56 protein-coding genes and 3 pseudogenes (2 of these 59 only partly in view) are annotated in these 56,241 nt (G+C 60.8%); 34 read left to right on the top strand and 25 right to left on the bottom strand.

From position 1 onward, the window contains the following. The 6 genes from BLP23_RS12040 to BLP23_RS12015 form a co-directional block, all read left to right on the top strand. Window positions 1–926, top strand: partial view of a class I SAM-dependent methyltransferase gene (locus BLP23_RS12040; protein ID WP_092585108.1) — the 3' portion only. It extends 175 nt beyond the left edge of the window; the window shows 926 of its 1,101 coding nt (coding positions 176–1,101); its start codon lies beyond the left edge, outside the window; the stop codon is at window positions 924–926. Window positions 927–1,012: 86 nt separating this feature from the next. Next, window positions 1,013–1,807: a peptidoglycan editing factor PgeF gene (gene pgeF / locus BLP23_RS12035; RefSeq protein WP_092585107.1), complete on the top strand. Its 795-nt coding sequence runs from the start codon at window positions 1,013–1,015 to the stop codon at window positions 1,805–1,807. 4 nt (window positions 1,808–1,811) lie between these two features. Continuing rightward, window positions 1,812–2,963: a M24 family metallopeptidase gene (locus tag BLP23_RS12030; protein WP_092585106.1), complete on the top strand. Its 1,152-nt coding sequence runs from the start codon at window positions 1,812–1,814 to the stop codon at window positions 2,961–2,963. 96 nt (window positions 2,964–3,059) lie between these two features. Next, window positions 3,060–3,881, top strand: a complete 822-nt coding sequence (locus BLP23_RS12025; RefSeq protein ID WP_092585105.1) for a hypothetical protein — start codon at window positions 3,060–3,062, stop codon at window positions 3,879–3,881. Between the two features lie 105 nt (window positions 3,882–3,986). After that, window positions 3,987–4,919: a ribose-phosphate pyrophosphokinase gene (locus tag BLP23_RS12020; protein WP_022714222.1), complete on the top strand. Its 933-nt coding sequence runs from the start codon at window positions 3,987–3,989 to the stop codon at window positions 4,917–4,919. 104 nt (window positions 4,920–5,023) lie between these two features. Then, entirely contained in the window at window positions 5,024–5,587 is a 564-nt protein-coding gene (locus BLP23_RS12015; RefSeq protein WP_167363878.1) for a Kazal-type serine protease inhibitor family protein, read from the top strand. Window positions 5,588–5,677: 90 nt separating this feature from the next. On the opposite strand, the gene BLP23_RS12010 is transcribed toward BLP23_RS12015, so the two are convergent. Continuing rightward, entirely contained in the window at window positions 5,678–6,157 is a 480-nt protein-coding gene (locus BLP23_RS12010) for a 2'-5' RNA ligase family protein (RefSeq protein WP_324613733.1), read from the bottom strand. Window positions 6,158–6,286: 129 nt separating this feature from the next. Next, a complete protein-coding gene (locus BLP23_RS12005; RefSeq protein ID WP_092585103.1) occupies window positions 6,287–7,756 on the bottom strand; it encodes a hypothetical protein in 1,470 nt (489 codons plus the stop codon). A 367-nt stretch (window positions 7,757–8,123) separates the two neighbouring features. Between BLP23_RS12005 and BLP23_RS12000 the strand changes: the two genes are divergently transcribed. From BLP23_RS12000 to BLP23_RS11980, 5 genes are all read left to right on the top strand, one after another. After that, window positions 8,124–8,744 (top strand): 50S ribosomal protein L25/general stress protein Ctc, encoded by a 621-nt coding sequence (locus BLP23_RS12000; RefSeq protein WP_092585102.1) that lies wholly within the window; start codon window positions 8,124–8,126, stop codon window positions 8,742–8,744. Window positions 8,745–8,927: 183 nt separating this feature from the next. After that, entirely contained in the window at window positions 8,928–11,285 is a 2,358-nt protein-coding gene (locus BLP23_RS11995) for an EAL domain-containing protein (RefSeq protein WP_092585101.1), read from the top strand. Window positions 11,286–11,309: 24 nt separating this feature from the next. Beyond that, complete coding sequence (locus BLP23_RS11990; RefSeq protein ID WP_092585100.1) at window positions 11,310–12,029, top strand: substrate-binding periplasmic protein; 720 nt, start codon at window positions 11,310–11,312, stop codon at window positions 12,027–12,029. A gap of 85 nt (window positions 12,030–12,114) precedes the next feature. After that, window positions 12,115–12,828, top strand: coding sequence for an aminoacyl-tRNA hydrolase (gene pth / locus BLP23_RS11985; protein WP_092585099.1), 714 nt, complete (start codon window positions 12,115–12,117; stop codon window positions 12,826–12,828). Between the two features lie 23 nt (window positions 12,829–12,851). Beyond that, window positions 12,852–13,289, top strand: a complete 438-nt coding sequence (locus BLP23_RS11980; RefSeq protein ID WP_233426685.1) for a GNAT family N-acetyltransferase — start codon at window positions 12,852–12,854, stop codon at window positions 13,287–13,289. On the opposite strand, the gene BLP23_RS11975 is transcribed toward BLP23_RS11980, so the two are convergent. Both BLP23_RS11975 and clpS read right to left on the bottom strand, forming a co-directional pair. Beyond that, complete coding sequence (locus BLP23_RS11975; RefSeq protein ID WP_092585097.1) at window positions 13,290–13,673, bottom strand: hypothetical protein; 384 nt, start codon at window positions 13,671–13,673, stop codon at window positions 13,290–13,292. A 73-nt stretch (window positions 13,674–13,746) separates the two neighbouring features. Beyond that, window positions 13,747–14,058, bottom strand: a complete 312-nt coding sequence (gene clpS, locus BLP23_RS11970; RefSeq protein WP_092585096.1) for an ATP-dependent Clp protease adapter ClpS — start codon at window positions 14,056–14,058, stop codon at window positions 13,747–13,749. Window positions 14,059–14,429: 371 nt separating this feature from the next. Between clpS and ychF the strand changes: the two genes are divergently transcribed. Genes ychF through BLP23_RS11955 form a run of 3 tightly spaced genes read left to right on the top strand, consistent with a single transcriptional unit; the run spans window position 14,430 to window position 16,491 of the window. Next, window positions 14,430–15,533, top strand: a complete 1,104-nt coding sequence (gene ychF / locus BLP23_RS11965) for a redox-regulated ATPase YchF (protein ID WP_092585558.1) — start codon at window positions 14,430–14,432, stop codon at window positions 15,531–15,533. Between the two features lie 32 nt (window positions 15,534–15,565). Beyond that, window positions 15,566–16,027 (top strand): MaoC family dehydratase, encoded by a 462-nt coding sequence (locus tag BLP23_RS11960; RefSeq protein ID WP_092585095.1) that lies wholly within the window; start codon window positions 15,566–15,568, stop codon window positions 16,025–16,027. Next, complete coding sequence (locus BLP23_RS11955; RefSeq protein WP_092585094.1) at window positions 16,024–16,491, top strand: MaoC family dehydratase; 468 nt, start codon at window positions 16,024–16,026, stop codon at window positions 16,489–16,491. Before BLP23_RS11960 ends, BLP23_RS11955 begins: the two co-directional genes overlap by 4 nt. Before the next feature lie 9 nt (window positions 16,492–16,500). Here BLP23_RS11955 and BLP23_RS11950 read toward each other — a convergent pair whose 3' ends face one another. The 5 genes from BLP23_RS11950 to BLP23_RS11930 form a co-directional block, all read right to left on the bottom strand. Next, entirely contained in the window at window positions 16,501–17,043 is a 543-nt protein-coding gene (locus BLP23_RS11950; protein WP_092585093.1) for an adenine phosphoribosyltransferase, read from the bottom strand. Between the two features lie 117 nt (window positions 17,044–17,160). After that, the gene (locus tag BLP23_RS11945) at window positions 17,161–18,045 is read right to left on the bottom strand and encodes a cytochrome c1 (RefSeq protein ID WP_092585092.1); all 885 of its coding nucleotides are present in this window, start codon (window positions 18,043–18,045) and stop codon (window positions 17,161–17,163) included. 21 nt (window positions 18,046–18,066) lie between these two features. Further along, window positions 18,067–19,338, bottom strand: coding sequence for a cytochrome b (locus tag BLP23_RS11940; protein ID WP_092585091.1), 1,272 nt, complete (start codon window positions 19,336–19,338; stop codon window positions 18,067–18,069). A 14-nt stretch (window positions 19,339–19,352) separates the two neighbouring features. Continuing rightward, window positions 19,353–19,931, bottom strand: coding sequence for a ubiquinol-cytochrome c reductase iron-sulfur subunit (gene petA, locus BLP23_RS11935; RefSeq protein WP_022714206.1), 579 nt, complete (start codon window positions 19,929–19,931; stop codon window positions 19,353–19,355). Between the two features lie 241 nt (window positions 19,932–20,172). Next, window positions 20,173–22,062 carry an ABC transporter ATP-binding protein gene (locus tag BLP23_RS11930; protein WP_092585090.1) on the bottom strand — a complete coding sequence of 630 codons (1,890 nt, stop codon included), beginning with the start codon at window positions 22,060–22,062 and terminating at the stop codon, window positions 20,173–20,175. 163 nt (window positions 22,063–22,225) lie between these two features. Between BLP23_RS11930 and BLP23_RS11925 the strand changes: the two genes are divergently transcribed. Next, window positions 22,226–22,450 (top strand): ribbon-helix-helix domain-containing protein, encoded by a 225-nt coding sequence (locus BLP23_RS11925; protein WP_028739501.1) that lies wholly within the window; start codon window positions 22,226–22,228, stop codon window positions 22,448–22,450. A gap of 244 nt (window positions 22,451–22,694) precedes the next feature. On the opposite strand, the gene BLP23_RS11920 is transcribed toward BLP23_RS11925, so the two are convergent. Next, complete coding sequence (locus BLP23_RS11920) at window positions 22,695–24,551, bottom strand: ABC transporter ATP-binding protein (protein ID WP_092585089.1); 1,857 nt, start codon at window positions 24,549–24,551, stop codon at window positions 22,695–22,697. A gap of 383 nt (window positions 24,552–24,934) precedes the next feature. Between BLP23_RS11920 and BLP23_RS11915 the strand changes: the two genes are divergently transcribed. Then, on the top strand, window positions 24,935–25,396 hold the full coding sequence (locus BLP23_RS11915) for a tRNA (cytidine(34)-2'-O)-methyltransferase (protein WP_092585088.1): 462 nt from the start codon (window positions 24,935–24,937) through the stop codon (window positions 25,394–25,396). A 202-nt stretch (window positions 25,397–25,598) separates the two neighbouring features. Beyond that, window positions 25,599–27,245: a Na/Pi cotransporter family protein gene (locus tag BLP23_RS11910; protein ID WP_092585087.1), complete on the top strand. Its 1,647-nt coding sequence runs from the start codon at window positions 25,599–25,601 to the stop codon at window positions 27,243–27,245. A 3-nt stretch (window positions 27,246–27,248) separates the two neighbouring features. Here BLP23_RS11910 and BLP23_RS11905 read toward each other — a convergent pair whose 3' ends face one another. Beyond that, complete coding sequence (locus BLP23_RS11905; RefSeq protein WP_022714201.1) at window positions 27,249–27,509, bottom strand: hypothetical protein; 261 nt, start codon at window positions 27,507–27,509, stop codon at window positions 27,249–27,251. Window positions 27,510–27,688: 179 nt separating this feature from the next. On the opposite strand from BLP23_RS11905, the gene hemF reads away from it, so the two are divergent. From hemF to BLP23_RS11890, 3 genes are all read left to right on the top strand, one after another. After that, the gene (gene hemF, locus BLP23_RS11900) at window positions 27,689–28,603 is read left to right on the top strand and encodes an oxygen-dependent coproporphyrinogen oxidase (protein ID WP_092585086.1); all 915 of its coding nucleotides are present in this window, start codon (window positions 27,689–27,691) and stop codon (window positions 28,601–28,603) included. 116 nt (window positions 28,604–28,719) lie between these two features. Then, the gene (locus BLP23_RS11895) at window positions 28,720–29,001 is read left to right on the top strand and encodes a hypothetical protein (protein WP_092585085.1); all 282 of its coding nucleotides are present in this window, start codon (window positions 28,720–28,722) and stop codon (window positions 28,999–29,001) included. A 126-nt stretch (window positions 29,002–29,127) separates the two neighbouring features. Continuing rightward, entirely contained in the window at window positions 29,128–29,313 is a 186-nt protein-coding gene (locus tag BLP23_RS11890) for a DUF1059 domain-containing protein (protein ID WP_074061864.1), read from the top strand. Here the strand turns inward: BLP23_RS11890 and BLP23_RS11885 are convergent, their stop codons facing one another. The 3 genes from BLP23_RS11885 to BLP23_RS11875 are packed head-to-tail and all read right to left on the bottom strand — an operon-like array spanning window position 29,314 to window position 31,837. Continuing rightward, the gene (locus BLP23_RS11885) at window positions 29,314–30,567 is read right to left on the bottom strand and encodes a CCA tRNA nucleotidyltransferase (RefSeq protein WP_092585084.1); all 1,254 of its coding nucleotides are present in this window, start codon (window positions 30,565–30,567) and stop codon (window positions 29,314–29,316) included. Continuing rightward, window positions 30,564–31,214, bottom strand: coding sequence for a CoA pyrophosphatase (locus BLP23_RS11880; RefSeq protein WP_092585083.1), 651 nt, complete (start codon window positions 31,212–31,214; stop codon window positions 30,564–30,566). Before BLP23_RS11880 ends, BLP23_RS11885 begins: the two co-directional genes overlap by 4 nt. Next, entirely contained in the window at window positions 31,211–31,837 is a 627-nt protein-coding gene (locus tag BLP23_RS11875; protein ID WP_092585082.1) for a DUF1285 domain-containing protein, read from the bottom strand. The genes BLP23_RS11880 and BLP23_RS11875 overlap by 4 nt, the downstream gene beginning before the upstream one ends. Before the next feature lie 158 nt (window positions 31,838–31,995). Between BLP23_RS11875 and BLP23_RS11870 the strand changes: the two genes are divergently transcribed. Genes BLP23_RS11870 through BLP23_RS11855 form a run of 4 tightly spaced genes read left to right on the top strand, consistent with a single transcriptional unit; the run spans window position 31,996 to window position 38,821 of the window. Beyond that, window positions 31,996–33,006, top strand: a complete 1,011-nt coding sequence (locus tag BLP23_RS11870; RefSeq protein WP_092585081.1) for an AAA family ATPase — start codon at window positions 31,996–31,998, stop codon at window positions 33,004–33,006. A gap of 13 nt (window positions 33,007–33,019) precedes the next feature. Further along, complete coding sequence (locus BLP23_RS11865; RefSeq protein ID WP_022714192.1) at window positions 33,020–33,940, top strand: DUF58 domain-containing protein; 921 nt, start codon at window positions 33,020–33,022, stop codon at window positions 33,938–33,940. Further along, on the top strand, window positions 33,937–36,750 hold the full coding sequence (locus tag BLP23_RS11860; RefSeq protein ID WP_092585080.1) for a DUF4159 domain-containing protein: 2,814 nt from the start codon (window positions 33,937–33,939) through the stop codon (window positions 36,748–36,750). The genes BLP23_RS11865 and BLP23_RS11860 overlap by 4 nt, the downstream gene beginning before the upstream one ends. 1 nt (window position 36,751) lies before the next feature. Next, window positions 36,752–38,821 carry a hypothetical protein gene (locus BLP23_RS11855; protein WP_092585079.1) on the top strand — a complete coding sequence of 690 codons (2,070 nt, stop codon included), beginning with the start codon at window positions 36,752–36,754 and terminating at the stop codon, window positions 38,819–38,821. Window positions 38,822–38,828: 7 nt separating this feature from the next. Here the strand turns inward: BLP23_RS11855 and BLP23_RS35255 are convergent, their stop codons facing one another. From BLP23_RS35255 to BLP23_RS11845, 3 genes and pseudogenes are all read right to left on the bottom strand, one after another. Next, the gene (locus BLP23_RS35255; protein WP_407691786.1) at window positions 38,829–39,470 is read right to left on the bottom strand and encodes an MFS transporter; all 642 of its coding nucleotides are present in this window, start codon (window positions 39,468–39,470) and stop codon (window positions 38,829–38,831) included. Window positions 39,471–39,528: 58 nt separating this feature from the next. After that, a pseudogene (locus BLP23_RS35250) lies at window positions 39,529–40,041 on the bottom strand (MFS transporter); the annotation flags it as partial. A gap of 175 nt (window positions 40,042–40,216) precedes the next feature. After that, window positions 40,217–40,717, bottom strand: coding sequence for a GNAT family N-acetyltransferase (locus BLP23_RS11845; RefSeq protein WP_092585078.1), 501 nt, complete (start codon window positions 40,715–40,717; stop codon window positions 40,217–40,219). A gap of 277 nt (window positions 40,718–40,994) precedes the next feature. Here BLP23_RS11845 and BLP23_RS11840 point away from each other — a divergent pair, with 277 nt between their 5' ends. Then, window positions 40,995–41,984 carry a glutathione S-transferase family protein gene (locus BLP23_RS11840; protein WP_092585077.1) on the top strand — a complete coding sequence of 330 codons (990 nt, stop codon included), beginning with the start codon at window positions 40,995–40,997 and terminating at the stop codon, window positions 41,982–41,984. Between the two features lie 2 nt (window positions 41,985–41,986). On the opposite strand, the gene BLP23_RS11835 is transcribed toward BLP23_RS11840, so the two are convergent. Beyond that, window positions 41,987–42,466, bottom strand: coding sequence for an NUDIX domain-containing protein (locus BLP23_RS11835; RefSeq protein ID WP_233426684.1), 480 nt, complete (start codon window positions 42,464–42,466; stop codon window positions 41,987–41,989). Between the two features lie 71 nt (window positions 42,467–42,537). On the opposite strand from BLP23_RS11835, the gene BLP23_RS11830 reads away from it, so the two are divergent. The 4 genes from BLP23_RS11830 to BLP23_RS11815 all read left to right on the top strand — a co-directional run bounded on the left by BLP23_RS11830 (window position 42,538) and on the right by BLP23_RS11815 (window position 45,675). After that, a complete protein-coding gene (locus tag BLP23_RS11830; RefSeq protein ID WP_028739499.1) occupies window positions 42,538–43,446 on the top strand; it encodes a metallophosphoesterase family protein in 909 nt (302 codons plus the stop codon). A gap of 145 nt (window positions 43,447–43,591) precedes the next feature. Beyond that, on the top strand, window positions 43,592–44,152 hold the full coding sequence (locus BLP23_RS11825; protein WP_092585076.1) for a tetratricopeptide repeat protein: 561 nt from the start codon (window positions 43,592–43,594) through the stop codon (window positions 44,150–44,152). Between the two features lie 167 nt (window positions 44,153–44,319). Beyond that, a complete protein-coding gene (locus BLP23_RS11820; RefSeq protein ID WP_092585075.1) occupies window positions 44,320–44,826 on the top strand; it encodes an RNA polymerase sigma factor in 507 nt (168 codons plus the stop codon). A gap of 3 nt (window positions 44,827–44,829) precedes the next feature. Next, complete coding sequence (locus BLP23_RS11815; protein WP_092585074.1) at window positions 44,830–45,675, top strand: anti-sigma factor family protein; 846 nt, start codon at window positions 44,830–44,832, stop codon at window positions 45,673–45,675. A 3-nt stretch (window positions 45,676–45,678) separates the two neighbouring features. On the opposite strand, the gene BLP23_RS11810 is transcribed toward BLP23_RS11815, so the two are convergent. Further along, window positions 45,679–46,644, bottom strand: coding sequence for a quinone oxidoreductase family protein (locus BLP23_RS11810; RefSeq protein WP_092585073.1), 966 nt, complete (start codon window positions 46,642–46,644; stop codon window positions 45,679–45,681). 2 nt (window positions 46,645–46,646) lie between these two features. Here BLP23_RS11810 and BLP23_RS11805 point away from each other — a divergent pair. Further along, window positions 46,647–47,130, top strand: a pseudogene (locus tag BLP23_RS11805) (winged helix-turn-helix transcriptional regulator); the annotation flags it as partial. Window positions 47,131–47,172: 42 nt separating this feature from the next. Here the strand turns inward: BLP23_RS11805 and leuA are convergent. The 3 genes and pseudogenes from leuA to BLP23_RS11790 form a co-directional block, all read right to left on the bottom strand. Continuing rightward, entirely contained in the window at window positions 47,173–48,885 is a 1,713-nt protein-coding gene (gene leuA, locus BLP23_RS11800; protein WP_092585072.1) for a 2-isopropylmalate synthase, read from the bottom strand. Between the two features lie 325 nt (window positions 48,886–49,210). Then, window positions 49,211–49,519: pseudogene (locus tag BLP23_RS11795) on the bottom strand (benzoate/H(+) symporter BenE family transporter); the annotation flags it as partial. A 94-nt stretch (window positions 49,520–49,613) separates the two neighbouring features. Continuing rightward, window positions 49,614–50,201, bottom strand: coding sequence for an ATP-dependent Clp protease proteolytic subunit (locus BLP23_RS11790; RefSeq protein ID WP_022714176.1), 588 nt, complete (start codon window positions 50,199–50,201; stop codon window positions 49,614–49,616). 162 nt (window positions 50,202–50,363) lie between these two features. Here BLP23_RS11790 and BLP23_RS11785 point away from each other — a divergent pair, with 162 nt between their 5' ends. Both BLP23_RS11785 and BLP23_RS11780 read left to right on the top strand, forming a co-directional pair. Continuing rightward, the gene (locus tag BLP23_RS11785; protein WP_139187055.1) at window positions 50,364–51,086 is read left to right on the top strand and encodes a hypothetical protein; all 723 of its coding nucleotides are present in this window, start codon (window positions 50,364–50,366) and stop codon (window positions 51,084–51,086) included. 105 nt (window positions 51,087–51,191) lie between these two features. Beyond that, entirely contained in the window at window positions 51,192–51,959 is a 768-nt protein-coding gene (locus BLP23_RS11780) for a DUF2076 domain-containing protein (protein ID WP_092585070.1), read from the top strand. Window positions 51,960–51,975: 16 nt separating this feature from the next. On the opposite strand, the gene queF is transcribed toward BLP23_RS11780, so the two are convergent. Further along, a complete protein-coding gene (gene queF / locus BLP23_RS11775; protein ID WP_074061884.1) occupies window positions 51,976–52,440 on the bottom strand; it encodes a preQ(1) synthase in 465 nt (154 codons plus the stop codon). After that, window positions 52,440–53,354 (bottom strand): CDF family cation efflux transporter EmfA, encoded by a 915-nt coding sequence (emfA, locus tag BLP23_RS11770; protein ID WP_092585556.1) that lies wholly within the window; start codon window positions 53,352–53,354, stop codon window positions 52,440–52,442. The genes queF and emfA overlap by 1 nt, the downstream gene beginning before the upstream one ends. A gap of 222 nt (window positions 53,355–53,576) precedes the next feature. Here emfA and BLP23_RS11765 point away from each other — a divergent pair, with 222 nt between their 5' ends. Both BLP23_RS11765 and BLP23_RS11760 read left to right on the top strand, forming a co-directional pair. Continuing rightward, window positions 53,577–54,065, top strand: a complete 489-nt coding sequence (locus BLP23_RS11765) for a MarR family winged helix-turn-helix transcriptional regulator (RefSeq protein WP_092585069.1) — start codon at window positions 53,577–53,579, stop codon at window positions 54,063–54,065. Then, a complete protein-coding gene (locus tag BLP23_RS11760) occupies window positions 54,062–54,742 on the top strand; it encodes a GNAT family N-acetyltransferase (RefSeq protein ID WP_092585068.1) in 681 nt (226 codons plus the stop codon). Before BLP23_RS11765 ends, BLP23_RS11760 begins: the two co-directional genes overlap by 4 nt. A 45-nt stretch (window positions 54,743–54,787) precedes the next feature. Here BLP23_RS11760 and BLP23_RS11755 read toward each other — a convergent pair whose 3' ends face one another. Further along, on the bottom strand, window positions 54,788–56,241 hold the 3' portion of the coding sequence (locus tag BLP23_RS11755; RefSeq protein WP_092585067.1) for an anthranilate synthase. It continues 736 nt past the right edge of the window; the window shows 1,454 of its 2,190 coding nt (coding positions 737–2,190); its start codon lies off the right edge, out of view; the stop codon is at window positions 54,788–54,790.

Here is a 56,241-nt window from a genome sequence, read left to right as displayed (position 1 = left end):
TCGGCGAAATGATCGGGGTCTTCGTCGTGCATGCCTGGCAGCGGCATGGCGCGCCGGCAGGCGTGCGCCTCGTTGAAATCGGCCCCGGTCGCGGGACGATGATGGCCGACATGCTGCGCGTCATCGAGCGTCTCGCCGCGCCGCTTTTCGAGAATATGACGGTTCATCTCGTCGAAACGAGCGAGCGCCTGCGCGGCATCCAGCAGCAGACGCTTGACGCACATGAGGGAAAGATCAGCTGGCATTGCGATTTCGAGGACGTGCCGCCGGGCTTCACGCTGATTGCGGCAAACGAGCTATTCGACGCCATTCCGATCCGCCAATTCGTCAAGACGCCGACCGGCTTTCGTGAGCGCCTGGTTGGCCTCGATATCGATGGCGAGCTGACATTCGCCGCCGGGGTCGCCGGCATCGATCCGGCACTGCTGCCTCAATCACCGCAGGCCGCGCCGGCCGGCACGCTCTTTGAGATTTCGCCGGCCCGGCAGGCTGTGATGATGACGATCTGCGATCGCCTGAGGGCTTTCGGCGGCACGGCGCTGGCGATCGATTACGGTCATCTCGTCACCGGCTTTGGCGATACGCTACAGGCCGTGCGCATGCACGAGTTCGATCCGCCGCTCGCCCATCCCGGTGAAGCGGACCTGACAAGCCATGTGGATTTCGAAGACCTTGCGAAAACCGCTGTCGGCGCCGGTCTGCATCTCAACGGCGCGTTGCACCAGGGCGATTTCCTGATCGGCCTCGGCATTCTCGAGCGCGCAGCCGCTCTCGGCCGCGATCGTGAACCACGCACCCAGCAGATCATCCAGAGCGCGGTAGACCGTCTGGCCGGCTCCGGCGAAGGACGGATGGGCGAGCTTTTCAAGGCGATGGCCGTCTCCTATCCGGCCGTCGATCTCATGCCGTTCCGCCCGGTGGATTGACAGGACGCGCGGCCCTGGGCCAACATCCGGCGCAATCAAGAATGCTTCGCCGGGCGGGCCGGCGGACAAACACCCCGGAATCACTGATGCAAGACGCGGCTTCTCCCGCACCGATCGAAAGCGCGCTGTTGAACGAAGCGGCCGGCGAAGCGATCCGCCACGGCTATTTCACACGGGCGGGCGGCGTGTCGCAGGGGCTCTATCGCGGCCTGAATGTCGGGCTTGGCTCGAACGACGACCGCGCAAAGGTGATAGAGAACCGCCGTCGCGTTGCCGCCTGGTTCAGCCAGCCCTTGGAAAGGCTCGCGACAGTCCATCAGGTTCATTCGCCAGATGCGGTCACCATAGACAGCAGCTATGACGGCACGCGCCCCGAAGCCGATGCGCTGGTCACGGCAACGCCTGGCATCGTCCTCGGCGTTCTTGCTGCCGACTGCGGCCCGATCCTGTTCGCCGACCCGGAAAACCGGGTGATCGGCGCCGCACATGCCGGATGGAAAGGTGCACTGACGGGCGTCCTGGAAAACACCGTTGTAGCGATGGAAAGGCTTGGAGCGAAGCGCCGGGCCATCATCGCCTGCCTCGGCCCCTCGATCAGCCAGACAAGCTATGAGGTCGGTCCGGAATTTGTCGAGCGCTTCGTCACACAGGATTCGTCTTACGAGCGCTATTTCATTCCTTCGAAGAAGTCGGGCCATGCGATGTTCGACCTTCCGGCGCTGACAGTCGACCGACTGCTGGAGGCGGGTGTGCGCGCCGAAAGCCTTGGCATTTGCACCTATCCGGACAGCGAGCGCTTTTTCTCGTACCGGCGCACCACACATAATAAAGAGCCGGACTACGGCCGCCAGATTTCAGCGATCAGCATCAGGGAGATTTGACCGAATGGCACTGCATTTCGAAAGGGCCGAATTCGCAAGCCGCCTCACGCGCCTTACTGACCAGATGCGCGCGGAAAAGCTGGATGCCATCCTGCTCTTCGCGCAGGAAAGCATGTACTGGCTGACGGGCTACGACACGTTCGGCTACTGCTTCTTCCAGACGCTGGTGGTCAAGGCCGATGGCACGATGTCGCTGATTACCCGCTCTGCGGACCTTCGTCAGGCCAAGCACACGTCGATCCTCGAAGACATCCACATCTGGGTCGACCGCGTCAATGCCGACCCGACGCTCGACCTCAGGAACCTGCTGGTCGATATGGACCTGCTCGGCGCGCGCATCGGCGTCGAATACGACACCCACGGCATGACGGGCCGAATCGCCCGCCTGCTCGACGCCCAGCTTTCCACCTTCGGCCAGATCGTCGACGCCTCCTATCTCGTCAGCCGCTTGCGCCTCGTGAAAAGCCCAGCGGAGGTGGTCTATGTCGAGCGTGCCGCAACCCTTGCAGATGATGCTCTGGATGCCGCAATCAGCCTGACCAAGTCCGGCGCCGACGAGGCGGATATCCTTGCCGCCATGCAAGGTGCGGTCTTTTCGGGTGGTGGAGACTACCCGGCCAACGAATACATCATCGGTTCCGGCACGGACGCCCTGCTCTGCCGCTACAAGGCCGGCCGCCGCAAGCTCGATGCAAATGACCAGCTTACGCTCGAATGGGCGGGCACCTATGCCCACTATCACGTCGCCATGATGCGCACGATCGTCATCGGCGAGCCGACGCACCGCCACCGCGAACTCTATAACGCCTGCCTGGAAAACCTGCAGGCGATCGAAACCGTACTGAAACCGGGGCACACTTTCGGCGACGTCTTCGACATGCATGCCAAGATCATGGATGAGCGCGGGCTTGCCCGGCATCGGCTGAACGCGTGCGGCTATTCCCTCGGCGCCCGATTCTCGCCGTCCTGGATGGAGCATCAGATGTTCCATGTCGGCAATCCGCAGCCGATCGAGCCGAACATGTCGCTCTTCGTGCACATGATCATCGCCGATTCCGACACCGGAACCGCCATGACGCTTGGCCAGACCTACCTGACGACGACGGATGCGCCGCGCACCCTTTCCCGCCACTCGCTCGATTTCATCGGTGCATGACGGGCAATCACCGGCAAGAATCCGGAATTGACAGCCGACAGCCCCCGCCCCCATAAATCAGGCGGGCTGATGCGAATGAGGGAAGGGACGAAAGCGATGACGCGAGCTCAGACTGCGCCGATGCTCCTTGCCTGCCTGGCCGCGCTTTCCGCTTGCAACACCACCGATGCGTTGACACCGCAAGTCGATATTGGCGACTCGTCGCTTGGCCGCTCCTCACCCGTCACCCAGCGCGAAGTCGAGCGCATGGCAGGCTCAGCGCCTCCGCGGGCCTTTGCTGACGAATCGAGGCAGGCCGGCTATCACCCGGCATACAACAATCAGACTTACAGATCCGGTCCCGGCGCGCCGCCGACGACAATGCAGGAGCAGGCCGACGCGCTTGCCCGGCGCGGACCCTCGCCCGCAGCTTCGCCGCCGGTCGAAGGCCGGACGCTTGCCGAACCGGTTTCCAATGCGCAGGCCGAAGAAGAAGACATGGGCAATCTGGCCCCTGCCCGCCAGCAGAAACGGGTCGCAGCCATCGATCCTGCCGCCTCATCCGCAATCGGCGGCAATACCGTTCGCTTCCTGCCGATTATCGGTGCTCCCGTCCAAGCGGTGACGCCGCTTTCCCGCCAGCTCGGAGCCGAGGCGCGTTCTCACGGTATCTCGATCAAGAGTTCGAACGACACCAGCAGCGATTATATCCTGAAGGGTTATCTCTCGGCCTTTACCGACGAGGGCAACGTGACCGTCGTTTACGTCTGGGATATCCTCGACGGCAGCGGCGCCCGCCTGCACCGCATCCAGGGCCAGGAAAAGGTGCCTTCCGCTGCACAGGATCCCTGGGTCGGCGTTCCTGCCTCCGTCATGCAGCAGATCGCCACGAAAACGATCGCCGAGTTTAATTCCTGGCGGCAGACGCGCGACGGTTAGCAACAGGCTTTTTACAAATATCAAAGCCTGTGGCGCCTTTGCGCTTGCATTCGGAAGCAAGCTGGCTAAAAAGCGCGGCTATCAGCAGACAACAGGCGGGCCAAAATGAAGGTTTTCGCAGGCAATTCGAACCGGCATCTTGCCGAAGCGATCTGCACCTATCTCAATGTGCCCTTGGGCAAGGCCAGCGTCAGAAGATTTGCCGATCAGGAAATCTTCGTCGAAATCCAGGAAAACGTCCGCGGTGAAGACGTCTTCGTCGTCCAGTCGACCTCCTTTCCGACGAACGATCATCTGATGGAACTGCTGATTATGATCGATGCGATGCGCCGTTCGTCCGCGCGCCGCATCACGGCAGTCCTTCCCTATTTCGGTTATGCCCGCCAGGATCGCCGCGCCTCAGGGCGCACGCCGATCTCCGCGAAGCTGGTCGCCAACCTTATCACCGAGGCCGGTGCCGACCGCGTTCTGACGCTCGACCTGCATGCCGGCCAGATTCAGGGATTCTTCGACATCCCGACGGACAACCTCTACGCCGTTCCAGTTCTGACGCGCGATATCAAGGCCAACTACGACATCAGCAACGTCATGGTCGTTTCGCCGGACGTCGGCGGCGTCGTCCGCGCCCGTTCGCTTGCCAAACGCCTCGACTGTCTTCTGGCGATCGTGGACAAGCGCCGTGACCGTCCAGGTGAATCCGAAGTCATGAACATCATCGGCGACGTCGAAGGCAAGGATTGCCTGCTTATTGACGACATCGTCGATTCCGGCGGCACGCTTTGCAACGCCGCCGATGCGTTGCTGGCCCAAGGTGCGGCAAGCGTCACCGCCTACATCACCCACGGCGTTCTTTCCGGCGGCGCGGTCACCCGCATCACCTCCTCGAAGCTGCGCGAACTGGTGATCACCGACTCTATCCAGCCGACCACCGCCGTCCAGTCGGCCCACAATATCCGCGTCATCACGACTGCAACCCTTATCGGCGAAGCGATCAACCGCACCAGCCAAGAAGAATCTGTTTCCAGTCTCTTCGACTAAGAGTTTCCTCGTTTAGAAAAAGATAGGCAAGGTTGTATTTTGCGTCTTCTTCGGCGGCGCGCTTTCGGCTAGTCTCGCGCAAAGTGATTTGCATGGGAAGCCATATGACGGCAATCAATATGAAATGTTCAGTAGGCTCGAAGCACTTCGCGCTTCTCGCGCTTGTTCCCCTGCTTACCGCCTGCACGGTGGAGGTCGATCCCGGTCCATCGCGCCCGCCGCCCCGCCCGTGGCCGCCGCAGCAGCAAATGTGCACCATGGAATATGCGCCGGTCTGCGGCGAACGCGGCGGCCGCCTTCAAACCTTCGGAAATGCCTGCCAAGCCCGCAACAGCGGCTTCATGATCGTCGGCCGCGGCGAATGCCGCCGCGCACCGCCGCCCTTTGCGCGCCCCGATCCGGATCGTCCCGGGCGCCCCGACTGGCCGGATCGTCCCGGGCGCCCCGACTGGCCGGATCGTCCCGGGCGCCCCGACTGGCCGGATCGCCCGGACAGACCTGACCGTCCGGACAGACCTGACCGTCCGGAACGCCCGGGCGGCATCTGCACGCGCGAATATGCGCCGGTCTGCGGCCAGCGCGGCCGCCAAACACAGACCTTCCCGAACCCCTGCGAGGCAGGCAATGCAGGCTTCCGGATCATCAGCGGCGGCGAGTGTCGCTTCTGATCATCGGGCGGTGCCGGCGATGATGTTGGTCCACAGGACCCGCCGCGAGCCCGACTTGGCATAGCGGTTTGGAAGGGCGACTGTGTGGGGTCATTGTGTGGTCAACTTGACTTCACTTAAGATCTCGACTGGCGCAAACCGCACAATATCCAACGCGTCGAATGTAACGGAGAATTCCGCCTGCTTTTCGGATGCCCATTTGATGGCAGGCTCGAACATGGCCCCGGGGATCTTCATTGCGATCGTGCAATGAGGCACCCAGAAATCGGGGCGATAGTGCTCACGGCAGAGCGCTGGGTCTATTTCACTGTGGACGGCCGCGTGAAGTTGCAGCAGCCGGCCATTCGATACAGGACGCGCCCACAACACTAAGAATTCGTTTTGAAAATAGCGAATACCCGAAAAAGTCACGGGTATCGCAGATTGAGTGCCTAAAATTCGGGTCAGCACATCGGTGGGCGCAAAATCCTCATATACCGCTAAGGTCACATGGGCAGGATAGTCTAGGGCCTTCATCGATGGAGCAGGTTCGAATGCGGACGCTTCCTGCCAAAGCTCGACTATCGGCAATGCGGTCTCGTTTAAGCATTTCAGACTTATCGCATGAGGCATGCGCAAAGCGCCTCCGACGCCATTGTCGGCCACTTTTAGGCGCTCAAGGTGGCCGTGACGATCATCGTCGCCTGATGTTCAGCAAAATCATTCCGGCTTATCCGGCCCCTTGAGCTGCTGACCGTTGACGGTCACCGTGCCATCGGGGCTGACCGTCACGTCCCAGCGCTGCCTGCCGTCGGGATCGGTCTTGGCGAAACCCTTGACCATCAGCATTCCGAAGGACGCCTGATTGAGGTCGGGATTGGTTTTGGCAAGCTCCTGAACCGCCGCGATGGTCTTGTCGTAGTCGCGCGCCAGAATGGAGGCCTGCAGCGCATAGTCGTCCTTGCCCGCATCGATGCGGCTCTCGACCTTTGCGGATATGTCGATGTCGTAGACGCCGGACTTGGCGCTGACCTTCGGAAAGTCGATCACAAACTTGCCATCGCGGAAAAGCCGCTCCACGGCCTTCTTGCCCGCGTCCTCCCCGCCCTCCGGCGGCTTGGTGAGATCAAGTTTCATGAATTCGTCACCAAAAGCCGCAAAGTCCATATCCGGGATGGCGAACTGCACATCGACTGCCTTCGGCAGAAAGGCGGAATAGGCGGCCGGAACCATCGGGCTGTCAAATGTGACGTCGGCAGCAGTCAATGCAACGCCAACCTGCGTTGCATTGCTCGGCCCATTGACTGCCAGGCGGTAGCCGAAGCTCTTGGAGCCGCCTCCGCCCGCAGCACTCGTCACCGCGAGATTGTTGAGGGTGATCGTTTCCTCGAGCGAAGAGATCAGCGGAAAAGCGTCGCGCAGCATGCCCTTCAGCCTTTCCTCGCTCTCCTTGCTCATCTGCTTTTCCTCGGCATGGTCGAGTGCGAAGACGACAATGTCTCTCAATCGCTTTGCCGGAAGGCTGTTGACCTTGGCGTCGAAATCGATGGTATCGGCAGTGATCTGGAGCGGCGGCATTTCCTTCCCGCTCACCTGCTCGGCAAACGCTGTCAGAGTACCGTTCGCCGCAAAGTCCGTCCTGTCGGCGGAAGCGCCATCAGCGGAGGTAAGCTTGTATTTCATCTCGCCGAAGCTGGCGTTGACCTGTTCGGTATCGGTCGCGGTCGTGACTTTGATATCCTTGGCGCTGAAATCGCCGGAGCGAAAATAGCTGATCGCCGGATCGAAGACCGAGGTATAGACCATTGAGGCGATGGAATAGGTAAAATCGGTGCGTTTCTGGTCCGGTCCCTTGAAATGTCCGGAAACGTTCAGGCTGTTGTCGCCTTCGACATTCCAGAGCCCGTTGTCCCGCGGCGTGGCGAACATCGAAATCGGTTTCAGGCCGTTGATCGCAAAATCCGCCGGGTTGACCTTGGAAAGGAGCTTGGCCAGGTCGTAGATGATCTCGTAGCGCGCACCGGCCGGATTGACGGCGACGACGCCGCTCTTGGCAATGTCTTCGGGCAGCAGGCTGTTGAGATTGTCGCGAATGGCGTTTGCACCATCCCGGTCGATCTCAGCCGCATGGGCCGCCGTCATCAATCCGAGAACGACGGCGCTCGTCGCCGTCATCAGCCTGTACCGCATGAATGTGCTCCTCCGCCTCGGCGGTCATGTGAGAATGTACGCGGCCGGATGTCAACTCAGGCTTGTCGAAAAGGCAAGCCCTCTAGCTGCTGAATCGCAACATTTAGAAACCGAATTTCATACCGGTTCAGTCTATATTGTATTACGGCGTAGGATTCCTTTATTTCACAATATCCTGGCACTGACCGGCAACCCGAGATATAGGGGCCGCGTCGCCTTGCGTTTCCGCGTCACTTATACTATAGCGCACGCGTCCGCGCAGACACCCTTGGAGGCAACGCGGATGAGGAAGGCCCAAACGCCCCTCCAGTCATCGGAAGGTTGATACCGGACGGAGACTCTCCAAATAACCTCGAAAGGAATAGCCATGAGCCAGGAAACTTACGAGCTCAAGGCCGAGGCGCGCGAACGGGTTGGTAAGGGGTCCGCCCGTGAACTTCGCCGCAACGGTTTGATTCCAGCTGTCATCTATGGTGACAAGCAGGCCCCCATTTCTATCGCTCTCAGCACCAATGAGGTGACGAAGCGCATTCATGCCGGTAGTTTCATGACCACTGTCGCGACGATCGACGTCGGCGGCAAGAAGTACAAAGTTCTGCCGAAGGACTATCAGCTCGATCCGGTTCGCGACTTCACGATGCACGTGGATTTCCTCCGCGTCTCCGGCAACACGCAGGTCACCGTCGAGATCCCGGTTCACTTCATCAACGAAGAGAAGTCGCAGGTGAAGATCGGCGGCGTTTTGAACATCGTTCGCCACACAATCGAAGTTCATTGCCCGGCTGATGCGATCCCGGAATTCTTCGATATCGACCTCTCCGGCAAGAAGATCGGCGACAGCATCCATATCTCCGAAGTCACACTGCCGAAGGGCGTAACAACGGTCATCGACCGCGATTTCACGATCGCAACGATCGTTGCTCCGGCCGCTGGCGTTGAAGAAGAAGCTCCGGCTGAAGGCGAAGGCGAAGGCGAAGCGGAAGCATAATCCGCATACACTAATTCGTAATTATAAGGCCCGCTTTCCCCTGGAAGGCGGGCCTTATCAATTTTAACGCGAGCCACTTCAGCAACATTTAACACATTCGTGAAAGCATTCCCCAAGCATTTCTACACTTGCCGCTCTTTGCCGTATGGCCGCGAAGTGAGAGCCCGGGGAGAAAACGGAACCATGAACAATTCCGTTGAGAACAGATTTTTTGCGATTGTTTGCGGGGCGCTTCTCATATTTGTCGCTCCGCTTTTTGTATTGTTTCTATTCCTTTCTTCCGAGCGCGCCGATAAGGAAATACGCGACCACATCTCCGTTCTTCTGGTTGCCAATTCTCAGGCACTCGCAAAGCCGCTCTGGGATCTCGACGAAGACAGCGTAACCCAGATCAGTGCCACGATGGTTTCGCAGGGCGCCATCGTGAAGGTCGAGGTTCGCGATCAATCCAGTCAGCTCAACGTGACGCAATCGACCATCCCGAAATCCTTTGACGGCGAGCTCGTTCAGGTTTCCCGCGCAATCATCTACAACACGGTCGACGGTCCGAAGAACCTAGGCAGCATTGCGGTCTATTATCCGAAGCTTAGCCTCTTCTCCGGCCTCAAGCATGAAGAAGTCGTCTTCATATCGATCTTCATTTTCGCTGTGCTCACCGTCTTCGGCACCGCACTGATTGGCAACCGCCTCTTTGTCATCCAGCCGCTCATGCGGCTTATCGCGGCCATAGAGGCCACCCGTCAGCTTGGATCGCGCCATCATGTCGATTGGCAGTCGAGCGATGAGATCGGCCGCCTCGCCCGCAGCTTCAACGAGATGCAGACGAAGCTGGAGAGCGAGGAAAAGGAACTGAAACTCGCCCACCGCCTCGCAACCGATATCTATAATCTCACGCCCGCCATGCTCTTCTCACTGGACAACGAGGATCGCATCATAGCGGTCAGCGACTATTGGCTGGTCGCAACGGGCTACGGGCGGGGCGAGGTGATCGGTCGCAGATTTGCCGAACTCGTTACGTTCGACACCCGCGACGCGTTCCAAAACCGCAAGGAAGGTTTCGAGAATGGCGCGGCACTGGACGTGACCGTAAAGTTCCTCTGCGCAGACGGCCGCATCATGGACGTGCTGATACTGGAATCGAAGACAGCCACCAGACCAAACCAGCTCTCGCTGTCGGTCATGACCGACGTAACCGCACTGAAGGCCTCGGAAGACCGCAACCACCGCCAGGCGATTACCGACCATCTCACCGGCCTGCTGAACCGCCAAGGCTTCGAGACCGCCCTCGACGGCAAGATCGCCGAAGCCGACGCCGCTGGCCAGGAGCTGGCCTGCCTCTTTATCGATCTCGACCGCTTCAAGTGGATCAACGACAATATGGGCCATGCCGAGGGCGATCGAGCGCTTCGCGAGCTCGTCGAGCGGCTCAACGAACATCTAGCGCCCTCCGATCAGGCAGCGCGACTTGGCGGCGACGAATTCGCCATCCTGCTTCCGGCCAAGGACGGCGAGAAGCGCGCCAAGGCGATGTGCGAGCAGATTGCCACAGTCTTCGAGGCGCCTTTCGGCCCTGACCTGCATCTGAGCGCCAGCATCGGCATCGCCATCTATCCGCGCCATGCGTCGAATGCAGCCGAATTGCTGCAGAAGTCGGATATGGCGATGTATGCGAAGAAGCGCGACGGCAAGAATGGCGCACAGATTTTCGACAACAGCATGCTGGACAGCGCAAGGGCGCGCGCCGAGATCGAAAGCCACATCGAAAATGGTCTCGCCGAGGATTGGTTCGACGCCTATCTGCAGCCGATCGTTGGCCTTGACGATCGCCGCATCGCCGGCTTCGAAGCGCTCCTGCGCCTAAACCACCCGCAGAAGGGCCTGATGCCGCCGGCCGGCATCATCCACGTCGCCGAGGAGACCGCCAAGATCGTCCGCGTCGGCAACGTCATCATGGAAAAGGCGATCGGGCATCTGGCGAGTATCTCCCGGATTCCGGGCATGCAGGATACCTATCTCGCGATCAATTTCTCGCCGCTGCAGTTCGAGGCCGCCCTACCCTCCCGCCTCGCCGGGCTCGTCGGGCGGCACGGCATCCGTCCGGATCGAATTGTCGTCGAAATCACCGAAGCCGTTCTGATGCACGACAATCCGCAAATACGCATGGTGCTCACCGAACTGCGTCTTTTCGGCTGCCGCATCGCCCTTGACGATTTCGGTACCGGCTACTCGTCGCTGAGCTATCTCAACCGCTTCCCGGTCGACATCATTAAGGTCGACCAATCCTTCACGCGGTCGATCAACGACACGAATGATGACGTCCGCCACAAGAGCCGGATGCTCATCGAAGGCATCACCACGCTCTCGCATAAGATGGACTGTACCGTCATCGCGGAAGGCATCGAAACCGAAGAAGAATGCCGCACCCTACACCAGATGGGACTTGACTACGGTCAGGGCTACCTCTTCCATCGTCCACAGAATGCTTCGAAATTGATCGAGGACCTCACAGCCGTGGTAAATGAGGTCGCCCAAGCCTCGTGATCGGCGCATTGAAGGTGGAAATATATGAAAAAGCTCCTGCTTCTTGCTTTTCTGACGCTTCCTTGCGCAGCGCCGGCCCAGTCGCAGACGGTCAATTTCACGACTGAAGAATACGCGCCCTTCAATTATCGCGACGGGAAGGTGATCAAGGGCGCGACCGTTGAACAAGTCGAAAAGGTCATGGCCGATATCGGCGTCGACTATACCATGGAGTTGCTGCCCTGGGCACGAGCCTACAGCCTCGCGCAATCACAGCCCATGACCTGCGTTTTTGCCACGGCACACAATGCCTTGCGCGATCCCCTCTTCAAATGGATCGAGCCGCTGCTCGTCGATCGCAATATCTTGATCACGCGGAAGGGATCGGGTGTCGTTGCGAATGACCTTGAGGCGTCCAAGAAATATACCGTCGGCACCCAACGCGAAGACTATACCGAGATGGTGTTGAGGCAAAAGGGCTTTACCAAGCTCGATATCGCCACCGACTTCAATGCTACACTTCGCAAGCTTCTCGGTGGCCGTATCGACATGATGCCCATTTCAGAGCTTTACTTCGAAAAGCTGAAGGCGGATCAGCCGGTGGAGATGGTCACCATGCTCTCCGCACAGCCGATGGGTATCGCCTGTAACAGGGATTTTCCATCCGACCTTCAGGTGCGGATGCAGGCCGCTCTCGATAAGCTGATCGCCGATGGCACCCAGAAAGAGATTTTCCTGAAGTATGGACTGCACCTCGGCAATTAGCACCGCGCCGTGCCTTTGCGCTTGACTTCCTGCGCGTTTCGCGGTGGTGAAGCGGGCAGCAGGCATTCAAGAAACGGACTTCCCAATGCTGATCATCGCGGGTCTCGGCAATCCCGGAAGCAAATATGCCGGAAACCGCCACAATATCGGCTTCATAGCAGCCGACGCCATCCATCGGCGTCACGGCTTTTCCCCCTGGTCCAAGAAGTTCAAGGCGGAAATTTCGGAAGGCGAGCTTGGGGGCGAAAAGGTGCTGCTGATCAAGCCGCAAACCTACATGAACCTCTCCGGCGAAGCCGTCGGCGAAGCCATGCGTTTCTACAAGCTGCAGCCTTCCGATCTCGTCGCCATCTATGACGAGCTCGACCTGCCACCCGGCAAGGCCCGGCTGAAGATCGGCGGCGGCAATGGCGGCCATAACGGCATCAGGTCGCTCGACGCCCATTGCGGCAAGGATTATCGGCGACTGCGCCTCGGCATCGGTCACCCTGGCGTCAAGGAACTTGTGCAGCACCACGTACTCGGCGATTTCGCCAAGGCCGACCAGGCCTGGCTGCAACCGCTCATGGAAACGCTTGCCGACAATGCCGACATGCTGGTGCGCAAGGAGGATTCGCAGTTGATGAACAAGCTGGCGCTCGCCGTCGGCGGCAAGGCGGAGGAGGACAAGCCGAAGTCCGAAAAGAAGCCGGCAGCGCAATCCCACATCCACCAGGCGCGACACCCGCAGCCTAAGCTGCCTGCGACCGGCCCTATGGCCGAAATGCTAAAGAAGATGTTCGGCAACAAGGGTGAGTAGGCAAGATGCCGAAGCGAGATATCATGATCAAGCCCGCCGGCCCCGGCGACTTACAGGCCCTTCTTGAGCTCTACCGTCACCTCAATCCCGATGATCCAGCGATCGATCCCGCCTGGGCAAGCGACCGCTTCTCAACCATCCTCGCCCACCCGGGCATGACCATATTTGTCGCGCTGGCCGCCGATATGCCTGTTGCATCCGCTACGCTGATCATCACACCCAATCTCACGCGAAACGGTGCTTCGTACGCTCTGGTCGAGAATGTCATCACGCACGCCGATCACCGCAGAAAGGGTTATGCCGGCGCGTTGATCCGTCATGCCTGCGCAACGGCCTGGGAGGAGAATTGCTATAAAGTGATGCTCCTTACCGGTTCAAGGAACCCCGCAACGCTGCGCTTCTACGAAAACTGCGGCTTCATGCGGGATAAGACCGGCTATCAGATCAGGCGCCCCGGCTGATCAAAGCAATTGCAGCTCTTGAAGGCGGTAGAGGAGCAGTTCCCAAAGTGCCTTGGCTCCGTCGTCGATCGCCGTTGCCATCAGGATCGAGGCATCCTCTACGAGCAGCATCGTGCCAATGCCCGCAACGACGGCAATGGAGCAGGCAATACGTAGGTTCTTGAGGCTGTCGGACCGATAGTAGCCGGCATCGTCATATTCCGTTCCGAAGAGCATGTCGGAAAGATCATAACCGTCCGAAATGGCCAGATCGATGATCGGCTTGTCCGAAAGCCTGTCCGGATAGACGTTGAACAACGCACGGACGACATGGCCGATCGCACCGAAGATCGCAAAGAGCGCCGCGGCGACGAAATAATGCCAAGTAGCTGCCTCAGCATGCATGCGCGCCTCCGTCGTGGGCGCAATCTAGCGGCAATTGACGGATGGCAGCTTAAGAAGATTGGTTAAGAAACGCCTATTCTTCGGGTTCCGCCGTAAACATCAGCGGGAAGCCTGCCTCCTTGGCATAGTCCATCGCCTCCTTGACCTTTGTCTCGGCAATGTCCTTGGCGCAGACGACGACCACGCTGGAGCCCATTTTATGCGCCGTCATCATCACCCGGTATCCCGTCTCCTCGCTCATCCGGAAAACGGCCTTGAGGATCATGACGACGAACTCGCGTGGCGTATAGTCATCGTTGAAAAGAAGAACCTTGTAGAGCTTGGGCTTATCCAGCTTCAGCTTGATCTTCGTTTTCGGCTTTATGGCAACGTCGTTGTCACTCATCGGAAAATCCACCCGTTGATGACATGAGAGGTAATTCTCTGAATTAGACGATTATTGTCGGCCAGGGAATTTCGACACTCACCTGTCGATTGCGAGCCCGGACTACAGCCTTTCAATCAGGTAAGAGCTTCAAATTCAAGCTCGCCGCCGGGTGTTTGGCACCAAGATGGCCTAGGATCTCCTTGGGCAAAGGTCACCTGCCCTTCCGGTGAAATTCGCAATATTACTCTCGAAATCTTCGCGGACGGAAAAATAGGCCAGTGTCGCCCTATCGGCAAGTGAGCGGCGGTAAAAGTGGCGGAAGACTTGACCGCATGGCTCCTTTATCCCATAGGCAAGGCAACAATTTCAGCGAATACGGACATCCAGTCATGGGCTTCAAATGCGGTATCGTCGGTCTGCCGAATGTTGGCAAGTCGACACTCTTCAACGCGCTCACCAAGACGGCAGCGGCGCAGGCGGCGAACTATCCCTTCTGTACCATCGAGCCCAACACCGGCGAAGTCGCCGTTCCCGATCCACGGATGCAAAAGCTCGCCTCGATCGCCGGCTCGAAGGAAATCATCCCAACCCGCATTTCCTTCGTCGATATCGCCGGTCTGGTGCGCGGCGCGTCCAAGGGGGAAGGCCTCGGCAACAAGTTCCTCGCCAACATCCGCGAAGTCGATGCTGTCGTGCATGTGCTGCGCTGCTTCGAGGATGACGACATCACCCATGTCGAAGGCCGCATCAATCCGGTCAGCGACGCCGACACCATCGAAACCGAGCTGATGCTTGCCGACCTTGAAAGTCTCGAACGCCGCGTCGAGCAAACGCGCAAACGCGCCGCCTCCAAGGACAAGGATTCGCTGACGCAGCTTCCCGTCATGGAAGCGGTGATCAAGCTCCTCAACGAAGGCAAGCCGGCTCGTCTATTGTTGAAGACGCTCGGCGCCGACGAAATCGAAGTCCTGAAGGGCCTGAACCTTCTGACGTCCCATCCAGTGCTCTACGTCTGCAACGTCGCGGAAGCCGATGCAGCAACAGGCAACGAACATACCGAGGCTGTTGCCGAGATGGCGAAAGCCCAAGGCGCCGAATGCGTGACCATCTCGGCCGCGATCGAGTCTGAAGTGGCTCAACTGCCGGAAGAAGAAAGCAAGGAATTCCTCTCCGCCCTTGGTCTGGAAGAGGCTGGCCTCGATCGCCTAATCCGTGCGGGCTATCACCTGCTCGACTTGATCACCTATTTCACCGTCGGCCCCAAGGAGACCCGCGCTTGGACGATCGTGCGCGGCACCAAGGCACCGGCCGCTGCCGGCGTCATCCACACGGATTTCGAACGCGGCTTCATCCGTGCCTTTACTATCGGTTATAACGACTACATCGCGCTCGGCGGGGAAACCGGCGCCAAGGACGCGGGCAAAGCCAGGGATGAAGGCAAGGAATACGTGGTTCAGGACGGCGACGTGATCCACTTCCGCTTCAATACCTGATTGGCAGCACGGCCGAGGGAGGACGAGGCCAGATGAAGCTAGTTTTTGAAGACTTCGAGCCGGGCCGCAGCTTTGCGTTAGGCCCGGTCGCCGTGACGGCGCAGGAGATCATCGAGTTCGCAACCGAATTCGACCCGCAGCCGATGCACATGGACGAGATGGCCGGACGCGCCAGCATCCTTGGCGGGCTCGCGGCTTCCGGCTGGCATACGTCCGCGCTCTTCATGCGCATGATGGCCTATGGTTTTTTGCTGAATTCACATTCCCAGGGCGCACCCGGCATCGACGTGATGGAATGGAGGAAACCCGTTCTTGCCGGCGACACACTGTCCGGGCGTTCGACGGTGCTGGAATCCCGCGCCATGCGTTCGCGGCCCGGCATCGGCATCGCCCGCTTCAAGCATGAGGTCCACAATCAGCACGGCGATCTGGTCTGCTACTGCGAAAACTGGATCATGTTCAGCATGCGCGACACAGCGGAGGCAAATCCATGAGGATGGCGGAGCTTTATACGATCGGCGAAAAGGCTGCGATCGGCGGCTATACCTTTACCGAGGAGCGGATCATCCATTTCGCCACGCGCTTCGATCCGCAGCGCTTCCATGTTGACAAGGAAGCCGCCCGGAAGACGCTCTTCGGCAATCTCTGCGCCTCGGGTTGGCATACATGCGCCGCCTGGATGCGAACTTTCCTGGACTACTGGGAAAAGGAAACCGCGCGACTTGCCAGGGAGGGCGTCGCCCCACCGAAGCTCGGCCCTTCGCCCGGCTTCCAGAAGTTGCAATGGCTGCGTCCGGTCTTCGTCGACGAGACGGTCAGCTATTCGGTGACCTTGCTTGCCAGCCGGCCTCTCACATCCCGGCAGGGCTGGTTTCTCAATTCGATCCTCAACGAAGGCGTCAACCAAGACGGCACGCCTGTCATCCGCTTCGAGGGCAGCGTGCTCGAATTCGAGTAAAGCCGGGCTTCAGTGCCCGGCGAATTCGACCAGCGTGTGGACATGCACGCCGAGTTCATCGAGCTTTCTGCGGCCGCCGAGATCCGGTAGATCGATGACGAAGCATGCACCGACGACTTCCGCCCCCATCTGGCGAAGTAGCTTCGTCGCGCCGACGGCGGTCCCGCCGGTTGCAATCAGATCGTCCACGAGAATAACCTTTTCGCCCGGCTGAACCGCATCCCGGTGCATCTCCATCTCGTCGACGCCATATTCCAGGCTGTAGGCGATCCGCACGGTATCATGCGGCAGCTTACCCTTCTTGCGGATCGGCACGAAGCCTGCCGAAAGCTGATGCGCCACGGCGCCGCCGAGAATGAAGCCGCGCGCTTCCATGCCGGCGATCTTGTCGATCTTCAGGCCCGCATAAGGCTGCACCAGTTCATCCACAGCGCGGCGAAACGCCCGCGGATTGCCGAGCAGCGTCGTGATGTCGCGAAAGATAATGCCGGGCTTCGGATAGTCCGGGATGGAGCGGATGCTAACCGCAAGCTCCGAGGCAATATTGTTCATGGAAAGTCCGTCTGTCTGCGAGGGGATCTAGTCGGTTGCACCCTATCAACTGACTGACATGGAACCAACAAAAAAGGCGGCCCCAAAGCCGCCTTTTGCTTATTGAGCTAGAACCGCTCAGTGCTCCTTGTTGGCATAGACCGAGCGCTTCGTCAGGAAGATGAGACCCGAGAAAATCAACAGGAACACGATGACCATGAAGCCGGTGCTCTTGCGCTCTTCGAGGTGCGGCTCTGCGGCCCACATCAGAAAGGCCGAGACATCCTTGGAATACTGATCGACGGTCTGCGGCGTGCCGTCGTCATAGGTCACCTGATCGTCGGAGAGCGGCTTCGGCATCGCGAAGGCCGCAGCAGCGTTGAAGTAAGGGTTGTAATGCGCGCCCTCGGGAACCTGGAAACCCGCCGGCGGCTCTTCATAGCCCGTCAGCAGCGAGTAGATATAGTCTGGTCCGCCTTCCTGATACTGCGTGAAGATATCGAAGACGAACTGCGGGAAGCCGCGGGTTATCCCGCGGGCCTTCGCGATCAGCGAGAAATCCGGCGGGGCCGCGCCATTGTTCGCAGCGGCAGCGGCCTGGGCGTTGGCGTATGGCGACGGAAAATAATCCGAAGGGATAGCCTTGCGTGTGAACATCTCACCCGCAGAATCCGGGCCATCTTGAACCTCGTAGTTCGCGGCAAAAGCCTTGACCTGCGCCTCGGAGTAGCCGAGTTCGCCGAGCATGCGGAAGGGAACCAGGCTCATCGAGTGGCAGGCGGAACAGACTTCCGTATAGACCTTCAGGCCGCGCTGCAGCTGGCCCTTGTCATAATGGCCGAAGGGGCCGGCGAAGCTCCAGTCCTGCTCCCGCGGGTGCTTCAGCGGATAGTGCGGCGTGGCGCCTTCCTCGTGCTCGGCCGGAGCGGCGCCCTCGCCGTGCGTGGCTTCCTGTGCGAATGCAGCAGTTCCAAGGAGAGCTGCGACTGCGAGCGGCAGAATGCTTGCAACAAGCTTTTTCATCGTTCTATTCCTTCCGCTCGCTTATGCCTTGACCGTAGCAATTTGTTGATTGCGCTTTTCCAGCACGGCTTCGGTGATCGAGTTTGGAATGCGGCGCGGCGTCTCGACGAGACCAAGCACTGGCATAGCGACCAGGAAGAAAGCAAAGTAAAGCAGTGTGCAGATCTGCGAGATCAGGACGAAGGCGCCTTCCGCCGGCTGGGAACCGAGCCAGCCGAGGATGATCGCATTGATCACGAACAGCCAGTAGAACATCTTGTACCACGGGCGGTAGACCGCAGAGCGGACCTTCGACGTGTCGAGCCATGGCAGGAAGAACAGCACGATGATCGCGCCGAACATCACAAGGACGCCGCCGAGCTTGGAATCGATCGGACCGATATTGAAAGTGATCGAGCGCAGCATCGCGTAGAACGGCAGGAAGTACCATTCCGGAACGATGTGCGCCGGCGTCTTCAGCGGGTCAGCCGGGATATAATTGTCCGGATGGCCGAGGAAATTCGGCATGTAGAAGACGAAGTAGGCGTAGACCAGCAGGAAGATCGAAACGCCGAGTGCGTCCTTGAGGGTCGCATAGGGCGTGAACTGGACGGTGTCCGTCTTGGTCTTGACCTCGACTCCAGTCGGATTCGTCTGGCCGGTCACGTGCAGCGCCCAGATATGCAGCACGACAACGCCTGCGATGATGAAGGGCAGCAGGTAGTGCAGCGAGAAGAAGCGGTTGAGCGTCGGGTTTTCAACGGCAAAACCGCCGAGCAGAAACTGCTGCACCCATTCGCCGACCAGCGGGAAGGCCGAGAAGAAGCCGGTGATGACGGTCGCGCCCCAGAAGGACATCTGGCCCCAGGGGAGAACGTAGCCCATAAAACCGGTCGCCATCATCAGCAGATAGATGAGAACGCCGAGAATCCAGAGGATTTCGCGCGGCGCCTTGTAGGAGCCGTAGTAAAGCCCGCGGGCAATATGCAGGTAGACCGCGACGAAGAAGAAGGATGCACCGTTGGCATGCATATAGCGCAGCAGCCAGCCGTGGTTGACGTCGCGCATGATTTTTTCGACGGCATTGAAGGCGACCGAAGTTTCGGCAGCGTAATGCATGGCGAGCACGACGCCGGTCAGGATCTGCACGACCAGCATGACCGAAAGCATGGCGCCGAAGGTATAGGCATAGTTCAGGTTACGCGGAACCGGATATGCAACGAAGCTGTCATAGACCATGCGCGGCAGCGGCAGGCGCGCATCGATCCACTTCTCGAGGCCGGTTGATGGCTCGTAGCTGGAATGGCCACTCATAAATCAGTCTCCCCTCAACCGATCTTGATCACTGTATCGGAAACGAACGAATAGGTCGGAATCGGCAGGTTCGTCGGCGCCGGACCTTTACGGATGCGGCCGGCCGTGTCGTAGACCGAGCCATGGCAGGGACAGAACCAACCGTTGTATTCGCCGGCCTGTCCGAGCGGCACGCAACCGAGATGGGTGCACGAACCGATCATGACGATCCAGTTTTCCTTGTCCTTGCCGGCAGAGCGGTCGACACCGGTTGCCTGCGCTTCGGCCGGAAGGTTCTCGTTGCGTGCGATCGGATCCTTGAGATCCGAAAGCGGAACCTCGTCGGCAGCCTTTACTTCCTCGGGCGTACGGTTGCGGATGAAGACCGGCTTGCCGCGCCACTTGGCGGTCAGCGACATTCCCGGCCCAAGGCTCGATACGTCGACTTCGATGGAAGCAAGAGCGAGCGTGGACGCATCCGGACGCATCTGATCGATGAACGGCCAAGCGACCGCCGCAGCGCCGACGGCGCCTGCCATACCGGTGGTGAGATAAAGGAAATCACGGCGCGTGGGCTCCCCTGAAGCCTCGCTTGTCGTTTCGTGTTCGCTCACAGCTAAACCATCCTCTGCGCAATTTTCGCGGAATTCCGCACTGCCCCTCTAAGCGGCGAATCTACATAGACACAATTCGGCCTTAGATTCCCCGCCAATCCGGCGCGTTCTATGCTTGATCGCAAATTATGTCCAGCCTTGACAATAGTATGAGGGCACAATGTCGCGGGTATTTTCAGATGATCTTTTTACCGCAATCCCCTGGATTCAGCGGATCGGAGCCTAGCTGGCGAACGCTTGCCTAAACGGCTCTCGCCTCGCGCCCGGGCATATCTTCGTCTGCACCGAGGAAGCCGCCGGACTGGCGCGCCCATAGCTCGGCATAAAGTCCGCCTCTTTCGACCAGGGATTTGTGCGTGCCTTCTTCGATGATTCGGCCGCGATCGACAACAATCAGGCGATCGAGCGCGGCAATGGTCGAAAGGCGATGAGCGATAGCCAGCACGGTCTTCCCCTCCATGATCCGGCTGAGATTGGACTGGATCACCTCTTCCACCTCGGAATCGAGCGCCGAGGTCGCCTCGTCGAGCACGAGGATCGGTGCATCCTTCAGCATGAGCCGCGCGATTGCGATGCGTTGCCGCTGCCCGCCGGAAAGCTTCACGCCGCGCTCGCCGACATGCGCATCGAAACCCTTGCGCCCCTGCTGATCGTGCAGGCGCTCGATAAAGCCGAGCGCCTCTGCCCGCCGTGCGGCATCGAGCAGCCGTTCCTCCTCCGCATCGGGCCGGCCGAAGAGGATGTTGTCCCTGACCGAACGGTGCAGCAGCGAGGTATCCTGGCTGACGACGCCGATCTGCATGCGCAGTGACTCCTGGCTGACCGCAGCAATATCCTGGCCATCGACAAGGATGCGCCCGCCTTCAAGGTCGTAGAGGCGCAGCAGCAGATTGACCAGCGTCGACTTGCCGGCACCGGAGCGCCCGACGATCCCGACCTTCTCGCCGGGTGCGATGGTGAGCGAGAAATTCTCGATGACACCCTTGCCCCGGCCGTAATGGAAGCAGACGTTTTCGAAACGGATGCCGGGTTCGCGGACGACGAGATCGGGAGCATCGGGCCGATCGACCAGACCAAGCGGCTGCGAGATCAATTCGGCAGCATTCTGGATCGTACCCAGATTGCGCATGATGCCGTTGAACTGCGTCATTAGGCGCCCAAGAAGGAAGTTGAGGCGCAGGACGAGGGCCAGCGAAAATGCCACGGCACCGGAACTCACCAACCCGCGCAGCCACAGATCGACGCTTAATCCGCCCATGGTCACGATCATCAGGCCGGAAAGCAGCGCCATGGAGGCACGTACACCGGTAATGAACCGGGTAAAGCGCAGCACGGTATCCTGATAGATATCGAAACCCTGGCGCATGTAGCGGTCGCTCTCCTCGTGACGAGCGAAAAGCTTCAGCGTCTGGATGTTGCTGTAGGAATCGACCATGCGGCCGTTGAGCATCGAGGCGGCTTCCGCAGTCTCGCGCGAGTGATAGCGGATGCGCGGTACGAAATAGCGGGCGAGCACGCCGAATGCAGCGAGCCAGAACAACACGACGGCCGCAAGTGAAAAATCGAGCTGCGCCACCAGCACCAGTGTCGTCGCCGCGTAGATTCCGACAAACCAGACGCTCTCCATGAGCGAGGTGACGAGATCGCCCACCGCCTGGCCGGCCGACCAGACCTTCGTCACGATCCGCCCGGAAAAATCGCTCTGGAAAAAATGCAGCGATTGGCGCGAGACGTGGAGATAGGATTGCCAGCGCGCGAGATTGTAAAAACCCGGCGTGATGACCTGCTGATCGACCAGCGCGATGAGGAAGACCACTACGAAACGGACAAAGCCGATCAAAGCGAGCATTCCGAAGAGCTCGCTGCCATGTGCAGCAAGCATGTCGCTCCAGCCAACGCCCGGCTTGATGGTGCTCAAGATATCGACCAGCCGTCCGACGAACCAAAAAAGCGCCGCCTCGATCGCCGCCGACATGCCGCCGAGGACAAGCATCGCGACGAAGGGCCATTTAGCCTGGCCGATGTAGAACCAGATGAAGCCGACCGTCGAACGCGGCGGCTGTATATTGCCGCGCCGGCGGAACGGATCGACCCAGTGTTCAAACAGATTGAGTATCGGGCGCAGGAGCATCCTTGCGTTATAGTCCGAGACAACCCTGCGGCAAAGGGAATGGAGGGCGGACACAACCTTATATTTTGGTAATTTTCGGTAACATCGGCGGCATCCGTGTTGAATGTCGCTGACCTCGTCACGATCTCGGAGTACAATGGCCGCTTATCGGAGAAATACCGTCATGGAAACGAGGGTGCTCGCGTCGCATATTCCGCTTCCGCTTGCGGACAGACTCGATGAAACCGCAGCCCAACTCGGCATATCGCGCGACACGATCGTCAGCGAGGCAGTTGCCGCATGGCTCGACAACGAGGAAGAGCGCCGTCTGACGGCACTCCGCACGATGGCAGGCGCCATCGTCGTAGTCGAGCGTCACAGGGTAAGAGACTGGGCAGACAGCCTGTGAGCCGGCAACGGCTCTTTTAGGATCGTCGGCGCCTGCGGCGGCTCGCGCCGACCGTGCAACGCGAAGACGCCGCGATCGGCTGCAAGGTAATAGGCTCGAATAACTTCGAAATTCGCAATGGGCAGCGAGATCGTTACGATTGCTATGATCTAGCCCCTTGCTCTCCCGATCGGGTAACAAGGCTTCTTAACTGGTCTCAACAGTTAAGAAGCCCTCCCCGCTTTCGCCGGGAGGGACTTTCGCTTTACTCCGCCGCTTCCTCGGCTTCTTGCGAATGATCGGCGAGGAAGCCGCCGGACTGGCGGGTCCAGAGATCGGCATAAATGCCGCCCTGACTGACGAGATCGGCGTGCGAACCGGCCTCGATGATGCGGCCCTTGTCGAGCACGATCAGGCGGTCCATCTCCGTCAGCGTCGACAGGCGATGGGCGATTGCGATCACCGTCTTGCCTTCCATCAGCGCGAAGAGGTTCTCCTGGATCGCCGCTTCCACTTCGGAATCGAGCGCCGAGGTCGCCTCGTCGAGCACCAGGATCGGCGCATCCTTCAGGAATACCCGGGCGATCGCAACGCGCTGGCGCTGGCCACCGGAGAGCTTCACGCCGCGCTCGCCGACCTGCGCGTCGAGTCCCTTGCGGCCCTGCATGTCGACAAGCCCTTCGATGAACTCCCAGGCATTTGCCCGCTTCGCCGCCTCGATCACATCCGCGTCCGTCGCATCCGGACGGCCATAGGCGATGTTGTCGCGGATCGAGCGGTGCAGCAGCGACGTATCCTGCGTCACCACGCCGATCAGCGAGCGGAGGCTTTCCTGCGACACATGCGAGATATCCTGGCCGTCGATGGTGATGCGGCCAGCTTCCAGATCGAAGAAGCGCAGCAGCAGGTTCATCAACGTCGTCTTACCGGCTCCGGAGCGCCCGACGAGGCCAACCTTCTCACCCGCCTTGATGTCGAGCGACAGGTTATCGATGACGCCCTTGCCCTTGCCGTAGTGGAAGCGGATCCGCTCGTAATGGATCGCACCCTTCTTCGCCTGCATCGGCGGTGCATCGGGCTTGTCGGTGATGTCGTGGTTCTTTGTCATCATCTCCATGCCGTCATAGACCGTGCCGATGTTTTCAAAGAGCGCCGATACCTCCCACATGATCCACTGCGACATGCCGTTGACGCGCATCGCAAGGCCGATCGCGATGGCGATCGCGCCGACCGAAATCTGGCCATTCAGCCAGAACCAGATCGACAGGCCCGAGATGACGAAGAGCGCCACGCAGTTGTTGATATAAACGCACACATGGAACAGCGTGACGCGCCGCATCTGCTGGTGCACTGTCTGCAGGAATTCGTCCATGCCGGCCTTGGCATAGCCTTCCTCCCTGCCCGCATGCGAGAAGAGCTTGACGGTCGCAATATTCGTGTAGCTGTCGACCACCCGGCCCGTCATCATCGAGCGCGCATCCGCCTGCTGCGCTGCGATCCTGCGCAGCCGGGGCACGAAATACGACACGATGCTGACATAGATGGCAAGCCAGACCAGGATCGGCACCATCAGCCGCCAGTCCGCCGCTGCGATGACGATGATCATCGTCAGGAAATACGTAACGACATAGACGAAGACGTCGAGGATCTTCATCGTTGTTTCACGAACGGCAAGCGAGGTCTGCATTACCTTGGTCGCAACGCGGCCGGCAAACTCGTTGGCAAAGAAGGTCATGCTGTGGCGCAGCAGGAAGCGGTGCATCTGCCAGCGCGCGATCATCGGGTAGTTTCCGAGCAGGACCTGATGCATGATAAGTGAATCGAGCCCAGCCGCCAGCGGCAGACCGACGAGGATCAAAGCCGCCATCCAGGCAAGCTTGTGCCATTCGGTCTGCAGGAACGTCGCCTTGTCGGCATTCGTCAGCCAATCGACGATATCGCCGAGGAACTGGAAGAGTGCCACTTCGCCGATCGCAATCAGCGCCGTCAGCACGGCCATGGCTGCAAGCCAGGGCGCCGCTGGCTTCGTATAGTGCCAGCAGAAGGCAAAAAGACCTTTCGGGGGAACGACAGGCTCCTCACTCGGAAAGGGGTTCAGTCGCTGTTCGAACCAGCTAAACATGAAAAGTGCTCCGGAACTTCACCGTTCCACCTCCCGGCCCGCGCAAAACGCACTAAGGCACATATGGGAACCGGACGTTCGAGGGGCGAGGCCACGACAGCCGCGCAATGGATCAAAAATGGGGAATTTTAGAAAGCTTGCGCTCAGAAGCGCGAGATCGCCACGCTTGGTATCGCGGCTGGAAGGCGCGTAAACATCAGAATATTCATGTCGGCCCTCCCTAGCTGGCGATTGAAGATACGCACCTAATAACGCGAAAATTGCGAAATTTCCAGCCCAAACTCGGCAAAAATTGAACAATTCAGGGTCAAAGGGCGCCCTGTTGCGCCGAAATCACAGTTGAACTAGGTGTCTTTGCCTTAGGCAGCAAGATGGAACTTCGGATGGCCGATCTTAGACTGGCGCTCTATCAGCCCGACATCCCCGGCAATACCGGCACGATCCTGCGTCTTGCCGCCTGTATTGGAGTTGCCGTCGACATCATCGAGCCCGCCGGCTTCGACCTTTCCGACCGCAATTTGAAACGCGCCGGCATGGACTATATCGCAGCCGTTGCGCTCACCCGCCATGTCAGTTGGGATCGCTTCGAGGAATGGCGGGCGCAAACGGGCCGCCGTATCGTGCTCGCCTCTACCAAGGCATCGGTTCGATACACGGACTTCGCTTTCCGGCCGGACGACATTTTACTGTTTGGCCGCGAAAGCGCAGGCGTTCCGGATCATGTTCATGAAACAGCCGACGGGCGCATCCTGATCCCGATGGTCGAGGGCCAGCGCTCGATCAATGTCGCAGTCTCAGCCGCGATGATCGCCGGCGAGGCCCTGCGCCAGACTGTCTGGCGTTGATTTCGCCTCTGAGCGACCTCGCGAAGCCTCGCCATGATATGTCGCAAACGGCGTTGTGCTATCCAGGAACAGGCGTATTATAATTAGCCGGACAATCAAAAAGTGAGAACCGGGCCGCGATTTCAATGAGATGGCAATGCGCTGAGATACCCATTGCGCAGCATTGCGCCGGCCGTGAACGAGAAGAAAAGACCCGCAGGGAATGGAATCCACGATCGTCATGATAAACCTGTTCGGCGCGGTAGCCCTGCTGCTGTTCGGCCTCGCGCAGGTGAAGGACGGCGTGTCGCGGGCCTTCGGTGCGCGGCTGCGAACAGGTCTTGCAACGGGTACGCGAGGCGGCTTGCGCTCCTTCGTTTCGGGCTTCGTCGCAACGCTGGCATTGCAAAGCTCCACGGCGACGGCGCTGATGGTCGCCTCCTTCGTCGAGCGCGAGCTGGTGAAGTCACGCATGGCGCAGATCGTCCTGCTCGGCGCCAATGTCGGCACGGCCGTCACAGCCTGGATCGTCGCGACCGGTATCGAATGGCTGTCGCCGCTCGTCATCCTCGCGGGTATCATCCTCTATCGCAGCGGCTCGACCGCACGCCAAGGTGGTGGCACAGCACTGATCGGCATCGGCCTGATGCTCTTGTCTCTGCATCTCCTGAGCGGCGCGACAGAGCCTATGCGCCAATCGCCCGCGCTTGCCGCCTTTATCGGCCTGCTCGACAACGCCTGGCCGGTGGCGCTTGCGTTCGCTGCGGGCATTGCCTTCATCTCCTCGTCGAGCCTTGCTGCCGTTGTCCTGATCCTTTCCCTGGCATCGACCGGTATTCTCTCGGCGGGATTGGTCATCGTTCTTGTCCTGGGAGCCAATGTTGGCGGGGCAATTCCGCCGGTCGTCGCTTCGCTTGGCGGACCTACCTCGGCAAAGCGCGTTACGCTTGGCAACCTGATCGTCCGGGCCGCCGGCTGCGTGATCGCACTCCCGCTTGCCGGCTACGGCGCCGAGCTTCTGGAAATGCTGCCACTCGATCCCGCCAAGCTGCCGGTCGATGCACATCTCGGCTTCAACCTGATCCTCGCCGCTGTCGCCTGGCCGTTCTCGCGCCTGTTGTCGCAGCTGATGCTGCGTCTCGTTCCGGAGGAAGCACAAACCGACAATGCGCCGAAATATCTCGACCCGCACGAGCTGTCGACGCCCGTCGTGGCGCTTGCAAGCGCCACTCGCGAAGTCCTCGGCGTCGGCGACCTTATAGAACGCATGCTGATCCGAGCCTCCGACGCCTTCGAGCAGGACGACCTGACGAAGCTCAAGGAAATTCCCACGCTCGAAAAGCGGGTCGATAGCCTGCAGCAGGAAGTGAAGGTCTATCTTTCCAAGCTCGGCCGCGAGGGCCTGAGTGAAGAGAACGGCCGCCATTCGATCATCATCATCGACTACGCGATCAACCTCGAGCATATCGGCGATATCATCGAAAAGGGCCTGCTGCCGCAAATCAGCAAAAAGGCTTCGCTCGGCCTGCGGTTTTCCGACGACGGTTACCAGGAGCTCAGGAAGCTCTTCCATTTGACGATCGACAACCTGCGGATCGCGCAAACGATCTTCGTCACGCGCGACTTCAATCTCGCCAAACAGATGATGGAAGTGAAGGTCGAAGTCCGCAGGATGGAGAAGCAATCCGCCGAACGCCACCTTGAACGCCTGCGCGAGGGCTACGCCGACAGCCTGCAGACGAGTTCACTGCATCTCGACATGCTTCGCGATCTAAAACGCATCAACGCCCATATCATCTCGGTCGCGCATCCGATCCTCGATGAGAGCGGATTGCTCATCGAGAGCCGCCTGCGCACGTCTGCGCAATGACGCTCAGTCGGCGGAAGGCAGCCGGCGCATGGTGAATTCTATCTGGTCGTTGTCGAGCTGCCGCCAGCTTTCCACTTCGGTCCAATAGGCCGCCTTCGGGTATTCGGCGAACCATTCGCGCGCCTTTGCCCGCGCGTCAAGCAGGCCAAGCCGATAGGTCTGGCGCACGAAGTGATCGCCCTTGCGGGCAGTGCCTTCCGCCCGATGCCGTTCGATCCTGCGCTTCAAGCCGTCAAACGACGGAGGTCCCGGGATTTTAGTCATGAAACCTACCTCTGACCGGGAAAGGTAGTATTGAAAATATCAATTTGCGAGTCGAATCTTTGCCGCCTCGACTGCGGCTTTCGGCCGGCTGGCAAGGCACCGACGCACCTGATACCACGAAACCGTAATCAGCGATGATCGAGTCGCTTGTGATGCAATAACGACTGCTGGGGATAACGATGGAACGACCAGACCTGCCGATCGGCCTGCCGGACGATATCGAAGAAAAGAAGGTCGCCGCCCGCACTTGGTTCGAAGGGTTGCGCGATACGATCTGCGCCTCCTTCGAGGCATTGGAAGACGAGCTGACCGGCACTCTTTCGGACCAGGAGCCCGGCCGTTTCGTCGGCAAGGAGTGGTCGCGGGAAAATGGCGCCGGCGGCGGGGGCCGAATGTCGATGATGCACGGCCGCGTTTTCGAGAAGGTCGGCGTGCATACCTCCACAGTGTATGGGGAATTCGCACCCGATCTGCGTGCCCAGATGCCGGGCGCCAGCGAAGACCCCCGGTTCTGGGCCTCGGGGATTTCGCTGATCGCCCATCCGGTGAACCCCAATGTACCCACAGTGCATATGAATTCCCGCATGGTCGTCACCTCCAGCCGCTGGTTCGGGGGCGGCGCGGACCTTACGCCGGTGCTCGACCGGCGCCGCACGCAGGAAGACGACGATAGTCGCCTCTTCCACAAAGCGATGGAAATTGCCTGCCGCAGCCATTCGGCCGTCGCCGACTACGGCGCTTACAAGAAATGGTGCGACGAATACTTTTTTCTGAAGCACCGCAACGAACCGCGCGGCATCGGCGGCATCTTTTATGACTGGCTGCATACAAGCGAGGAGGCCGGCGGCTTCGATGCCGACTTCGCTTTCACCCGAGATGTCGGCCGGGCCTTCGCCATGGTTTATCCAAAAATCGTCCGCTCCAATTTCAACAAGGAATGGACCGAAGCCGACCGTGACGAACAATTGATCAGGCGTGGGCGCTATGTCGAGTTCAATTTGCTTTACGATCGCGGTACAATCTTCGGGTTGAAGACGGGAGGCAATATCGAGTCGATACTCTCGTCGATGCCGCCGGTCGTCCGGTGGCCATAACTGTACGACAGCGTACGGGTAAAAATACATTACATGGCCTTCAAGAAGCGTGAGCGCGCGCTAAACTAACGTGCTAAACTGAGCTTGTGTTGCGTAACAATCGGAGGAGGATTGTCATGATGATACAGAGCGGTTCGCCGGCGTCTGGGGATGTTCGGGAGGCAACCCGCGCAAGCGAGACCCCGGATTTCCTGAACCGCATTGCCGAAGAAATGCGAGCCACGAGCGGCTCGGACCTGCCCCTTTCCTGCTTTATCGAACAGGTTAGGTTGCAGCTCGCTGCCGGAAAATCGCTCGAAGAACTGCGCGGACAGGCAAGAGAAGGCGCAAGTTCGAATGCACCGCACCAGTCGTCCGACTGCTTCCGCGCCTGGGCGATGCCGGAATATCGTATGTGATTTGCCGGCCGATGTGCATCATCGGCCGGGAACCTTCTCTCCGTTTCGCACATTGAAGTTTCGCACATCGAGGAAACCGCGTGTCAGCGCGATCATCCTGTCATGTTCCGGACAAAGGAGTAGACAATGCGACTTTTCGAATGCGGTACGCTCGTTCCGGGCTGCACCTGGCACACCCGCGCCGATGAGGACGCCGAAGTCGTCCGCCGCGCGGTCGAGCACATGAAGTCCGCCCATGGTGAAACGACCATTCGCGAAAACATGGTCGACAACATCAAGGCCCGCATCCGCGACGAAGCGACAGCGGCCTGATCACTTCGAAAGTTCATTCAGCCGGGCGAGCAGCGTCGCCCGGTCGGCGGCAAAATTCTCGTCGATCCATTGGCTCTCGAGTTTCGCAAGCGTCTCGCCGACACGCGGACCTGCGGGAATTCCGGTGGAAATGACATCGCCGCCGCCGATTGGAAACTGCGGTCTCTTCCACACCAGAGCTCGGTCCAACAGCTTGCCGAGCCTGGCCGACCGGCTCATTTCCTTCATGTCGCCTTCCGCCTTGCCGCGAGCAGCTGCGAGCGCGAGCTTCAGGCGCGTGACGACGCCTTCCGCACCACTGCGATAGAGCAGTCGGTCGAATGCCGCGGCAGATACTTCGTCATCGATTGGGGGAGCCGACGCGAAGGCCCTGAAATAGGCCGCTTCGGCATTCGAAAATCTCAGGCGGACCGCCAGCTTCTCCAGCCGTTCGGCATCGGGCGGAACGATCGAAGCGAGCCGCAGAAGCGGATCGGACTTCCAGCCGAGTGCCTTTTCGGTAGTGACCAGTCCTGGAATGGCGTCGATGCCCCATTTCTCCGTCTCCGGCAGGACTTCACTGAGCACCGAAACCTGCCGCATCCAGAGCAGCGCCCGGCCCGGATCGTCGGCAGCAAGCAACTTGCGAAGTTCGGACCAAACCCGTTCGGACGAAAGCGTGGTGAGCTTCGAACGCGCCGCCGAACAGGCCCGCAGTCCTTCCGCATCGGGCCGGCCGGAGCCGTAGTGAGCAAAAAAGCGGAAGAACCGCAGGATGCGCAGGTAGTCCTCGGCAATGCGCGTCGCCGCATTCCCAATGAAACGGATGTTGCGCTTCTCAATATCGGCAAGCCCGCCGACGAGATCGACCACCTCACCCTTGGAATTCATGTAAAGGGCGTTGATCGTCAGGTCGCGCCGTTCCGCATCTGCCTGCCAGTCGGTGCTGAAGGCGACCTTGGCGCGGCGCCCGTCAGTCTCGACGTCTGTGCGCAGCGTCGTCACTTCGAACGGCTTTCCTTCGATCACCAGCGTCACGGTGCCATGCTCGATGCCGGTGGGGATCGCCTTGCTGCCGGACGCCTTCGCCCGTTCCGTCACGGCGTCCGGCGTCAGCGTCGTCGCGATGTCGATATCGCTGACCGGAAGCCCCATCAGGCTGTTGCGCACGGCGCCGCCAACGACGCGCCCCTCCCCGCCGTCCGCGTTCAGGAGCGCAAAGACGCGCTGAAGGCGGGGATCCTTGAACCATGCTTCATCAGCAAGGCTGGTCATGCATAAAGCCTCTCGTAAAGGGTGCGGACGATACCCGCCGTGATGCCCCAGATCATCCAGCTTTCATAGGGCATGCGGTAAAAATGCCGGTCGATGCCCTCGACCAGGCGCCTGTCGCGGGTGTGGTTTTGCGGGTTCATCAGGAAGGAAAGCGGCACCTCAAAGACATCGTCGACTTCCCGCGGATTGGGCTTCAGCTCGAACCCCCGCCGGACGACGCCGAGCACCGGCGTGATGCGGAAGCCGGTGGCGGCGAGATAGTGCGGCAGGCGTCCGACCGTCTCTACGAATGAGCCGGCAATGCCGATCTCTTCCTGTGTCTCGCGGATCGCCGCCATCTCCGGAGAAATGTCCGTAGAATCGATCGCTCCGCCAGGAAAGGATATCTGGCCGGAATGCTTGCGCAGGTTCGCCGTGCGCTTGGTGAAGATGACATGGGCCTCATCGCCGTCGTCGACTACCGGCACCAGCACAGCGGCGTCGCGTAGGTGGAAGCTCTCGACCATCGCGACGATATCCGGATTGAGGATGTGGTCGCCGTGATCCCGCCAGGAATGATCGACCGGCCCGCCGTTTTGATTGAGCGCCCGGCGTCGGAATTCGGCGGCGGAATAGAGTGGGTAGCCTTGGGTCGGGGCATTGCTCATCGGGACAGCATATCCAGTTCATCGGCGGCCATGACAGGGAAAATGCAGCCGCCGGAGCGGACGCAGAACATCTCCCTGCCCTCGATATTCGCAATCTCGCCGAGGTCCGCCAGTTCATACATCACAGCCCGCGACACCAGCGCCTCGAGACGCCCGCGCACATGCAGATAGGGTTTCAATTCGCTGTTTTCGCCATGAATCACGAAGCGCAGCGGATACTCCTTGCCGGCCTCGACGACATCGCCGGTATTGGTGCGGAATGTCAGCACCTGCTGACCATTGCGGTGCGTCACGCTCATCTCGACGGCGACGAACGGCGCGTCAGCGACCCTGATTCCGACTTTTTCCACTGGAGTGACGAGATAAGTTTTTCCGTCCTCGTCCTTGCGCAGGACGGTGGAAAACAGGCGAACCAGGGGCGCACGGCCGATCGGCGTTCCCATGTAGAACCATGTGCCATCGGCGCGGATTTCCATGTCGATATCGCCGCAGAAGGGTGGATTCCATTTCTCGACCGGTGGAAGTCCGCGCTTCTTGCCGGAGGTTTCGCCAGCAGCAGCGCGCGAAATCAGCGCGGCAAGCCCTGCGGCATCTTCACTCGCCCTGATCTGTTGCGCTGCCATTCTTCTGTCCCGGTTTGCTCTTAACGATAGAATAGTCACGAGATAGTCATTTGGAACGAACTTGTCAGCCCGCAACATATCCATAACTCTATAGGGTACGAGCCAGAGGCGTAAGTCCGCCGATTCGCGACGAATGATGCAGCCGTTGGAGATACTTTATGGGTATGATGAAGACCGAAGACAGCCTCGGGGAGAAGGAAATCATCGCTGCCGCAGAAAAGGCGCTCGCCGATATCGCCCTTGTGCGCGAAGAAGTCTCGAAGGTGATCTTTGGCCAGGAAAGCGTCGTCGAAAACACCCTGCTCGCTGTTCTTTCAGGCGGCCATGCACTTCTGGTCGGCGTGCCCGGCCTTGCAAAAACCAAGCTGGTGACCACGCTCGGCGAAGTGCTCGGCCTCGGCGCGAACCGCATCCAGTTCACGCCGGACCTGATGCCGTCGGACATCCTCGGCTCCGAAGTGATGGACCAGGACGAGAACGGCCGCCGCTCCTTCCGCTTCGTCAAAGGCCCGGTGTTCGCCCAACTGCTGATGGCGGATGAGATCAATCGCGCCTCACCGCGCACGCAGTCGGCTCTGCTGCAATCGATGCAGGAGTATCACGTCACGATCGCCGGCCAGCGCTACGACCTGCCGACGCCTTTCCACGTTCTCGCCACCCAGAACCCGCTGGAACAGGAAGGCACCTACCCGCTGCCGGAAGCTCAGCTCGACCGCTTCCTGCTGCAGGTGGACGTACACTATCCGGAGCTTGCCGCCGAACGCCAGATCCTGCTCGAGACGACCGGCATTAGCGAAACGAAGCCGCAAGCCGTCCTCGATGCGGGGCGGCTGATGGAAATCCAGAAGCTCATCCGCCAGATGCCAGTGAGCGACAAGGTCGTCGATGCGATCCTCGATCTTGTTCGCTCCGCCCGCCCCGGCGAGGGCAACGCTGCGACCGACAAGAATGTGGCCTGGGGCCCGGGTCCGCGCGCCGGCCAGGCGATGATGCTCTGCGCCCGCGCCCGCGCCCTATATGAAGGCCGTCTGGCGCCGTCGCTGGACGATATCCATGCGCTTGCCGAACCCGTTCTCGAACACCGCATGGCGCTTACCTTCGCTGCACGTGCCGAGGGCATGTCGGTCCGCGATGTCATCGCCGGCCTCGTCAAGCAGGCCAAAGGATAAGGAAGCCGGACGCGTGGCATCTATCGGACAGATCGTCAATCCGACCCCTGGCAGCGATGCCCTCGCCCGCGCAAGACAGCGGGCCTCTCTGGTGCCGGACTGCCTCGTCGAAGCCAAGCGCATTGCCAACACTGTGATTGCCGGCTGGCATGGGCGCCGCAAGCGCGGCATCGGCGAGAATTTCTGGCAGTTCCGCCCCTATACCGAGGGGGAAAGCCTATCGCGCATCGACTGGCGTCGCTCCGCCCGCGACGACCATACCTATGTTCGCGAGCGCGAATGGGAAGCCGCCCATACCATCTGGCTGTGGGCCGACATGTCGCCCTCGATGATGTACAAGTCGACCTTCGGCAGTGTCTCGAAGGAAAGCCGCGCGCTCGTCATCATGCTGGCGCTCGCTGAAATCCTTGCGCGCTCCGGCGAACGCATCGGTTGTCCGGGTGTCATGGAACCGGTCGCCGCCCGCAATGCCGCCGAGCGGCTTGCAACCGCGCTCATGCATGCGCCACTACCGGGCGGGCTGCCGGACATCGCCATGATCCGCGGCTGGAGCGACCTCGTGCTCATCGGCGATTTCCTGGACGATGCGCCAGCGATCATGGCCCGCCTCACACCGCTTGCCCGTCGCGGTCTTCGCGGTCATGTGATCGAGATCGCCGATCCGGCCGAAGAGCTTTTCCCCTATACCGGCCGTACCGAATTCACCGATCCGGAAACCGGCTCGAAGCTCGTGTCCGGCCGCGCGGAAAACATCCGCGAAGCCTATAGTCGCGCCTATCTGGCCCGCCGCGACGGCCTCGGCCAATCGCTTAGACATCTCGGCTGGACGTTCGTTACCCATCGCACGGATCACCTGGCATCCGAAGCGCTGGTTGCAGTGCATATGTATCTGTCCGGGATGCCGGCCAAGGCGACACATGGGGGGCTGTTATGAGCACCCTTCCCTTTGCTTTCGCCTATCCTGCAATCCTCGGCGCGCTGGTTGCCCTGCCGGTCATCTGGTGGCTGCTGCGGCTGACGCCGCCGCGCCCGAAATCCGAAGTCTTCCCGCCGCTGAAGATACTGGCCGCCGTTCTGAAGCGCGAGGAAACGCCCGCTCAAAGCCCCTGGTGGTTGACGCTGCTTCGAATGCTGCTCGCCGCTGCCGTGATCCTTGCGATCGCCGATCCGGTTTTCAATCCGCGCACCAATTCGCTTGCCGCAGGCGGTCCGCTCGTTCTTTTCGTCGACAATGGCTGGGCGACGGCGCCGGATTGGCAGCGCCGCGTACAGACCGCCGAAGCACTGATCGACGACGCCGAATCCGCAGGCGCCCCCGTCGCGGTGGCCTTTACCGCCGATCCCACCAACAATGCTGTGCCGGGCACCACAACGGCGGCGCGCGACATGCTGCGCGCGGCAGAACCGCAGCCGCTCGTCCCGGATCGCGAACGCGCCTTCGAGGCATTGCGCGCCGCCCTCAACGGCACAAAACCCGGTACGCTCGCCTTCCTTTCTGACGGCGCGGCCGCCAAGGAAAACGATGCGACCGTGCGCCAGCTCGCCGACCTGAAGCCTGCCGAGCTCCGTCTCATCGAAGGCGACACCACACGGACGATCGCGATCACCGGTGCCACGAATGCCGCCGACGCCATGAGCGTAACCGCGACGCGCCTCGACAGCGGCGGCGCCGCCTCGCTGCCGCTGACGGCGCAGGATGCGCAGGGCCGTGCGATTGCCGCAGGCACGGTGGATTTCCAGGCCGGGCAGTCGGTCGCCGCCGGCTCGATCCCTGCCCCCTTCGAGATGCGCAACGATTTCGCCCGCGTCAGCATCGATAATCTTGCGACGGCAGGGTCGGTCCATCTGCTCGACGATGGCTTCAAGCGCCGGCGCGTCGTGCTGCTTTCCGGCGAAGCGGGCGATGAATTCCAGCCGCTGCTATCGCCTCTCTATTACATCCAGCGCGCACTGCAGCCTTATGCCGATCTGATCCAGCCGAACACGCCGGATCTCGCTGCCTCCATCCCTGATCTGCTGTCGCAGAATCCATCCGTTATCATCATGGCCGATATCGGCCGGCTACCGCAGGAAACCTATGAGCCGATGCAGCGCTGGATCGCCAATGGCGGCACGCTGATCCGCTTCGCTGGGCCGCGCCTTGCCGCCGCCCCCGCGGACGATCCGCTGGTGCCGGTGACGTTGCGCCAGGGCGAGCGTGCGCTTGGCGGCGCGCTCTCCTGGGCCGAGCCGCAGCCGCTGGCGGATTTTCCGAATTTCGGTCCTTTCGCCGGCATGGCCAAGCCGACCGACGTGACCGTCAAGCGACAGGTTCTGGCCGAGCCGACGCCCGATCTTGCCGAGCGAACCTGGGCGAGCCTTGCCGACGGCACGCCGCTGGTAACGACCAAGCCGATCAACGCAGGCCGTATCGTGCTCTTCCATGTCAGCGCCGAGGCAACCTGGTCCAACCTGCCGATCTCCGGCAATTTCGTCGAGATGCTGCGTCGCATCGTTCAGCTCTCCCGCTCGGGGGGCGTCACCTCCGAGGCCGGTGCTGCAACGACCGCTGAAGCCCTGCCGCCCTTCCGCCTGCTGACGGCGAAGGGCGTGCTCACGACAGAGACCGGCACGGCACGGCCGTTGATCCCGAACGCAAAGACCGAGCCCGTTTCCAATTTCGACAACCCGCCTGGACTCTATGGTTCGGAAGACGGCTTTACCGCATTGAATGTATTGCCGAATAACGCCGAGCTGAGGCCGCTCGACACAGCCGGCATCAATCTCCTGCGCGAGGGCCTGATCGGTGGTGAAACCTGGTCCGCCAAGCCGGCTCTCTTCCTCATCGCCTTCCTGCTGCTTCTGGCAGACAGCCTCGTCGTGATGTTCATGGGCGGCGCCTTCTCCCGGTTGCGTTCGGCGGCCCGGCCCGCGGCGATCATCGCAGTCGCCCTCAGCACGGCTCTCTTCCTGCAGCCCTCGCAATTGCGCGCCGACGATTCCAAGCCTGGCGACGACCAGATATTCCAGCGATTGGACAATACCCACCTCGCCTATGTCGTCACCGGCGAGCAGGATGTCGACAATATTTCCGAGCACGGCCTTGAAGGCCTGACCGAGTTCTTGACCTTCCGCACGACACTGGAGCCGGCGCCGCCCGTCGGCCTTGATCTCACGAAGGACGAGCTCTCCTTCTATCCTATCATTTACTGGCCGGTTTCCGCCTCCGCGCCGATGCCGTCGACGGCTGCGATCAACCGCATCGACGCCTATATGCGCGCCGGTGGCACCGTGCTTTTCGATACGCGCGACCAGTTCTCCTCACTGGATAACAATGGCGGCGCCTCGAGTGCCAACGGCGAGCGCCTGCAGCAGATCCTCGCCAATCTCGACATCCCCCCGCTGGAGCCGGTTCCTTCGGACCACGTTCTGACGAAGTCCTTCTACCTGCTCTCCAGCTTCCCGGGCCGCTATTCCGGAAGTCCGCTCTGGATCGAGTCGAGGCAGGACAATCGCGCATCGGACACCAAATCGACGGCCTCGGCCGACGGTGTTTCGCCGATCCTGATCACCGGCAACGACTTAGCCGGGGCCTGGGCGGTCGATCAGAACGGCGCACCGATGCTGCCGACCGTTCCGCCGGATGAGATGCAGCGTGAATACTCCTATCGCGCCGGCGTCAACATCATGATGTATATGCTAACGGGCAACTACAAGACCGATCAGGTCCACATCCCCGCGCTCCTCGAACGGCTGGGGCAATGACATGACGGTTGATTTTTCACCCTTTATTCCCTGGCCGGTCCTTGCAGCGCTCGCGGCCGTCGTCGCGGTCGTCGCGGTCTTCGCCATCTGGCGCGGCATCCGCGGCGCCTGGATCCGCACGCTCGCCGCCCTCGCATTGCTGGCAGCGCTCGCAAATCCGCTGCTTATGCAGGAAGATCGCGAGCAGCTTTCGACGGTCGTTCCCGTCATCGTCGATCGGAGCCAGAGCCAGCAGACGCCGGAACGCATCAAGATGACCGACGAGGCGCTGGCGCAGTTGAAGGATCGTCTCTCGCGTTTTTCGAATATTGAACCGCGCTATGTCGATGCAACCGAGCCGGAAAATTCCGATACGCCGTCGACACGCCTCTTTTCCGCCCTTTCGGCCGCCGTTGCAGACGTACCTCCAGCGCGCATCGGCGGTGCGATCATGCTGACGGATGGCGAAGTGCACGATGCGCCGGGCGTCAATCAGGCGCTCGGCTTTGACGCGCCGGTCCACGGCCTGATCACCGGCAAGGCCAACGAATTCGACCGCCGCGTCGAGGTGATCAAGGCGCCGCGCTTCGGCATCGTCAATGAAGAGCAGCAACTGGTCCTGCGCGTCTTCGATGACGGCCCGAGCCCGGGCAGCACGGCCGATGTCACTGTGAAGCTGAACGGCGACGTGATCGCCGCGCTCCAGGCGACACCAGGGCAGGACACGCCGTTTTCCTTTAAGGTTCCGCGCGGCGGCAGCAACGTGCTGGAATTCTCGGTGGCCGGACTGCCTGGCGAAGTGACGGAGGCAAACAACCGCGCCGTTCATGTCATCGATGGCATCCGCGAAAACCTGCGCGTGCTTTTGGTTTCCGGCGAGCCGCATGCCGGCGAGCGCGCCTGGCGCAATCTCCTGAAGTCCGACGCCTCGGTCGATCTCGTCCATTTCACCATTCTGCGCCCGCCTGAAAAGCAGGACGGCACACCGATCAACGAGCTTTCGCTGATCGCCTTCCCGACACGCGAGCTGTTCGTCGACAAGATCAAAGACTTCGACCTGATCATCTTCGACCGCTACCAGCATCGCGGCGTGCTGCCGATCCTCTACTATGACTACATTGCACAGTATGTCGAAAATGGCGGTGCACTGCTCATCGCTGCAGGTCCCGAGCATGCCGGCCAGGATTCGATTGCACTGACGCCGCTTTCGGCCGTTCTCCCTGCCGAACCGACCGGCCAGATGATCGACAAGGCCTTCTATCCCCGCCTTTCCGAGGAGGGCCGCAAGCATCCCGTCACCCGCGGCCTCGACGGCTCCGCTGACGAGCCGCCGCATTGGGGCCGCTGGTTTCGCAGCGTCGATGTCGCGTCTCCGCATGGCCAGACGGTCATGGTTGGCGCAGACAATCATCCTCTGCTGCTTTTGAACCGTGCCGGCCAGGGGCGCGTCGCCATGCTGCTCTCCGACCAGGGCTGGCTGTGGGCCCGCGGCTTCGAGGGCGGCGGCCCGCACGTCTCGCTCTACCGCCGCATCGCCCATTGGCTGATGAAGGAACCGGCGCTTGAGGAAGAAGCGCTGACGGCGCGCGCCTCCGGCCGCACACTGGAGGTAACCCGCCAGACGATCGGCGACAATCCGGGCGAGGCCACAGTCCGATATCCATCAGGCAAGACGGAAAATCTGCCGCTGAACCAGTCCGAACCCGGTCTCTTCAAGGCCGAGAAGAAGATGGACGAGATCGGCCTCTTCGAAATCCGCAACGGCAACCTGACGACGCTCGTTCATGTCGGCGCCGTCGATGCACCCGAATTCAAGGCGATGATTTCGACGACGGATGTGCTGAAGCCTATTTCCGGCAAGACGCGCGGCCTTGTCACCCGCGTTTCAGATAACAATGGAGCGATCGAAGTTCCGCCGATCCTTCCGGTTCGCGGCCAGGTTCGCGTCGCCGACAATGACCGTATGCAGATCAAGTTGACGAACGAGACCGTGCTGAAGGGGATCAACACCCTGCCGCTCTTTGCCGGTTTTGCCGGTGTCGGCGTGCTGCTGCTCGCCTTCGGCGCCATGTGGTGGCGTGAAGGACGATGAGTCTCGCTTAGGCGAGCGAGACCCGCCGCGCTTCTGCATCGATCGCAAGCGCGGCGACCGCAGCCACTACCAGCAGCGCTGCAAATAGCCCGATGGCGATACCGAGACCCAGCGACACGACGAATGTCATCAGCGACGGTGCGGCAAGCCCGCCGAGCCGAGCCATGGCGCCTGCCGTCCCCATTCCGGTGGCGCGCGATGCCGTCGGGTAGAGCTCGGGCGTATAGGCGTAAAGCGCGCCCCAAGTACCGAGCAGCGCGAAGCTCATGATCAGCAGCGATGCGCCGATCAGCACGTCATCGGGCGAAAGCACCAAAAGCAGGCATCCCGCCGCCGAAAGCAGACAAAAGCCGATCAGCGTTGGCCGCCGTCCCCATTTCTCGACACCGTAGGCCGCCAGCGCGTAGCCCGGTATCTGGGCGAGCGCCACGAAGACGAGAAAGCCATAGCCGCGCACGAAACCGAAGCCCTCGCCGGCAAGCCTTGCAGGCATCCAGGTGAAGACGCCGTAATAGGAGACCGAAACGAGAAACCATATCGCTAGGATCATCAGACTGCGGCGGCGAAGCGAGGCAGAGAAGATCCCCTCTGAAGGCGCATGCGGGGCCGGCACAATCTGATCGGCGGGGGCAAGCTCCGGCCCTGCCATTGCGTTTCAGCATTCGGTTGACGATCGCCTTGGCCTCTTCGGCACGGCCTGTTCGCAACAGATAGAGTGGCGATTCCGGCACGAAGAAGCGAAGCCCGATGCCGAAGATGGCAGGCAGCGCCGTCACGGCAAAGATGTAGCGCCACGCATCGGCAACGCCGGCGACGCTTGCAGCCCATGCGGCAAGCGCAACGATCAACGTGCCGACCGCCCAGAACCCCTCGAGCACGACGAGCCAACGGCCTCGGTTCTTTGCGGGCAGAAATTCCGCCATATCGCATAGTCGACCGGCAACGTACCCCCAACGGCCATCCCCGTTAAGAAGCGTAGAGCGAGAAGGCTGGTGAAATCCGGAGGCGAAGATCGAAAGCGTACCAAACAAGGCATCACAGGCGACCGTCAGGATCGGCGCGGAGCGTCGGCCCACCCTGTCGGCGAGCCGGCCGAAGACGACGGCGCCGATCAGCATGCCGAGGAAGAAAAGCGTTCCGGTCTGCAGTGCCTGTGGGACCGTCAGCTGGAACGTGGCGGCGATCGAAGCGGCCGTGAAGCCGACGGCTAGCACCTGCATGGCGTCGGCCGCCGAGACAAGCCCGAAAATCGCCATCAGCCGCCGCTGAAATGCGCCTCTCCCGGCGCGATCCAGCGCCTCGTCCATCGAAATTCCGCTCGTGCCGCCCTCCACCAAGCTGCCGAAACCTCGCGCAAAGTGAGGTTCAGGGAAAATCAGCGATAGAACATATGACCTATGCACGCCAACCGATTATACCCTTGAGACGCTGATGGACATCTTCGGCAATCGGAACGACCAGAACGCGGGCAGGATCGACTGGCCCTGGAAAGGAGAGCGCGTTGTAGGCAACCTTCTCGAAGCCGAGCGGGCAATAATACGGCGGATCGCCGACAAGGATGACGGCTTCGGAGCCGTTGCGCCTTGCCGCCTCCACCGCGATCCGCACGAGTTCGCGGCCGATGCCCATATTCTTGTGCGATGGCCGGACGGCGAGCGGTCCGAGCAGGTGTCCTTTAACATCGCCCGCCATGACCGGCGTCATTCTGACCGAGGCGATCGTTTCGCCGTCATCGGTACAGATGAAGGAGAGCGACAGATCGTGCGGCCCCTGCTCGCGGATGCGGGCAGCGGCACGCGTGTGCCGGCCGGGGCCGAATGCTTCTTCGTTGATGTGTTCGATAGCCGCGTCGTGAGACGCATCCTCAGTGAGGTAGACCAGATCGTGCTTGTGCATGATGAGACAGAAACCGGATAGACGGAAGTGATGACTTTCGAGCACGCACTTAGGCGTTCGGGAACATCAGCGTCGTCGCAGATTTCTGGATGCGTAAATCAAATCGGGTTCCTGAGAAAATGTGAAAAGGCCGATAGCAGGAAAAATTTCCCTCGTCCAACGCAAAGTGACGTCACCGAAAAAACATTTGTGACGCACTGTTCAGTCTTTGCACCCCTGCAAAGATCGGCCGCGTGCAATATGTTTCCGCCAACGACGAATTTGAAGGAAGCGCACAATGGGCATGCTGGTCGATGGCGTCTGGCAGGACGTCTGGTACGATACGAAGGAAACGAAGGGCCACTTCAAGCGCGCGGCCTCTCAGTTCCGCAATTGGATCACGGCCACTGGAGAGGCCGGACCGACGGGCACCGGCGGCTTCAAGGCAGAGGCTGACCGCTATCATCTCTATGTCTCACTCGCCTGCCCCTGGGCACACCGCACGCTCATTTTCCGCAAACTGAAGAAGCTCGATGACATCATCTCCGTGTCCGTCGTCGATCCGCTGATGGCCGAGAACGGCTGGGAATTCAAAATCGGCGACGGCGCGACTGGCGATCACCTTTACGGTGCAAGGACCCTCTTCGAGATCTACGTGAAGGCCGATCCGCACTATTCCGGCCGCGTCACCGTTCCCGTGCTCTGGGACAAGAAGACCGGCACGATCGTCAACAATGAATCAGCCGAGATCATCCGCATGTTCAACAGCGCCTTCGACGGCCTGACCGATTCGAAGACGGATTTTTATCCCGCCCATCTCCGCGCCGATATCGATGCGCTGAATGCGATCGTCTACGACACCGTCAACAACGGCGTCTACAAGGCCGGCTTTGCAACGACGCAGGAAGCCTACGAAGAGAATGTCGTGAAGATTTTCGAAACGCTGGACATGCTGGACGAGCGTCTTAGCAAAAGCCGCTATCTCTTCGGCGACCGGCTGACGGAAGCCGACTGGCGGCTGTTCACGACGCTGGCGCGCTTCGATACGGTCTATGTCGGCCACTTCAAGTGCAACATCCGCCGCATTGAAGACTACAAGAACCTGTCGGGCTACCTGCGAGATCTTTATCAGACGCCGGGCGTCAAGGAGACGGTGAACCTGCGCCACATCAAGGAACACTATTACCGCAGCCACAGGGCGATCAATCCGACGGGCCTGGTCCCGGTCGGGCCGACTCTCGATCTCGACCGACTGCACGGCCGCGCCAAGCTCGCCGATGCAGCGTGAATCTACCAGAAATGAGCGGCGGGCTCTTCGCCGCTCAACTCCCTCAGCCTGCGCCTCGTCGCTTCAGTCGTGCCGTCCGGCAGACCGTCGAGCGCGAAGAAGCCGCATTCGACAATTTCGCGATCCGGCTTGCGCGGCGCGGTCTGCTCGACCTCGGCGCGGTAAAAGACCACATGATCGCGCCGGCTCGCCGATGCGTTGAAATAGACATGGAAGAGCTGCGGCCTGCCGATAATTTTGAGGTTGCCCTCCTCGCGCAGTTCCTTGATCAGCGCTTCCTCAGCCGTCTCGTTGCGCTCCAGCCCGCCGCCAGGCATATGCCAGCCGGGAATGTAGCTGTGGCGGACGAGAAAAATCCGCCCCGAGGAATCGAAACAGGCCGCCCGCACACCCATGGTCATGCCGCGCGCGAGCGCGAAATAGCCATGCACGATCCGCATCAGCAGCTTGGATTGCCAGGGCCTGATTTCCTTGATCGTCATGGTTCTGTTTTCACTATTTCGTTCAATCGGATGTGTTTGATTTGTAAATATCCTGGTCTATGTCTCGTAGCATGTTCAAGCTCGCGCATATCTCGGATATCCACCTCGGCCCACTTCCCAATCTTTCATTCCGCGAGCTTTTCTCGAAGCGCATTACCGGTTTTGTGAACTGGCACCGCCACAGGCGCAAGCATCTTTTCGGTGGCACGCTGGATCTGCTCCTGGAGGATATCCGTGCGCGCCATGCGGACCACCTGGCCGTGACCGGCGACCTGGTGAATCTCGCAAGCGGCATTGAGATCCGCTCTGCCGCCGCCTGGCTTCGCGCGCTCGGAGAACCGGCGGAAACCTCCGTGGTTCCAGGCAATCACGACGCCTATGTGCCCGGCGCCTACGAGAAATCGATGCGCGCCTGGTATGACTATGTGCGCGGCGATCTCGCCCCAGCCGAATGGGAGGAGGACAAGCACATCTTTCCCTATCTCCGCGTCCGCGGCAAAGTCGCGCTCGTCGGCTGCTCGACGGCCGTCGCCACGCCACCATTTGCCGCCAGCGGCTTCTTTAGCCAGCGGCAGGCCCGCGAGACCGTCAACATGCTCCGCGCGGCCGGTGAAGCCGGCCTCTTTCGCGTCGTCATGATCCACCACCCGCCGATCCGCGGCGCGACCGCTTTCTACAAGCGGATGATCGGCATCCGCCGCTTTGCCGCCGTCGTCTCGACCGGTGGAGCAGAACTCGTGCTCCACGGCCATACGCACCTCAATACGCTCCACTGGCTGCGCGGCCAGACCGGTCCCGTGCCTGTGGTCGGCATTGCTTCCGCCTCGCAGGGACCGGGTGGCTTGAAGCCCCGAGCCGCCTATAATCTCTTCAGCATCGACGGTTCGCCCGGCGCCTGGGAACTAAGGGGCGAACGCTTCAGCTTGAACGACATGGGCGATGGAGTTTCGTCGGAAAGTATCGATATTTTCAAGCTTTAGATGGAAAAGCGGAATCTTTTTCGCCGCTTTTTGAATCATTTTCTGAAGCCGCTGCGATTTTCCGCCGGGCGATGCTTAAGCCCTTGGTATTTCCAAATCCCACTGTACAATCCGGCCGCAACCGCCGCCGATCAGGGAGCAAGCCATGCGCGCCGCAGCAAACCGCATCTGCCGTCTCACCTTCGCCCTCGGCCTTGCGGCCGGGCTCTCGGCACCGGCCTTCGCCGTCGGTGACGAAAGCGACGAGACGAGCCCGCCTCCAAAGACCGAAACCACGACCAAATGCTCCGATGGCAAGGTGTGGGACAAGAAGAGAAAGGAATGCGTCGCGCCGAAGAAGAGCGGCTTTAACGACGACGACCTCTACGAGGCAGCGCGCGAATTCGCCTATGCCGGCCAATATGAAAATGCCATCACCGTCTTGAACCTCGCCAGGAACAAGAACGATCCGCGCATCCTGAACTATCTCGGCTATGCAAACCGCAAGGCGGGCCGGATGGAGCTCGGAATGTCCTATTACCGCAAGGCGCTGCAAGCGGACGAAAATTATATCCTCGCACGATCATACATGGGCCAGGCCTTGGCCGAACAAGGCGACATCCCGGGCGCCCGCGTCCAGCTCGTCGAAATTCGCGACCGCGGCGGCGAAAACACCTGGGCTTATCGGGCGCTATTGCAGAGCCTGAACGGCTACCGGACCTATTGAAACGGGGCCTGCTCCGGCGACCAAGAGAGAAACCTTTGGGAATTCTTCGACCGCGCCCTCTTCTTCTTGCGCGGCAGTGCAAAATTGTTCCATAAAGGTCACTTCCACGATATATAAGCTTGGCCCACATCGGGTGCTTCGCCCCAACACATTCATGAAATGAGACTATGCGTCAGCCTGTAACGACCATCGATATCCGACGCGACCTGGTGGGCCTGCTCCCGCGGCTGCGGCGCTTCGCGATGACGCTTGCCGGCGATGCGGCTGCTGCCGACGATCTGGTGCAGGCGGTCTGTCAGCGTGCGGTGGCGAAGAGCCCCCAGTGGAGCGGCGAAGGCCGACTCGAAAGCTGGATTTACACGCTCGCCCGCCAACAGTGGAGCGACGATGGCCGCAGACGCAAGGCGCGACCGGCTTCCAAAGGCAACGTCACGGATATCCGCGACGCGGCGCGCGACCGCGCAGCCGTCGCCGATACCGATGCCATACACCGCATGCTCGCCGAAATGCCCGAAGGCATTTCGAGCGTCTTCCTGCTCGTCGCTGTCGAAGGACATACCTATCAGCAGACCGCCGACATCATGGGCATTTCGGCCGGCAGCGTGCCCGCGCAGCTTGCCGCGGCGCGGCTGCACTTCGCAAGCCACGCCGACGACCATCCTCACAGGTACTGAACTTTGCCCGATTTCAAAAAACTATCGCTTGATGCCCAGCTGACTGCCCTTCTCGACGGCGAAACGACGCCGGAACAGAAGCAGGAGCTGGAGCAGCGCCTCGCCACCGACGAAGGTGCGCGCCGGCTTTACGACAAGTTGCGTCACGGCGCCGATTTCGGCCGCCGCCGTCTGGACGATATCCTTAAGGAGCCGGTTCCACTGGCGCTCGTGCGCTCGATCAAGAGCGTCCAGCCGCCCAAGGCGCCGATCGCGCCGCGAACCACGCGCCCGTCGATGAAGCTCGCGCCGAGCGGCACGCAGGCGCTGGCCGCCGCGATCATCCTTTTTATCGTCGGCTGCGGCATCGGCTATCTCGCCGGCACGAGCCCTGGCGCTCCCGCGGGCAATGGCACGGCGCAGATCGTTGACGACAATGCCAGCAGCAAAAACTGGCTGAACGACATCACCGCCTACCAGCGCCTGATGATCCGCCAGCCGCGGCATATCGTCGAGGTACCCTCTACGCAGGCCGAGGAGATCTCCAACTGGCTGACGTCCACGGTCGGCGTCGCCTTCCGCGTGCCTGACTTGTCTACCGACGGCTGGACCTTCCAAGGCGCCCGCGTGCTTCTTGGCGACGGAAAGCCGGTCGGCCAGCTCGTCTATACGAGCACGGACGGCGATCTCATCTCCATCTGCTTCCGCAAGGATGCCCAGCCGCCCGAGTCCGAAGATTTCAAGGAAACAATCAGAGACGAAATCGGCCTGATCACCTGGCACAATGCCGGCACCTCCTACGTTCTGGCCGGACCTTCCGCCGAAGCCTCGCTCAGCCAGATCGCCATGGAAGTCGCAACCGCAATCTGAGCCTTACGGAACCACCACGACCTTGCCGCTGACGCCTCGGCTTTCGATGGCGCGATGCGCATCGGCAGCCTTGTCGAGCGGAAAACTCGCGCCCTCCGCGATGAATAGCCCGCCGGAGACGGCAAGCGAAAACAGCGCAGAGAGATCGTCCGCCAGCGTTCCAGTTAACAGAGGCAGCAGTGCAAATCCCTTGAGCGTCTGGTTTTTCTCGAACATGGAATTCAGGTCGGCAACCTCAAGCCGAAAGCGGCCCAGTGCAGCAAAGACAAGCTCTCCGCCCGGAGCAAGCGCTGCAAGGGAGGCACGTGTCACCTCGCCACCGATCGTATCGTAGATCAGATCGACGGGTGCATTCTCACGGAGGATCTCCTGCCAGCCCTCGGATGTATAGTCGATCGCCGCATCCGCCCCGAGCGTGCGGGCCAGCGACCTCTTCTTCTCGCTGCTTGCCGTCGCGATGACCGATCCGGCGCCCTCACGCTTCGCCAATTGCACCAGCAGCGAGCCAACGCCCCCGGCGGCCGCGTGGACAAGAACGGTTTTGTCGCGTGGCGGCGCCTGCCGCACCATATGCAGCGCCGTCAGCCCCTGCACCATCAGCGCAACCGCCGTCTCGAAGGACAATGCGTCGGGGATTAAGATCACTGACGCACGCGGCACGGCGACGTATTCCGCATAGCCCTCACCGCGCCCGAGCGCGAAAAGCGGAACGGCAACGCGAGCACCGATGACATCCGGATCAGCTCCCTCGCCTACCGCCTCGACAACACCCGCGATTTCAACACCGGGGATCATCGGCAATTCCGGCGTCACCGCATAGCGGTTGGCGCGCATCAGCACTTCGAAGTAGTTGACGCCTGCAGTACGGACGCGAACGAGCACGTCGCCTTCGCGCGGTGCCGGTTTCGGCAGCTCGACGACCTTGAGAACCTCAGGGGGACCGAAATGGTCGTAGCGGACGGCTTTCATGGGCAGACCTCACGTTTGAATGGCGTGAGCAGCGCTTTATCAGTAAGCTCGGCGGCGGGAATACACACTCTTTCGTGCCATACCCACCAGGAAGTGACCATGGCTGAACCCATCAAAAGACTGCCCAAATTGCCGGTCGAACGCGCCCTAAAGGTGATCGCCGGGCGCTGGAAACCGGTTATCCTCTACTACGTTTTCTGCGGCCCGAAGCGCCTCTCGGAGCTGAAACGCATGATGCCGGAGATCACGCAGAAGGTGCTGATCCAGCAGCTACGCGAAATGGAGGAACATGGACTGGTAAGGCGCGAGGTGTTTGCCGAAGTTCCCGCGCGCGTCGAATATACAGCAACCGAGCTCGGGCTCGGGCTTGAACCGGTGCTGCTGGCGCTCTGCCAATGGGGTCAGCGCCACGCCGAGGCGCAGAATGAAATCGCCGACATTGCCGACTGCATCGTCCGCCCGCGCAAGGCATCTTTCGCCGCCTGAGGGGGAAACGCGCAGCCAGCAACGCCCGCTGCGCAATCTCGATCAGTTCTTCCCGGCTCTCACATCCAGCACACGGTTGGCCGCCGAGACGATCGCTTCGAGCGAGGCGCCGACGATATTGGTGCTAATGCCGGCACCGAAGAGTTTGCCGCCGGGATAGGCGGTTTCGACGTAGGAGATGGCCGCCGCATTCGAGCCGTGCTGAAGGGAGTGCTCGGAGTAGTCTTGGACCGACATCTCGATGCCGAGATAGTGCGAGAGCGCGTTGATGAAGCCGTCGATGGGGCCGTTGCCGCGACCTTCGATACGCTTCGTCTCGCCATTGTCGATAATCTCCGCGGCGACGACACGCACGCCCTTGTGCTCTGGATCGGCGAAGGTGTGATGATCGACGAACTTAATGCGGCCCGCGGGCTGCGTCACGTAGCGCTCGATGAAGCGGTCGTAGATGCGGCGCGACGGCAGTTCCTTGCCTTCCTCGTCGGTGATCCGCTGGATGTCCTCGCGGAACTCGACCTGGAGATTGCGCGGCAGATTGAGCCCGTAGTCCTGCTGCAGGATATAGGCGATGCCGCCCTTGCCGGACTGCGAGTTGATGCGGATGATCGCCTCGTAGGAGCGGCCGACATCCTGCGGGTCGATCGGCAGATAGGGCACTTCCCACACCGGATGATTGGCGATCTTGATCGCCTTCATACCCTTGTTGATCGCATCCTGATGCGAGCCGGAAAAGGCCGTATAGACCAGTTCGCCGACATAAGGGTGGCGCTCGCCGATCCTCATCTGGTTCGAATATTCGAAGACGCTCTTGATGCGCTCGATATCGGAGCAGTCGATTTGCGGATCGACGCCCTGTGTGAACATGTTGAGCGCCATCGTCACGACATCGACATTGCCCGTGCGCTCGCCGTTGCCGAACAGCGTGCCCTCGACGCGGTCGGCGCCTGCCAGCAGACCGAGCTCAGCTGCCGCAATACCGGTGCCGCGGTCGTTATGCGGATGCAGCGAGACGATCAGGTTCTCGCGACTGTCGAGATTGCGGCACATCCATTCGATCTGGTCGGCATAGACGTTCGGCGTCGCCATCTCGACGGTGGAGGGCAGGTTGATGATCAGCTTGTTGTCCGCCGTCGGCTTCATCACTTCGATGACGGCATTGCAGATTTCCAGCGCAACTTCGAGCTCGGTACCGGTGAAGCTTTCCGGCGAGTATTCGAAGCGGTAGGCGCCGGCTTTCGACGCCATGTCGGTGATCATCTTCGCCGCATCGACGGCGATCTGCTTGATACCCGGCACGTCCTTGGCAAAAACCACACGGCGCTGCAGCTCACTCGTCGAGTTGTAGAAATGCACGATCGGCTTGTTGGCACCCTCCAGCGCCTCGAAGGTACGGGTAATCAGCTCAGGGCGGCACTGAACCAGGACCTGCAGCGAAACGTCGTCCGCCACATTTCCTTCCTCGATGCACCAGCGCGCAAAGTCGAAGTCCGTTTGCGAGGCGGAAGGAAAACCGATTTCGATTTCCTTGAAGCCCATATCGAGCAGTAGCTGGAACATGCGAGCCTTGCGGTCATGGCCCATCGGGTCCACCAGCGCCTGATTGCCGTCGCGAAGGTCGACGGAGCACCAGACCGGCGCCTTGCTGATCGTCTTCGTGGGCCAGGTGCGGTCGGGAATGTTCACCTGCGGGTACGGGCGGTATTTCACGCCTGCGGATTGCATGCCTTTTGCGGGATTTCGCGTGGTCGCGTCCATTATCTTCTTCCTTGTCCCGGCAATTTGCTCCGCGTCTTAGCCCATCATGGTGGGCTTGGCGACAACAAATGCGGACTTGTTGGTCAATGTTTGAATTCAGAAAATTCGTCGCGAGGAGCGATAGGGCCAGCGGGCTTTCGGCCGCCGGGCGCTCCTCAAAGGACCCGGCAACCGCGAGTAAGGCCGAGAAGAAGAAGCGACGTCAGGGCGCGCGTGTTGTCACGCAGGGCAACGCGGCCGCGGACAATGGTGTCGGAAACTTTTGCGCCAGTGGTATTCATGCCCGCACTTATAGCTGCCGAACAAAAAAACGGCAACCCCCCGCCTATTTTCTTGCCGCCTGCACGAAACGCGACAGTGCAAGCATCAGCCCGCCGGCGACGAGCCCCCAGAACGCTCCGGAAATACCGGCGAAGGAAACGCCGGATGCCGTCACTAGAAAGGTGATCGCCGCAGCCTCGCGAGATTCCGGCGCCTGAAAGGCTGCCATCGCCGATCCGGAGAAGGCGCCGACGAGGGCCAGCCCTGCGACCGCCTGAATCAGGATCGGCGGCGCCAAAGCCACGAAGGCTGTCACGGCACTGGCAAGCAGACCGAACACCACATAGCCGGCGCCGGAGATCAGCGCCGCCCAATCCAGCTGCTATCAAGAAAAAGGGGCAACGCTTGCCGCGCCGCCCCTCATTCGAGCCCTCAGCCCGCCCTTTCCCCACCGGGGCGAAGTGAAATCAAATCTCGCTCTGTGACGTTACGATCCGCGAAACCAGGCCGTAAGCCTTGGCTTCTTCGGCCGAAAGCCAATAGTCGCGGTCAGTGTCGGCGGCGATCTTCTCGATCGACTGGCCAGTGGCGGTCGCCATGATCTTGTTCAGACGCTCGTTCATCTTGATGATCTCGCGTGCCTGGATCTCGATGTCGGAGGCCATGCCGCGCGTGCCGCCGGACGGCTGGTGCAGCAGGAAGCGCGTGTTCGGCAGGCAAAGACGCCGTTCCTTCGGTACCGCGACGTAAATCAGCGCGCCGGCCGAGGCGACCCACCCGGTGCCGATCATCCAGACCTTGGGCTTGATGAACTTGACCATGTCATGGATCGAATCGCCGGATTCGACGTGACCGCCGGGCGAACTGACATAGATACGGATGTCCTCGTCGCTGGCTGCAGCAAGCGCCACGAGCTGCGAGCAGACCTTCTGGGCGATTTCCTGGTTGATCGGCCCGTAGATGAAGATCGAACGCGACTTGAAAAGATTCGCCTCCGTTTCCTTGCCGAGCGGCAGCTCCTTCGTCTTGTCGTCGTCTTGTTCTTCGTCGTTCATTCGAACCTCTCTTACTTCCAAATCGGGTTCCTCGCACATAGTGCGACTCAATGGGTAAAACAATGCGGGAAAAAGACAAGGCACGGAACGGGTGAAGATATTCTTATGACAAACCGGCGATATGCTCGCATTCTGCCGGAGCGCTCGAAAGCGGAGGAGAAAATGACATCGGAAATGCTGCGCGCGGCTATCCGCAACAATGCGCTCTGGTGCAATGCCGTCTGCCAGGCTCAGGGCGTGCCCGGCGAATTTTCCGCAACCCTCTGGCTTCACCGCCAGGGCACGCCGCCGTTTTATCCGGACGTCATAACGCTGACGGGCGCTGATAACGCGCGCGAGCAGGAGGAAGCGATAGCTGTGCTGATCCGCTCGCGAAAAGGCGGCTGGGGCGTCAAGGACAGCTACGCCGCGCTCAACCTTACTCCTCTCGGTTTCGAAAGCTTGTTCGAGGCCGATTGGATCGGCATCGAGACGGTTGGGATTCATGCGCCGAAAGAGCAGTCCCTGACATGGAAGCGGATCACAACGGCGGTTGAACTCGAGCTTTGGCAAAGAGCCTGGGGCGCCGGCGACCCGCCGCAGACAACGCCGATCTTCGCTGAATCGCTGCTGCGCAATGCGGATATCGCCTTTCTTGCCGCCTTCGAGAGCGAAGCGCTCTGCGGCGGCGGCATTCTCAACCGCCAGTCGAATGTGGTCGGCCACTCGAATGTCTTTGCCATCAAAAAGAGGGAGCGCGTCATCCGCGCCGGGCTGGTCCAGAAGGCGGCCGAGATCTTTCCCGGCATGCCGATCGTCGGCTACGAGCACGGCGATGATTTGAGCGATGCGCTGGAGCTCGGCTTTACGTCGCTCGGCCCGCTGCGCGTCTGGGTTCGGTCCTGAGCGCCTTACCGAAATGTAACGCGCTGCGGCTTTGAAAAGCCAAAATCGGTTCCTACCTCATCCTCAGGCGGCCATGTCCGCACGAATGACACAAGGAAGACAGCTATGTCACCGGAAGAACGCCAATTGCTGGCCGGCCTCTTCGACAGGATCCGCACCGCCGCCGCGACACCGCGCGACCGCGAAGCGGAAGCCTTCATCGATCAGGGCGTGCGCGAGCAGCCCTATACGACCTATTATCTGGCGCAGGCCGTCATCGTTCAGGAAAAGGGTCTTGAAGCGGCTGCCAACCACATCAAGGAACTGGAAGAGCGCATCCGCCAGCTCGAGGCCGGCGAAAGCCAACATCACCAGGCCGAACAGGGTGGTGGTTTTTTGAGCTCGATCTTCGGCACCGGCCAGGCGCAGCAGCCAGCACCGACCTCGGATCCCTGGGGCAATGCGCCGCGTCAGACCATCCATCAGGATCGCGGTTACGACGAACCCGTCCGCCCGATGCGGCAGCAGCCGAGCGGCCCCTGGGACCCGCAACCCGGCGCGCCTTCTGCTGGCGGCAGCTTCCTTCGCGGCGCGCTCGGCACCGCAGCCGGCGTGGCGGGCGGCATGCTGCTTGCCAATTCGCTGAGCGGCATCTTTGGCAATCATATGTCGTCGCTCGGCTGGGGCTCGCCTTTTTCCGGCAGCAACCCTTTCGGCAATGCCGGTGCTCCCGCCGAGGAGACCGTCATCAACAACTACTATGGCGATCAGAACCCTCAGGTTGCCGATGACACCAATAACAATGACATCCGGCAGGCCGACTACAGCAGCGACGACAGCAATGATGACGACGTCGCTAGCGATCAGTCCGGCGACGACAGTTTCGATGTCTGATCGATCGGCCTAAGCGTCAGCCGCGGCCGCGATAGGTCGCGACACCCTGGTCGGGCAGCCACACGCCTTCGGGCGGCTTGCCTGTCTGCCAGAAGACGTCGATCGGAATGCCGCCGCGTGGATACCAATACGCGCCGATCCGTAGCCACTTCGGATCGAGCAGTTCGACGATCCGCTTGGCGATATAGATCGAGCAATCCTCATGGAAGGCGCCGTGGTTGCGGAAGGAATGCAGGAAGAGCTTCAGCGACTTCGACTCCACCAGCCATTCGTTCGGAATGTAATCGATAACGATGTGGGCGAAATCCGGTTGGCCGGTCATCGGGCAGAGGGAGGTGAACTCCGGCGCGGTGAAGCGGACCACGTAGTCGGTGCCCGCATGGTTCGACGGCACCTTCTCCAGCACCGCCTCTTCCGGCGACTTGGCTGTTTCGGTCTCTTTTCCCAGCATCGACAGGCTGGAAACATCGGTTTTCGGCATTAGACGTCCTTTACGACTTTGACGCGGATTCCATGGGCCCTTTCGCCCTCGGGCTCGACGTGAATGGCAATGCTGGCGCCCGGATGCACCGCGCGGATGGCATCTTCAAGGCAGTCGCAGATATCGTGCGCCTGCCTTACCGGCATTGTGGCTGGAACCACAAGATGAAAATCGACGAAGGTGACAGACCCCGCCCGGCGGGTCTTCAGGTCGTGAACGCCGATCGAGCCCGCCGCATGCGTGGCGATCGCCTGCTTGATCGCCTCCTCTTCCTCCGGCTCCACCGCCTGGTCCATCAGCCCACCGATCGAATGCGAGATCACCTTCCAGCCCTGATAGAGGATGTTGACGGCGACCAGGATCGCAAGCACCGGATCGAAGATCGGATAGCCAGTCGCGATCGCCAGAAACAGGCCGATCAGCACGCCGACGGAGGTCACGACGTCCGACATGATATGCTGGCCATCGGCGGAAAGCGCCGCCGAGCGGTGTTTCCGGCCAGTCCGGATCAGCAGCTGCGCCCAGACCGCGTTGATCACGCCCGCCGCGAAATTGATCGCGAGGCCGAGCGCAGGCGCGTCAAGCATGCGCGGCGCCGCCAAATGGCCGATCGCCTCATTGACGATCAAAAGCGCAGCGACCACGATGAGCGCTCCTTCGGTCACCGCCGAGAGATATTCCGCCTTGTGGTGCCCGAACGGATGGTCGTGGTCCGCAGGCTTCTGCGCGTAGCGAATGACGAAATAGGCAATGAAGGCGGCAACGACATTGACGGTCGACTCGAGACCGTCCGAAAGCAGCGCGACCGAGCCGGTGACCCACCACGCTGCCATCTTCAGTCCCATGACACCAAGCGACAGTGGAATGCTCCAAAGCGCCAGCCGCTGAACCGCGAGATTGCCTTGTCCGTCCATATCGATCACCCTGCCGGCCCCAGTGCGGATGCGAATGAATTGCAGCATTTGGCCTATTCAAACGCAAAACCGCCCGCGCGAAAATCGCGCAGGCGGTCAATGCGGGTGATATGGGGGATTATCGATACTTTGTCAAATTGGACGGCCCGCGATATCGATTGACGAAAATTACATAACAAGTTATATAACTGCTGATTGATTGCGGAGGTTTGGAGGTTTCCTGTGGTTGACGACGTCGTGCGAACCCTCGGTTTTCTGTGCATGGGCAGTCGTTTCCGCCGCATCGGGGAGCGACTGCAGGCCGATACCCAGCAGATCATCGAAGAATACGGCATCGTCATACAGGCTGCCCAATATCCGTTTCTCGCAGCGCTCGATCGCGCCGGCGCTCTGACGATCGGCGAGCTTGCGCAGGCGGTCGGCATCACGCAGCCGGGTGCGACACGGACAGTAAGCCAGTTGCTGGAATTGGGCTTGGTCGACATGCAGGCAGCACCCGACGACCAGCGACGGCGATTGATCTCGCTTTCCCGGAAGGGACAGGAACTCGTCGACTACTCGAAACAATCGGTGTGGCCGCGGATTTCGGCGGCCGTCGCCGATCTTTGCGGCGATCTGAACGGACCGATCCTCGCGCAGCTCGCCGCCATCGAGGACGGTCTTGCCGAAGCTGCCCTTGCCCGCCGCGCCGCGAAGGAGGAAACGACATGAGACATATTCTCGACCGTCCGATCTGGAGCGCGCTCGACACCGCGCATGCGAGCCTCGCCGAAGGCAACGCGCAAGCCCGGCGATACCCGCCGTCCATCGTTCCCTTCGCGGCCTCGGCGGATGATGCGCCGGAAAGTCTTGAGGCATTGGAAAACCTCCCGGAAGCCGACGAAACGATGCTGCTTGTCGAAGCCGGTCCAATCGCCATTCCACGAGGGTTGGCTGCTGTTTCCGAGGGTTTAGCCGTCCAGATGATCGCCGAACGGCCGCATGAGAGGATCACGGATTCACGTATACAGCCGCTAAGTGAGGCCGACGCCGAGGAGATGCTGGCGCTTGCGACCTTGACCAAGCCCGGTCCATTCACGCGGCGGGCGCAGAGCCTCGGCACCTTCTGGGGGATCAAGGCTGAAGGCAGGCTCATCGCCATGGCCGGCCAGCGGCTGCGGCAGACCGGCTTTGCGGAACTGAGCGGGCTTTGCACGCATCCGCAATTCCAGCGGCGCGGGCTTGGAACGTTGCTGTTTCGTTTTGTCGCCGGCGAGATCGCCGCCCGGGGCGAAACGGCGTATCTGCATGCCTATGCGAACAATACGCCGGCAATCGACCTCTATAGGTCGCTCGGCTTCAGGCTGCGGTCCGACATGAACCTGCGCGTCGTCAAACGCCGCGCATAAACGGCCGATCCACAGCAGTGAACCGGCCGAAGTGCGGGCGTCCGCTCAAGCCGCCTTCGTCTTCGCCCTACGCGCCAGATGCGCCACCACGTTCTCGATCATCCGCATGCCGGCGTCGCCGCCGAGCGTCATGATGGATTCCGGGTGGAACTGGACGGCGGCGATCGGCTCCTTCGCGTGCTCGATGCCCATGATCGTGCCGTCCTCACTTTCTGCCGTGATGATGAAATCACGCGGAAGGGTCGAGGGATCGGCGAAGATCGAGTGATAGCGGCCGACCGTCACCTCTCTGGCGAGGCCCGAGAAGACGATGCCCGGCTCCAGCACCCGGATGCGCGACGGCTTACCGTGCATCGGCAGCGCCAGATGGCGCAACTCGCCACCATAGGCTTCGGCAAGCGCCTGTAGGCCGAGGCAGACGCCGAAGATCGGCAGGTTACGGGCGCGCGCCCTCTTGATCGTCGCCTTGCAATCGAAATCCTTCGGATTGCCAGGTCCCGGCGACAAGACGACGAGGTCCGGGTTCAGCCGGTCAAAAATCTCCTCCGGCACCGGCGTGCGCACGGTCGAAACCGTCGCTCCGGTCTGGCGGAAGTAGTTGGCCAGGGTATGGACGAAGCTGTCTTCATGGTCGATCAAGAGGATGTTGACGCCCTTGCCGACGGCGGCAACGTCGCGCTGGATCTTGCCGGCGTTGCCGGCCTTGGCATCGCGGATAGCAGAAAGCATAGCGGAGGCCTTCAGTTCGGTTTCGGCTTCTTCTTCGTGCGGGTCGGAATCATTGAGAAGAGTCGCCCCTGCCCTGACTTCGGCGATGCCGTCCTTGATGCGCACGGTGCGCAGCGTCAGCCCGGTGTTCATGTCACCGTTGAAGCCGACCATGCCGATCGCCCCACCATACCACGCGCGCGGGCTCTTCTCATGGCTTTCGATGAAGCGCATCGCCCAGAGCTTCGGCGCACCGGTGACGGTGACGGCCCAGGCATGCGACAGGAAGCCGTCGAAGGCATCCATGTCATCGCGCAACCGCCCCTCGATATGGTCGACGGTGTGGATGAGGCGCGAATACATCTCGATCTGCCGGCGGCCGATGACCTTGACCGAACCCGGCTCGCAGACGCGGCTCTTGTCGTTGCGGTCGACGTCCGAGCACATCGTCAGCTCGGATTCGTCCTTCTTGGAGTTGAGCAGCTTCAGTATCTGTTCGCTGTCGGCGATCGGATCGTCGCCGCGCTTGATCGTGCCGGAGATCGGGCAGGTCTCGATGCGGCGGCCCGAAACGCGCACGAACATTTCCGGCGAGGCGCCGACCAGATATTCCTGGTTTCCGAGGTTGATGAAGAAGGAATAGGGCGACGGATTGATCGCCTTCAACCGCTTGGAAATATCCGAAGGCCTGCTTTCGCAGCGCTCCATGAATTTCTGCCCCGGCACGACCTCGAAGAGATCGCCCTTGCGGAAACTTTCCTTCGCCTTGATGACGAGTTCTGCGTACTCGC

It is taken from the genome of Rhizobium mongolense subsp. loessense, from assembly GCF_900099775.1.
Classification (GTDB): Bacteria; Pseudomonadota; Alphaproteobacteria; order Rhizobiales; family Rhizobiaceae; genus Rhizobium; species Rhizobium loessense.
The sequence above is the reverse complement of the archived record's forward strand: the minus strand, read 5'-3'. Positions and strand labels throughout refer to the sequence as shown.

Coding starts and splice junctions, on each gene's coding strand:
- pgeF (WP_092585107.1), top strand. CDS start 1,013: ATGCAAGACGCGGCTTCTCCCGCACCGATCGAAAGCGCGCTGTTGAAC.
- BLP23_RS12030 (WP_092585106.1), top strand. CDS start 1,812: ATGGCACTGCATTTCGAAAGGGCCGAATTCGCAAGCCGCCTCACGCGC.
- BLP23_RS12025 (WP_092585105.1), top strand. CDS start 3,060: ATGACGCGAGCTCAGACTGCGCCGATGCTCCTTGCCTGCCTGGCCGCG.
- BLP23_RS12020 (WP_022714222.1), top strand. CDS start 3,987: ATGAAGGTTTTCGCAGGCAATTCGAACCGGCATCTTGCCGAAGCGATC.
- BLP23_RS12015 (WP_167363878.1), top strand. CDS start 5,024: ATGACGGCAATCAATATGAAATGTTCAGTAGGCTCGAAGCACTTCGCG.
- BLP23_RS12005 (WP_092585103.1), bottom strand. CDS start 7,756: ATGCGGTACAGGCTGATGACGGCGACGAGCGCCGTCGTTCTCGGATTG.
- BLP23_RS12000 (WP_092585102.1), top strand. CDS start 8,124: ATGAGCCAGGAAACTTACGAGCTCAAGGCCGAGGCGCGCGAACGGGTT.
- BLP23_RS11995 (WP_092585101.1), top strand. CDS start 8,928: ATGAACAATTCCGTTGAGAACAGATTTTTTGCGATTGTTTGCGGGGCG.
- BLP23_RS11990 (WP_092585100.1), top strand. CDS start 11,310: ATGAAAAAGCTCCTGCTTCTTGCTTTTCTGACGCTTCCTTGCGCAGCG.
- pth (WP_092585099.1), top strand. CDS start 12,115: ATGCTGATCATCGCGGGTCTCGGCAATCCCGGAAGCAAATATGCCGGA.
- BLP23_RS11980 (WP_233426685.1), top strand. CDS start 12,852: ATGATCAAGCCCGCCGGCCCCGGCGACTTACAGGCCCTTCTTGAGCTC.
- BLP23_RS11975 (WP_092585097.1), bottom strand. CDS start 13,673: ATGCATGCTGAGGCAGCTACTTGGCATTATTTCGTCGCCGCGGCGCTC.
- clpS (WP_092585096.1), bottom strand. CDS start 14,058: ATGAGTGACAACGACGTTGCCATAAAGCCGAAAACGAAGATCAAGCTG.
- ychF (WP_092585558.1), top strand. CDS start 14,430: ATGGGCTTCAAATGCGGTATCGTCGGTCTGCCGAATGTTGGCAAGTCG.
- BLP23_RS11960 (WP_092585095.1), top strand. CDS start 15,566: ATGAAGCTAGTTTTTGAAGACTTCGAGCCGGGCCGCAGCTTTGCGTTA.
- BLP23_RS11955 (WP_092585094.1), top strand. CDS start 16,024: ATGAGGATGGCGGAGCTTTATACGATCGGCGAAAAGGCTGCGATCGGC.
- BLP23_RS11950 (WP_092585093.1), bottom strand. CDS start 17,043: ATGAACAATATTGCCTCGGAGCTTGCGGTTAGCATCCGCTCCATCCCG.
- BLP23_RS11945 (WP_092585092.1), bottom strand. CDS start 18,045: ATGAAAAAGCTTGTTGCAAGCATTCTGCCGCTCGCAGTCGCAGCTCTC.
- BLP23_RS11940 (WP_092585091.1), bottom strand. CDS start 19,338: ATGAGTGGCCATTCCAGCTACGAGCCATCAACCGGCCTCGAGAAGTGG.
- BLP23_RS11930 (WP_092585090.1), bottom strand. CDS start 22,062: ATGCTCCTGCGCCCGATACTCAATCTGTTTGAACACTGGGTCGATCCG.
- BLP23_RS11925 (WP_028739501.1), top strand. CDS start 22,226: ATGGAAACGAGGGTGCTCGCGTCGCATATTCCGCTTCCGCTTGCGGAC.
- BLP23_RS11920 (WP_092585089.1), bottom strand. CDS start 24,551: ATGTTTAGCTGGTTCGAACAGCGACTGAACCCCTTTCCGAGTGAGGAG.
- BLP23_RS11915 (WP_092585088.1), top strand. CDS start 24,935: ATGGCCGATCTTAGACTGGCGCTCTATCAGCCCGACATCCCCGGCAAT.
- BLP23_RS11910 (WP_092585087.1), top strand. CDS start 25,599: ATGGAATCCACGATCGTCATGATAAACCTGTTCGGCGCGGTAGCCCTG.
- BLP23_RS11905 (WP_022714201.1), bottom strand. CDS start 27,509: ATGACTAAAATCCCGGGACCTCCGTCGTTTGACGGCTTGAAGCGCAGG.
- hemF (WP_092585086.1), top strand. CDS start 27,689: ATGGAACGACCAGACCTGCCGATCGGCCTGCCGGACGATATCGAAGAA.
- BLP23_RS11895 (WP_092585085.1), top strand. CDS start 28,720: ATGATGATACAGAGCGGTTCGCCGGCGTCTGGGGATGTTCGGGAGGCA.
- BLP23_RS11890 (WP_074061864.1), top strand. CDS start 29,128: ATGCGACTTTTCGAATGCGGTACGCTCGTTCCGGGCTGCACCTGGCAC.
- BLP23_RS11885 (WP_092585084.1), bottom strand. CDS start 30,567: ATGACCAGCCTTGCTGATGAAGCATGGTTCAAGGATCCCCGCCTTCAG.
- BLP23_RS11880 (WP_092585083.1), bottom strand. CDS start 31,214: ATGAGCAATGCCCCGACCCAAGGCTACCCACTCTATTCCGCCGCCGAA.
- BLP23_RS11875 (WP_092585082.1), bottom strand. CDS start 31,837: ATGGCAGCGCAACAGATCAGGGCGAGTGAAGATGCCGCAGGGCTTGCC.
- BLP23_RS11870 (WP_092585081.1), top strand. CDS start 31,996: ATGGGTATGATGAAGACCGAAGACAGCCTCGGGGAGAAGGAAATCATC.
- BLP23_RS11860 (WP_092585080.1), top strand. CDS start 33,937: ATGAGCACCCTTCCCTTTGCTTTCGCCTATCCTGCAATCCTCGGCGCG.
- BLP23_RS11855 (WP_092585079.1), top strand. CDS start 36,752: ATGACGGTTGATTTTTCACCCTTTATTCCCTGGCCGGTCCTTGCAGCG.
- BLP23_RS35255 (WP_407691786.1), bottom strand. CDS start 39,470: ATGGCAGGGCCGGAGCTTGCCCCCGCCGATCAGATTGTGCCGGCCCCG.
- BLP23_RS11845 (WP_092585078.1), bottom strand. CDS start 40,717: ATGCACAAGCACGATCTGGTCTACCTCACTGAGGATGCGTCTCACGAC.
- BLP23_RS11840 (WP_092585077.1), top strand. CDS start 40,995: ATGGGCATGCTGGTCGATGGCGTCTGGCAGGACGTCTGGTACGATACG.
- BLP23_RS11835 (WP_233426684.1), bottom strand. CDS start 42,466: ATGACGATCAAGGAAATCAGGCCCTGGCAATCCAAGCTGCTGATGCGG.
- BLP23_RS11830 (WP_028739499.1), top strand. CDS start 42,538: ATGTTCAAGCTCGCGCATATCTCGGATATCCACCTCGGCCCACTTCCC.
- BLP23_RS11825 (WP_092585076.1), top strand. CDS start 43,592: ATGCGCGCCGCAGCAAACCGCATCTGCCGTCTCACCTTCGCCCTCGGC.
- BLP23_RS11820 (WP_092585075.1), top strand. CDS start 44,320: ATGCGTCAGCCTGTAACGACCATCGATATCCGACGCGACCTGGTGGGC.
- BLP23_RS11810 (WP_092585073.1), bottom strand. CDS start 46,644: ATGAAAGCCGTCCGCTACGACCATTTCGGTCCCCCTGAGGTTCTCAAG.
- leuA (WP_092585072.1), bottom strand. CDS start 48,885: ATGGACGCGACCACGCGAAATCCCGCAAAAGGCATGCAATCCGCAGGC.
- BLP23_RS11790 (WP_022714176.1), bottom strand. CDS start 50,201: ATGAACGACGAAGAACAAGACGACGACAAGACGAAGGAGCTGCCGCTC.
- BLP23_RS11785 (WP_139187055.1), top strand. CDS start 50,364: ATGACATCGGAAATGCTGCGCGCGGCTATCCGCAACAATGCGCTCTGG.
- BLP23_RS11780 (WP_092585070.1), top strand. CDS start 51,192: ATGTCACCGGAAGAACGCCAATTGCTGGCCGGCCTCTTCGACAGGATC.
- queF (WP_074061884.1), bottom strand. CDS start 52,440: ATGCCGAAAACCGATGTTTCCAGCCTGTCGATGCTGGGAAAAGAGACC.
- emfA (WP_092585556.1), bottom strand. CDS start 53,354: ATGGACGGACAAGGCAATCTCGCGGTTCAGCGGCTGGCGCTTTGGAGC.
- BLP23_RS11760 (WP_092585068.1), top strand. CDS start 54,062: ATGAGACATATTCTCGACCGTCCGATCTGGAGCGCGCTCGACACCGCG.